Annotated in this window: 49 protein-coding genes, 1 other RNA gene and 2 pseudogenes; 28 read left to right on the top strand and 24 right to left on the bottom strand. The window is 63.1% G+C overall.

Features of this window, described 5'->3' with window-relative positions:
* From cysW to Q0S16_RS12670, 5 genes are all read left to right on the top strand, one after another.
* Positions 1-725 (top strand): sulfate ABC transporter permease subunit CysW (gene cysW, locus Q0S16_RS12690; protein WP_295848710.1); only part of this gene is annotated, 725 nt, incomplete at its 5' end.
* The gene (locus Q0S16_RS12685; RefSeq protein ID WP_295848707.1) at positions 715-1,758 is read left to right on the top strand and encodes a sulfate ABC transporter ATP-binding protein; all 1,044 of its coding nucleotides are present in this window, start codon (positions 715-717) and stop codon (positions 1,756-1,758) included. The genes cysW and Q0S16_RS12685, both read left to right, overlap by 11 nt.
* Before the next feature lie 262 nt (positions 1,759-2,020).
* The gene (locus Q0S16_RS12680; protein WP_295848705.1) at positions 2,021-2,530 is read left to right on the top strand and encodes a CAP domain-containing protein; all 510 of its coding nucleotides are present in this window, start codon (positions 2,021-2,023) and stop codon (positions 2,528-2,530) included.
* Between the two features lie 123 nt (positions 2,531-2,653).
* Positions 2,654-3,838 carry a DUF3734 domain-containing protein gene (locus tag Q0S16_RS12675; protein ID WP_295848723.1) on the top strand — a complete coding sequence of 395 codons (1,185 nt, stop codon included), beginning with the start codon at positions 2,654-2,656 and terminating at the stop codon, positions 3,836-3,838.
* A 22-nt stretch (positions 3,839-3,860) separates the two neighbouring features.
* Positions 3,861-4,649, top strand: coding sequence for a 3-hydroxybutyrate dehydrogenase (locus Q0S16_RS12670; RefSeq protein WP_295848704.1), 789 nt, complete (start codon positions 3,861-3,863; stop codon positions 4,647-4,649).
* Positions 4,650-4,983: 334 nt separating this feature from the next.
* On the opposite strand, the gene Q0S16_RS12665 is transcribed toward Q0S16_RS12670, so the two are convergent.
* The 3 genes from Q0S16_RS12665 to Q0S16_RS12655 all read right to left on the bottom strand — a co-directional run bounded on the left by Q0S16_RS12665 (position 4,984) and on the right by Q0S16_RS12655 (position 7,697).
* Complete coding sequence (locus Q0S16_RS12665; RefSeq protein ID WP_295848702.1) at positions 4,984-5,118, bottom strand: hypothetical protein; 135 nt, start codon at positions 5,116-5,118, stop codon at positions 4,984-4,986.
* A 142-nt stretch (positions 5,119-5,260) separates the two neighbouring features.
* Positions 5,261-6,637 carry a lipopolysaccharide biosynthesis protein gene (locus Q0S16_RS12660; protein ID WP_295848700.1) on the bottom strand — a complete coding sequence of 459 codons (1,377 nt, stop codon included), beginning with the start codon at positions 6,635-6,637 and terminating at the stop codon, positions 5,261-5,263.
* Positions 6,638-6,872: 235 nt separating this feature from the next.
* Positions 6,873-7,697, bottom strand: coding sequence for a protein-disulfide reductase DsbD domain-containing protein (locus tag Q0S16_RS12655; RefSeq protein WP_295848698.1), 825 nt, complete (start codon positions 7,695-7,697; stop codon positions 6,873-6,875).
* Positions 7,698-7,834: 137 nt separating this feature from the next.
* On the opposite strand from Q0S16_RS12655, the gene Q0S16_RS12650 reads away from it, so the two are divergent.
* On the top strand, positions 7,835-8,488 hold the full coding sequence (locus Q0S16_RS12650; RefSeq protein ID WP_295848696.1) for a YqgE/AlgH family protein: 654 nt from the start codon (positions 7,835-7,837) through the stop codon (positions 8,486-8,488).
* Positions 8,489-8,671: 183 nt separating this feature from the next.
* On the opposite strand, the gene Q0S16_RS12645 is transcribed toward Q0S16_RS12650, so the two are convergent.
* From Q0S16_RS12645 to Q0S16_RS12635, 3 genes are all read right to left on the bottom strand, one after another.
* Positions 8,672-10,252, bottom strand: a complete 1,581-nt coding sequence (locus Q0S16_RS12645; RefSeq protein ID WP_295848694.1) for a glycosyltransferase 87 family protein — start codon at positions 10,250-10,252, stop codon at positions 8,672-8,674.
* Between the two features lie 133 nt (positions 10,253-10,385).
* Positions 10,386-13,259: an EAL domain-containing protein gene (locus tag Q0S16_RS12640; protein ID WP_295848692.1), complete on the bottom strand. Its 2,874-nt coding sequence runs from the start codon at positions 13,257-13,259 to the stop codon at positions 10,386-10,388.
* A 125-nt stretch (positions 13,260-13,384) separates the two neighbouring features.
* The gene (locus Q0S16_RS12635; RefSeq protein ID WP_295848678.1) at positions 13,385-14,383 is read right to left on the bottom strand and encodes an NAD(P)H-quinone oxidoreductase; all 999 of its coding nucleotides are present in this window, start codon (positions 14,381-14,383) and stop codon (positions 13,385-13,387) included.
* 96 nt (positions 14,384-14,479) lie between these two features.
* Here Q0S16_RS12635 and Q0S16_RS12630 point away from each other — a divergent pair, with 96 nt between their 5' ends.
* From Q0S16_RS12630 to Q0S16_RS12620, 3 genes are all read left to right on the top strand, one after another.
* Complete coding sequence (locus Q0S16_RS12630) at positions 14,480-14,671, top strand: DUF1192 domain-containing protein (RefSeq protein WP_295848676.1); 192 nt, start codon at positions 14,480-14,482, stop codon at positions 14,669-14,671.
* A 604-nt stretch (positions 14,672-15,275) separates the two neighbouring features.
* Complete coding sequence (locus tag Q0S16_RS12625; RefSeq protein WP_295848674.1) at positions 15,276-15,788, top strand: DUF1465 family protein; 513 nt, start codon at positions 15,276-15,278, stop codon at positions 15,786-15,788.
* A 73-nt stretch (positions 15,789-15,861) separates the two neighbouring features.
* Entirely contained in the window at positions 15,862-16,950 is a 1,089-nt protein-coding gene (locus Q0S16_RS12620) for an acyltransferase (RefSeq protein WP_295848672.1), read from the top strand.
* Positions 16,951-17,044: 94 nt separating this feature from the next.
* On the opposite strand, the gene rpmE is transcribed toward Q0S16_RS12620, so the two are convergent.
* Positions 17,045-17,302 carry a 50S ribosomal protein L31 gene (gene rpmE / locus Q0S16_RS12615; RefSeq protein WP_295848670.1) on the bottom strand — a complete coding sequence of 86 codons (258 nt, stop codon included), beginning with the start codon at positions 17,300-17,302 and terminating at the stop codon, positions 17,045-17,047.
* 161 nt (positions 17,303-17,463) lie between these two features.
* Between rpmE and Q0S16_RS12610 the strand changes: the two genes are divergently transcribed.
* Entirely contained in the window at positions 17,464-19,323 is a 1,860-nt protein-coding gene (locus tag Q0S16_RS12610; protein ID WP_295848668.1) for an ABC transporter ATP-binding protein/permease, read from the top strand.
* 66 nt (positions 19,324-19,389) lie between these two features.
* Here the strand turns inward: Q0S16_RS12610 and Q0S16_RS12605 are convergent, their stop codons facing one another.
* On the bottom strand, positions 19,390-20,268 hold the full coding sequence (locus Q0S16_RS12605; protein WP_295848667.1) for a LysR family transcriptional regulator: 879 nt from the start codon (positions 20,266-20,268) through the stop codon (positions 19,390-19,392).
* A gap of 579 nt (positions 20,269-20,847) precedes the next feature.
* On the opposite strand from Q0S16_RS12605, the gene Q0S16_RS12600 reads away from it, so the two are divergent.
* The 5 genes from Q0S16_RS12600 (at position 20,848) to Q0S16_RS12580 (ending at position 28,473) form a co-directional block, all read left to right on the top strand.
* On the top strand, positions 20,848-21,879 hold the full coding sequence (locus Q0S16_RS12600; RefSeq protein WP_295848721.1) for a putative sulfate exporter family transporter: 1,032 nt from the start codon (positions 20,848-20,850) through the stop codon (positions 21,877-21,879).
* A gap of 731 nt (positions 21,880-22,610) precedes the next feature.
* Positions 22,611-23,996 carry a multicopper oxidase family protein gene (locus Q0S16_RS12595; RefSeq protein ID WP_295848665.1) on the top strand — a complete coding sequence of 462 codons (1,386 nt, stop codon included), beginning with the start codon at positions 22,611-22,613 and terminating at the stop codon, positions 23,994-23,996.
* The gene (locus Q0S16_RS12590; RefSeq protein WP_366517826.1) at positions 23,997-24,824 is read left to right on the top strand and encodes an FAD binding domain-containing protein; all 828 of its coding nucleotides are present in this window, start codon (positions 23,997-23,999) and stop codon (positions 24,822-24,824) included.
* Positions 24,821-27,526 carry a molybdopterin cofactor-binding domain-containing protein gene (locus Q0S16_RS12585; RefSeq protein ID WP_295848664.1) on the top strand — a complete coding sequence of 902 codons (2,706 nt, stop codon included), beginning with the start codon at positions 24,821-24,823 and terminating at the stop codon, positions 27,524-27,526. Before Q0S16_RS12590 ends, Q0S16_RS12585 begins: the two co-directional genes overlap by 4 nt.
* Positions 27,523-28,473, top strand: a complete 951-nt coding sequence (locus tag Q0S16_RS12580) for an antibiotic biosynthesis monooxygenase (RefSeq protein WP_295848663.1) — start codon at positions 27,523-27,525, stop codon at positions 28,471-28,473. Before Q0S16_RS12585 ends, Q0S16_RS12580 begins: the two co-directional genes overlap by 4 nt.
* Before the next feature lie 186 nt (positions 28,474-28,659).
* Here the strand turns inward: Q0S16_RS12580 and Q0S16_RS12575 are convergent, their stop codons facing one another.
* The 5 genes and pseudogenes from Q0S16_RS12575 to Q0S16_RS12555 all read right to left on the bottom strand — a co-directional run bounded on the left by Q0S16_RS12575 (position 28,660) and on the right by Q0S16_RS12555 (position 32,115).
* Positions 28,660-28,962, bottom strand: a complete 303-nt coding sequence (locus Q0S16_RS12575) for a cytochrome c (RefSeq protein WP_295848662.1) — start codon at positions 28,960-28,962, stop codon at positions 28,660-28,662.
* Positions 28,963-28,996: 34 nt separating this feature from the next.
* Positions 28,997-29,266, bottom strand: a pseudogene (locus tag Q0S16_RS12570) (oxidase); the annotation flags it as partial.
* Between the two features lie 185 nt (positions 29,267-29,451).
* A complete protein-coding gene (locus Q0S16_RS12565; RefSeq protein ID WP_295848717.1) occupies positions 29,452-29,895 on the bottom strand; it encodes a GNAT family N-acetyltransferase in 444 nt (147 codons plus the stop codon).
* Entirely contained in the window at positions 29,892-30,923 is a 1,032-nt protein-coding gene (locus Q0S16_RS12560; RefSeq protein WP_295848661.1) for a peptidoglycan -binding protein, read from the bottom strand. Before Q0S16_RS12560 ends, Q0S16_RS12565 begins: the two co-directional genes overlap by 4 nt.
* 190 nt (positions 30,924-31,113) lie before the next feature.
* On the bottom strand, positions 31,114-32,115 hold the full coding sequence (locus Q0S16_RS12555) for a flagellar motor protein MotA (protein ID WP_295848659.1): 1,002 nt from the start codon (positions 32,113-32,115) through the stop codon (positions 31,114-31,116).
* A 182-nt stretch (positions 32,116-32,297) separates the two neighbouring features.
* On the opposite strand from Q0S16_RS12555, the gene Q0S16_RS12550 reads away from it, so the two are divergent.
* The 6 genes from Q0S16_RS12550 (at position 32,298) to Q0S16_RS12525 (ending at position 39,759) form a co-directional block, all read left to right on the top strand.
* Positions 32,298-33,149, top strand: a complete 852-nt coding sequence (locus Q0S16_RS12550; protein WP_295848656.1) for a DUF1295 domain-containing protein — start codon at positions 32,298-32,300, stop codon at positions 33,147-33,149.
* On the top strand, positions 33,146-34,174 hold the full coding sequence (locus Q0S16_RS12545; protein WP_295848654.1) for a cyclopropane-fatty-acyl-phospholipid synthase family protein: 1,029 nt from the start codon (positions 33,146-33,148) through the stop codon (positions 34,172-34,174). The genes Q0S16_RS12550 and Q0S16_RS12545 overlap by 4 nt, the downstream gene beginning before the upstream one ends.
* Positions 34,175-34,425: 251 nt before the next feature.
* A complete protein-coding gene (locus Q0S16_RS12540) occupies positions 34,426-35,628 on the top strand; it encodes an efflux RND transporter periplasmic adaptor subunit (RefSeq protein WP_295848651.1) in 1,203 nt (400 codons plus the stop codon).
* A gap of 10 nt (positions 35,629-35,638) precedes the next feature.
* On the top strand, positions 35,639-38,794 hold the full coding sequence (locus Q0S16_RS12535; RefSeq protein ID WP_295848649.1) for a multidrug efflux RND transporter permease subunit: 3,156 nt from the start codon (positions 35,639-35,641) through the stop codon (positions 38,792-38,794).
* 246 nt (positions 38,795-39,040) lie between these two features.
* Entirely contained in the window at positions 39,041-39,286 is a 246-nt protein-coding gene (locus Q0S16_RS12530) for a cold-shock protein (RefSeq protein WP_295848715.1), read from the top strand.
* A gap of 47 nt (positions 39,287-39,333) precedes the next feature.
* Entirely contained in the window at positions 39,334-39,759 is a 426-nt protein-coding gene (locus Q0S16_RS12525; protein ID WP_295848647.1) for a hypothetical protein, read from the top strand.
* Between the two features lie 53 nt (positions 39,760-39,812).
* Here Q0S16_RS12525 and Q0S16_RS12520 read toward each other — a convergent pair whose 3' ends face one another.
* The 11 genes and pseudogenes from Q0S16_RS12520 to tkt all read right to left on the bottom strand — a co-directional run bounded on the left by Q0S16_RS12520 (position 39,813) and on the right by tkt (position 50,115).
* Entirely contained in the window at positions 39,813-40,598 is a 786-nt protein-coding gene (locus tag Q0S16_RS12520; RefSeq protein ID WP_295848645.1) for an inositol monophosphatase family protein, read from the bottom strand.
* Positions 40,599-40,697: 99 nt separating this feature from the next.
* Positions 40,698-41,758, bottom strand: a pseudogene (locus tag Q0S16_RS12515) (tetratricopeptide repeat protein).
* Between the two features lie 7 nt (positions 41,759-41,765).
* On the bottom strand, positions 41,766-42,446 hold the full coding sequence (locus Q0S16_RS12510; RefSeq protein ID WP_295848642.1) for a thiamine phosphate synthase: 681 nt from the start codon (positions 42,444-42,446) through the stop codon (positions 41,766-41,768).
* A 2-nt stretch (positions 42,447-42,448) separates the two neighbouring features.
* Positions 42,449-43,477: a class I fructose-bisphosphate aldolase gene (locus tag Q0S16_RS12505; protein WP_295848713.1), complete on the bottom strand. Its 1,029-nt coding sequence runs from the start codon at positions 43,475-43,477 to the stop codon at positions 42,449-42,451.
* A 47-nt stretch (positions 43,478-43,524) separates the two neighbouring features.
* Entirely contained in the window at positions 43,525-43,854 is a 330-nt protein-coding gene (locus Q0S16_RS12500; protein ID WP_366517825.1) for a type II toxin-antitoxin system PemK/MazF family toxin, read from the bottom strand.
* Entirely contained in the window at positions 43,845-44,054 is a 210-nt protein-coding gene (locus Q0S16_RS12495; protein ID WP_295848640.1) for an antitoxin MazE family protein, read from the bottom strand. The genes Q0S16_RS12500 and Q0S16_RS12495 overlap by 10 nt, the downstream gene beginning before the upstream one ends.
* Before the next feature lie 68 nt (positions 44,055-44,122).
* Entirely contained in the window at positions 44,123-45,190 is a 1,068-nt protein-coding gene (gene fba, locus Q0S16_RS12490; RefSeq protein WP_295848638.1) for a class II fructose-bisphosphate aldolase, read from the bottom strand.
* A 133-nt stretch (positions 45,191-45,323) separates the two neighbouring features.
* On the bottom strand, positions 45,324-45,509 hold the full coding sequence (locus Q0S16_RS12485) for a hypothetical protein (protein WP_295848636.1): 186 nt from the start codon (positions 45,507-45,509) through the stop codon (positions 45,324-45,326).
* An 85-nt stretch (positions 45,510-45,594) separates the two neighbouring features.
* Entirely contained in the window at positions 45,595-46,794 is a 1,200-nt protein-coding gene (locus Q0S16_RS12480) for a phosphoglycerate kinase (protein WP_295848634.1), read from the bottom strand.
* Positions 46,795-46,994: 200 nt separating this feature from the next.
* Positions 46,995-48,005 carry a type I glyceraldehyde-3-phosphate dehydrogenase gene (gene gap / locus Q0S16_RS12475; RefSeq protein WP_295848632.1) on the bottom strand — a complete coding sequence of 337 codons (1,011 nt, stop codon included), beginning with the start codon at positions 48,003-48,005 and terminating at the stop codon, positions 46,995-46,997.
* Positions 48,006-48,129: 124 nt separating this feature from the next.
* Positions 48,130-50,115, bottom strand: a complete 1,986-nt coding sequence (gene tkt / locus Q0S16_RS12470) for a transketolase (protein WP_295848631.1) — start codon at positions 50,113-50,115, stop codon at positions 48,130-48,132.
* 326 nt (positions 50,116-50,441) lie between these two features.
* Here tkt and Q0S16_RS12465 point away from each other — a divergent pair, with 326 nt between their 5' ends.
* The 7 genes from Q0S16_RS12465 (at position 50,442) to Q0S16_RS12435 (ending at position 53,648) form a co-directional block, all read left to right on the top strand.
* On the top strand, positions 50,442-50,783 hold the full coding sequence (locus tag Q0S16_RS12465; RefSeq protein WP_295848629.1) for a DUF4164 domain-containing protein: 342 nt from the start codon (positions 50,442-50,444) through the stop codon (positions 50,781-50,783).
* The gene (locus Q0S16_RS12460) at positions 50,780-51,163 is read left to right on the top strand and encodes a cell division protein ZapA (RefSeq protein WP_295848627.1); all 384 of its coding nucleotides are present in this window, start codon (positions 50,780-50,782) and stop codon (positions 51,161-51,163) included. Before Q0S16_RS12465 ends, Q0S16_RS12460 begins: the two co-directional genes overlap by 4 nt.
* A gap of 339 nt (positions 51,164-51,502) precedes the next feature.
* Positions 51,503-51,663: non-coding RNA, 6S RNA (ssrS, locus tag Q0S16_RS12455), on the top strand.
* A gap of 20 nt (positions 51,664-51,683) precedes the next feature.
* Positions 51,684-51,944, top strand: a complete 261-nt coding sequence (locus Q0S16_RS12450) for a type II toxin-antitoxin system ParD family antitoxin (RefSeq protein WP_295848625.1) — start codon at positions 51,684-51,686, stop codon at positions 51,942-51,944.
* Between the two features lie 69 nt (positions 51,945-52,013).
* Positions 52,014-52,238 (top strand): type II toxin-antitoxin system RelE/ParE family toxin, encoded by a 225-nt coding sequence (locus Q0S16_RS12445; RefSeq protein ID WP_295848622.1) that lies wholly within the window; start codon positions 52,014-52,016, stop codon positions 52,236-52,238.
* Positions 52,235-52,822: a 5-formyltetrahydrofolate cyclo-ligase gene (locus Q0S16_RS12440; RefSeq protein ID WP_295848620.1), complete on the top strand. Its 588-nt coding sequence runs from the start codon at positions 52,235-52,237 to the stop codon at positions 52,820-52,822. The genes Q0S16_RS12445 and Q0S16_RS12440 overlap by 4 nt, the downstream gene beginning before the upstream one ends.
* 1 nt (position 52,823) lies before the next feature.
* Entirely contained in the window at positions 52,824-53,648 is an 825-nt protein-coding gene (locus Q0S16_RS12435) for a TIGR00282 family metallophosphoesterase (protein ID WP_295848618.1), read from the top strand.
* Positions 53,649-53,707: the final 59 nt, after the last annotated feature.

Genomic DNA, 53,707 nt, shown 5'->3' with positions numbered 1-53,707 from the left:
CCTTTTCCAAGGGCATCGGCTTTTATCTGAAGGCGCTGGCCGATCCGGAAGCGCTTTCCGCGATCTGGCTGACGCTGGTCACGGCGGCGATCTCGGTGAGCCTCAATCTGGTGTTCGGCGTCGCGGCGGCGTGGGCGATCGCCAAGTTCGAGTTCAGGGGCAAGACCTTGCTGATCACGCTGATCGACCTGCCCTTCTCGGTGAGCCCGGTGATTTCCGGTCTGGTGTTCGTGCTGCTGTTCGGCGCGCAGGGCTTTTTCGGCCGCTGGCTGATGGCGCACGGCATCCACATTTTGTTCGCGACCCCGGCGATCGTGCTGGCCACCACTTTCGTGACCTTCCCGTTCGTGGCGCGTGAATTGATCCCGCTGATGCAGGAACAGGGATCGCAGGAAGAAGAAGCGGCGATTTCGCTGGGCGCCTCGGGCTGGCGCACCTTCATGCTGGTCACGCTGCCGAACATCAAATGGGGATTGCTGTATGGCATCCTGCTTTGCAACGCGCGCGCGATGGGCGAATTCGGCGCGGTGTCGGTGGTTTCGGGCCATATCCGCGGCGAGACCAACACCATGCCGCTGCTGGTGGAAATTCTGTATAACGAATATCAGATGGTGGGGGCGTTCGCGATTGCTTCGCTGCTCGCTTTCCTGGCGCTGGTCACGCTGATCGTAAAGACCGTTCTCGAAGGCCATCTCGACGAAGGGCAGTCCGCACGTGACGATTGAAGTCCGCAATATCGTAAAGCAGTTCGGCGCGTTCAAGGCGCTGGACAATGTCGATCTCCGGGTCGCCAACGGCGAATTGCTGGCGCTGCTCGGGCCCTCCGGCTCCGGCAAGACCACGCTGCTGCGCATCATCGCCGGTCTCGACTGGCCGGATTCCGGCGAGGTATCGTTCGACGGCGAGAACGCGCTGGCGCGCGGCGCCGGCGAGCGCCATGTCGGCTTCGTGTTCCAGCATTACGCGCTGTTCCGCCACATGACGGTGTTCGAAAACGTCGCCTTCGGCTTGCGGGTGCAGCCGCGGGCGATCCGCAAGAACGAGGCGGCGATCCGCGCCCGGGTCAAGGAACTGCTCGACCTCGTGCAGCTCGACTGGCTGGCCGGCCGCTATCCGAGCCAGCTTTCCGGCGGCCAGCGCCAGCGCATCGCGCTGGCCCGCGCGCTGGCCATCGAGCCGCGCATCCTGCTGCTCGACGAACCGTTCGGCGCGCTGGATGCGAAAGTGCGAAAAGAGCTGCGGCAGTGGCTGCGCTCGCTGCATGAGGAGATCAACGTCACCTCGATCTTCGTCACCCATGACCAGGAAGAGGCGCTGGAAGTCGCCAACCGCGTGGTGGTGATGGACAAGGGCCGCATCGAGCAGATCGGCACCCCGGGCGACGTCTATGACAATCCGGCCACCGCCTTCGTGCATTCCTTCATCGGCGAATCCATCGTGCTGCCGGTCGATATCGCCGACGGCCATGTGAAACTCGGCAACAAGGTCCTGAACGTCGACGCCCATGGCGTCACCGGCCCGTCCAAACTGTTCGTGCGCCGCCACGACATGCAGGTCGGCCCGGTCGGCGAGGGCGCCTTCGAGGGCACCGTGCGCCGGGTCCGCACCTTCGGCCCGATCCAGCGCGCCGACATCGCTTTGAACGGCGAAGGCGACACCATGGTCGAGATCGACGCCCCCCGCGACCGCACCCTCGCCGCCGGCGACATCGTCAGCCTGCAGCCGCGCCGCTACCGGATTTTTGCCGGGAGGGAGTGACGGCGCGATGCTTCGTTCCCCCGGACGCGATGCAGCACGCAGGGCTGCTTCGCAGCCGGGGTCCCGGTTGCATCGCAGGAAGACCGGGATCCCGGCTCTGCGCGGCACCGTTTCAGACGATGCCGCGCATCGTCGCTCACGCTGCGGCGCGTCCGGGAAACATGGCGAGCCCCGGCGCCGATCGCTTGCCTCTATTCGTCGGCGCGTTCACCTTTCAGCCACGGTTGATGTGCAACAACCCGGCATGGACGGGGGATTGCCGATGTTGCGCGTGGCCACAGCCATTCTGGGACTTTTGCTGCTGGGCGGCTGCGCGGCGGATGTCGCCACGGTTCCCGACCAACCGACGATGTATCTCAGCATGGCCAATGGCGGCGCCAAGCTCGATCCGGTGGCCGCGGCCTCGATGATCTCGCTGTACCGCCAGAACAATGGCCTTGGCTCGGTCGTGGTCGATCCCGCATTGATGGCGCTGGCGGAAGAGCAGTCCACCGCGATGGCGAAGAAAAACAAGATGGACCATGACGTCAAGGCGCCGCTGGCCAAGCGCCTCAACGCCGGCGGCTATCCGGCGACGCTGGCCGTGGAGAACATCTCGGCCGGCTACCACACCATGGCCGAGGCCTTTTCCGGCTGGCGCGATTCGCCGCCGCACCGCGCCAACATGCTGAAATCCGGCGTGACCAAACTGGGCATCGCCGCGACCTATGCGCCGAATACCAAATACAAGGTGTTCTGGACCATGATCCTGGCCTCCACCGACGCCCGATAGGCGTACGGCGTGGATGCTGCCGCGCAGCATTCCCGTTGACGGAGCGGTAAAGCCGCGCCACGCTACCGGCTCCGTCCTCTCATTGATCGCAGGTGGACCATGGACTCTTCCGATCATGCCCCGATGAGCTCCGCCGAGGCGCACGCCACCGAGCCCGTCAAATCCCGTCGCGTGCTGGTGCTGCAGGGCGGCGGCGCGCTCGGTTCATACCAGGCCGGCGCCTATCAGGCCCTGTGCCACCATGATTTCGAACCCGATTGGGTGGCCGGCATCTCGATCGGCGCCATCAATGCCGCGATCATCGCCGGCAATCCCCGTGACAAGCGGATCGGCCGCCTCAAGGAATTCTGGGAAATGGCCTCGGCGCCGGTGCCGTGGAAGCCGATGCTGACCGGCGACCGCGCCCACACCGCCTTCGACAGCGCCTCCGCGGCGATGATCATGGCGTTCGGCGTGCCCGGCTTCTTCACGCCGCGGTTTCCGCCGGCGCAGATTTTCCCGTCCAGCCAGCTCGCCGCGATGAGCTATTACGACACCACGCCATTGCGCGCGACGCTGCTGCGGCTGGTGGATTTCGACCGCATCAATGCCGGGACGACGCGGTTCAGCGTCGGCGCCGTCAACATCGCGACCGGCAATCTGGATTATTTCGACAACACCAGTCGCAACGAGGACGGCTCGCGGAAGTGGACCATCGGCCCGGAACACATCATGGCCTCGGCCGCGCTGCCGCCGGGGTTTCCGGCGGTCCAGGTCGGTGAGGAGTTTTACTGGGATGGCGGCATTGCCTCCAACACCCCGCTGGATTACGTGCTGCAGGAAGAGACCAGACAGGACCTGCTGATCTTCCAGGTCGATCTGTTCAGCGCGCGCGGGCCGCTACCGGCGACGCTGCTCGATGCTGCCGAGCGCGAGAAGGACATCCGCTTCTCCAGCCGGACCCGCCTGAACACCGACAAGAACAAGAAGATCCACAACACCATCAAGGCGATTGGCGACCTGATTGCCAAACTGCCCGAGGAGCTGAAAAATGATCCCTCGGTCGCCTTTCTCAACGAGGTAACCAAGGAAAACACCGTCACCGTGGTGCATCTGATCTATCGCAGCAAGCTCTACGAATCCTCGTCGAAGGACTATAATTTCGCCCGCCTCAACATGATCGACCACTGGCAGTCCGGCGAGCGCGACGTGATGCTGTCGATGCGTCATACGGAATGGTTCGAACGGCCGCAGAATGGCGAGACCATGGTGACCCACGATCTGACCGAGGCCGACTACCAGAGCCTCGGCGCCGCCAATCCACTTTGAACGCATCAACAGGAGCACGTGAATGGCTAATCTCAAGGGCAAGACCGCGGTCGTCACCGGATCGACCAGCGGCATCGGTCTGGCCTATGCTCGCGCCTTTGCCGGCGCCGGCGCCAATATCGTGCTTAACGGCATGGGCACGCCGGAAGATATCGAGAAGGAGCGCGCCGCGATCGAGACCGATTTCGGCGTCAAGGCGATCCATTCGCCGGCCGACATGACCAAGCCGGCGGAGATCGCCGCGATGGTCGCGCTCGGCGAGACCAATTTCGGTTCGGTCGACATTCTCGTCAACAATGCCGGCATCCAGTTCGTGGCGCCGATCGAGGATTTCCCGGTCGAGAAGTGGGACGCCATCATCGCCATCAACCTGTCCTCGGCGTTCCACGGCATCCGCGCCGTGATCCCGGGCATGAAGAAGCGCGGCTGGGGCCGCATCATCAACACCGCCTCGGCGCATTCGCTGGTCGCCTCGCCATTCAAGTCGGCCTATGTCGCCGCCAAGCACGGCATCGCCGGTCTCACCAAGACCGCCGCGCTGGAACTTGCCACCCACAAGATCACCTGCAACTGCATCTCGCCGGGCTATGTCTGGACGCCGCTGGTGGAGAAGCAGATCCCCGATACCATGAAGGCGCGCGGCCTGACCAAGGAGCAGGTGATCCACGATGTGCTCCTGGAAGCGCAGCCGACCAAGGAATTCGTCACCTCCGAGCAGGTCGCCGCCCTGGCGCTGTTTTTGTGCGGCGACGATGCCTCGCAGATCACCGGCGCCAATCTGTCGATCGACGGCGGCTGGACCGCGGAGTAGGGCCTGGTCGTCGGTATCTTTTCGCTCTTGCTGTAATTGAAACATCACTCGTCGTGCGGTCATGCACGACGAGATGTGTGGCGGATGTGCAAGATTTCGACGGTCTCGCCTCGGGACTGATAAAAAATCCGAAACGGCTAGCGTACCACCGGCACGACACGAGTCCCGCGTCGTTGCGAAATCAGCTGGGCTGATTTGGGAGCGCGCGAGATCCGGTCGATGACCTCAAAAATCCGTTTTTCAACCATTCTGGAAACGCGCAAGCTGGCATGTTCAGTGTCGTGCGTCTCGATTTTTTCGAGATCGGCAAGAGCACGCCGCGAGATGACAACTTTCAGTCGCGCCGGAATTTTGCACGCACCGCGGCGATTTCGGCGTCGCTTGCAAATTCGCCGGCATCGAGTGAGGCTATTGCTTCATCGATCGCTTGCAATTCGTCTGCGCTGGCGATGTATTCGCCAGCCTTCAACTCAGTTTCGATCTCATTGGCACAGCGACCAACTCGTCCTGAGCCGATTCAGGCCAGGACTGGACGCGCTCCAGCAGACTCTTGAAATCGTGGTCGATCATCCAGCGAAATTAGCGTCAAACGCCACGTCGTTCCAGCCCGTTCAAGGGGACTTTTTCCCGAACGCCAGCACGTGCAGCCCGAGCCGGCGGCGCACGATCCAGAACAGCAGCACGGTCTCGAAGGCCAGCGCCAGCGAGGTCGCCGCCGCCGCGCCGTGGCCGCCATAACGCGGCACCATCTGCAGGCACAGCACGAGATTGATGGCGAAGGCGCTCGCATAGGCCATGGCGCAGATATTCTGGTGGCCGAGCATGTTGAGCAGCCGCTCCACCGGGCCGATCGCCGAGCGCACTACCAGGCCAATCGCGGCGATGAACATGATGTCGTAGCCGGCGACGAATGTCGGCCCGAACAGCGCAAGCAGCGGCTTCCCCACGGCCAGCAGAATGATGGTGGCGGCCAGCGACGGCCAGAACGTCCAGGCGATCGCATGCGTCACATAGGCGGCGAGCCGCGCCTTGTCGCCGCTGGCGTGATATTCCGTGAAGCGATGCGCCGTGGTCGCCGACATCGCGTAGTGAATGAAGGAGACCAGCGCCAGCGTCTTGACCACGGCGAAGTACACGCCGACTTCCTCGGACGGGCGAAACTGCCGCAGCACCAGCACGTCGGTGTAGGACAGCAGCATGTAGAAGCTCTCGACCAGCAGGATCGGCAGCGAGGTCTTCAGCCAGCCGCGATAGTCATAGGTCCGCGGGCCCGCGGGGAGATGCGCCTTGAGCCGGCGGTTCAGCACGATCATCTGCCCGAGCATCGCCAGCCAGACGGCGGCGACGCTGGCCATCATGGCGATGCTGGCGCCGAGCTGGAACCCGAGCGCGAAGGCGCCGGCGGTGAAGCCGACGATCAGCGATTGCCGGACGATGAATTGCGGCATCAGCCCGAGCCGCATCCAGTCATGCGAGCGCGCGATGCCGTCCTGGGTATTGGCGACGACGAAGGCCGGCAGCGTTAGGCAGCCCAGATAAAGCGGCACGATGCTGCCGGGGTCGATCGAGGGCGATATCAGCCTGACCAATCCGGCCAGTCCCAGCGCGATCAGCGTCGAGGCGGCGAAGGTCATCCATCGGCTGCCGCTGACAAAACCGCGCAGCCGGGCGTCGTCACCGCTGGCGCGGTATTCTGGAATGATTTTTTGCGCGGAGGCGGAGATGCCGAAATCCATCAGCGAGCCGAGCAGCAGCACCCAGGTCCAGACATAGACGTAGATGCCATAGTCGGAACCGCCCATCCAGCGCGCCAGCAGGATCTGCGACAGATAGGCCAGCCCGGCGCTGATGACGCGGATCAGGAAGATCGTGCCGGCGAGGCGGCGCGTCGTCGAGGCTTCGCCGCTGCCGGTAAATATCCGCCGCAGCCGCGCGATCGGACCGCCGGGCGGTACAGCAGATGCGGATTCCACGTCCATCACAGCCACTGCAAAGGTCCCTGGCCGCGCGCGGCGGCGATCCCCGGATGTAGCAATCAGACGTTAATTTCGGGTTGGGCGGAAAATATAGCGCTGTCGTTCCGGGATGCTCCCCGGCCGGCGAAGCTGGCGCGGCGCGGACCCGGAACCGCGACATGTTCCGCCACACCGGGCACCCCAGCCACTCCAATCGGAGTGGCTGGGGTTCGCTCGCGGCTGTGCCGCTCCCGCCCCGGAATGACGTTCAGTTCAGATTGACGTTGAACTCATAGGCCTTGTCGGCGCCGACCAGCGTCAGTTTCAGCGCGGCGCCGTCGGCGCTGGCGCCGGGCGGCAGGCCGTCGAGCTCGAAGCCGAAGCGCCGCACGCCAGCCGGGCTGTCGGGCCGCGGTTTGGGCACCGGCAGCGCCCATTCCGGCGTCGGGCCCTCGACAAACAGGCTCGGCGCGATGCCTTCCGGCGCCACCACATCGACGGTGACCTTGCGGCCGTCGCGCTTGACGTCGCGGATGCTCAGCGGATTGTTGTCGCCGATGGTGGCCGGCTTCGGCACGCTGTCCAGCGCCGCGGTCAGCGCGCTGTCCTCGGTGCTGGCGACGCTGGTGAAGGCCAGTTCGGCCTTGGCCTCGACCGGAATGCACAGCTTTTCGCACACCGCGTAGTCGATCTTGGCGCGCAGGGTCAGTGGCTTGCTGGCGTCCTTGGCGACCACGCGCAGGGGCAGGATCAACGCCTTCTTGTAACCCAGCGACTGACCGCCGGCGCCATCGTCGAACTGCTTCGGCGCCGGCCACAATACGGTGACCGAATCGACATTGTCGGATTTGGAAAAATCGAACCGCGGCGGCACGCCGGAATCGCCGGGGTTGCGCCAATAGGTATGCCAGCCCGGGGCGAGCTGGATGGCGATGCCGCCGAGCATCACCGGGCCGCTGCGCGAGCCAGCCATCAGCCGCAACTGGGAGTGGCTATCGATCTGCCACGGCGAGGCATCCTGCGCCTGCGCGGCCGAGCATAGGGCCGTTGCCAGCAGGCCAGCGACTAAACGTAGCGGAACGGAAGCGGTCATCGAACGTCCTTGAAGGTCGAAACAGTCTTAAACCCATTGAGCGGCTTGTGATCCGTTTTTTAGGCACGGCGCGGAAGCTTGATTGACACAACCGACACCCAATATCAGGATAGCAACAACATGAGAGCGCCTTGCTGATGGAACCCACTCGCAAGCGAACCCGAAAAATCCGGCCAAAATCGGCCACTGGCGCGACCAGTGCCGAGTCTTCCGGCAGCTATCTCGATGGCCAGTTATTGATCGCCATGCCGGTGATGGATGACGAGCGGTTTGCTCGCTCGGTGATTTACGTCTGCGCGCACTCCTCCGAAGGCGCGATGGGTATCATCGTCAATCGGCCTGCCGGTAGCATCGATTTCCCCGAATTGCTGGTGCAACTCGACATCATAGACAAGGTCGATGGCATCAAGCTCCCGGAAAGCGCCGAAACCATGAAAGTATTGAAGGGGGGCCCGGTCGAGACCGGCCGCGGCTTCGTGCTGCATTCCAGCGATTTCTTCATCGAGGATGCGACGCTGAACATCGACGATGGCATCTGCCTGACCGCGACGGTGGACATCCTGCGGGCGATCGCCAAGGGCGGCGGGCCAAAGCACGCCATTCTGGCGCTCGGCTATGCCGGCTGGGCGCCCGGGCAGTTGGAGAACGAGATCCAGGGCAATGGCTGGCTGCATTGCGCGGCCGATGACGACCTGATCTTCGGCGGCGATGTCGAGGCCAAATACCAGCGCGCGCTGCTCAAGATCGGCATCGAGCCCGGCATGCTGTCCACCGAAGCCGGCCACGCCTAGACCCTGATCGTACCGGATTGAAATCGGTCGCACCTGTCCCGGACGCGATGCGGCTCAACGTGCTGCTTCGCAGGGCCGGGACCGTATCAGGCAACGGCGTTTTTGGCGGTCCTGGCGCCGCGGCGCATGACGCCTCCCGCGGAGGCGCATCGCGCCGCGTCCGGGACGAGTGCCTGATCGCTATTACGGCGCGTGGGGGATTAGCGGGCAGGCGACCAGCACCGATCCCAGATTGGCACTCTCGATGTCGACGCAGGGCTGCGCCGGATCGACGCTCAGCCCGTAGGCCAGCAATAGATCGGGCTGAATGGTCCGCCCCTTGATGTGCAGTTCCCAATGGCCGCCCGGCAGCGGGTCAGCCAGTCCGGCGCGAATGCGGCGGTCGAACAACCCGCCCGGCAGGATCGGCAACGCCTGGTCGGCGAGCATATAGAAGCGAGAGCCGGCCGGCAGACGCGGCGCGATAAAGGATATCGGCTTGTCGAGCAGGAAGTAGGTCGCGGGCTGCGCCAGCCGGGCTGAAATCGCCGGCTGATATGGATCGGACCAGGGCCGGCGCCACCAGTCGGTGGGCTGTGTCCAGGCCGCCGCCACGGCGGCGATGGCGACGATCGCGATCTGGCTGTTCCGGCTCAAGCCGCTCGGTGATCGCGCCGCGGGGATGGCGCTGAGGATACGAACCAGCAGCAGCACGATGGCTGGCCCGGTCAGCAATTCCAGCGTGACGATATAGCGCTGGATCGCGAACAGCAGCAGCCACACCCCATAGGCAACCGCCATGAACAGCAGCAGCTGCAGGTCGCGGCGCGCCAGCCGCGCCGCCGCCGATTTGATCCGTGCCAGAATCGCGACGGGCACCAGGACGAAAAGCAGCGCGAAGCGCGCGTCGCGAAACGGCAGCTCCGAACTGCGGTTATCGCCGATCAGCCAGTAATAGGGATAGGCGAGGGCGTCGAGAATTCCACGCGCGATGAACTGGCGGTCGAGCAGGGTGATCGGCGGCATCTCCGGCGAGGGGAAGAAGCTGTTCAGCAGCGGAAACAGCGGATTGCCGAATTCGCGCCACAGCATCAGGCTCCAGCCGCCGCCGGTCAGCACGCCGCCGATCGCGCCGCCAAGGCCGAGCCAGAGCAATGCCCGCGGCGGCCGCGCTGCCGCCAGGGCCGCCGCGGCGAGGCCGAGTGCGAACACGATGTTGGTCAGCTTGAAACCGACCGCGAGGCCCACCAACAGCCCGGCCAGCAAATAGCGCCGCGGTTTCGGATCGTCAGCCGCCAGCATCAGCGCCAGTCCGGCGATAATGGGTATCGAGGTGATAATATCGGAAAAGCTGGTGCCGACTTCCGAGAGCGTCATCGGTCCCATCGCGGCGAGCAGCACCGCGGCGCCGATCGTCAGCGCGCCGGCCGCCGTGCCCAGCAGGAGCCGTGTCAGCCACCAGATCAGCGCCAGATTGAGCCCGTGTACCGCGCCGGCGATCATCCCGGCCATCACCGGCGGCAGTGCGTGGCGCAGCGCGTACCAGGGGAAATAGATCACGGGATTGAAATAGGTCTGGAAGCCCGGCGGCATGGCGTCGCGCGGGTAGCCGCCATGCAGCAGCGCCCAGACATTGTATTCGTGATAATTCTGCCAGTCCCAATTGGCGTCTTCGCCAAGCACCAGCGCATAGCCCGCGCCCAGCGCCATCGCGCCGACGACGATCGCGAGCGGCGCCTTGCCGCGCGGTGTGGCGGTGATAGCGGGTGAATTCTGGCCGGTCATCGGGATCCGTGGCTGCCTGTGAACGGATGCGACGGTCAAAGCTGCGCAGCGTCCGCGATGCTTACATAAGTAGTCAGGGAGTCTTGCATCTTCGCTAAGCAGCCAAGGTAGGTGGCGCCACGTCGCGTGCCGGTCAGCTCGCGGCCTCCAGCCGTTCCTCGGTCAGCAGCCGCATCGCGGCGTCGGCGTCCATCGGTTCGCCAAAGGCAAAGCCCTGGGCGTATTCGCAGCCGAGTTGATACAGCTCCACGGCATCCGAATCGGTCTCGACGCCTTCGGCGACGACATCCATGCCGAGATCGTGGGCCATCGCGATGATCGATTTCAGGATCACCGGGCGGGTGCCGCGGCTGGTGGTGCGGACGAAGGACTGGTCGATCTTCAGCGTGTCGAACGGGAAGCGCTGCAAATAGCTCAGCGAGGAGTGCCCGGTGCCGAAATCGTCGAGCGACAGGCCGGTGCCGAGCTCGCGGATCCGGTGCAGCATCTGGGCGGCATGTTCCGGATTTTCCATCACCAGCGATTCCGTCAGTTCAAGCTTCAGCGTGCCGCGCGCCACCGAGGAGCGCGACAGCACGGTGCGGATGTCGTGCAGCAGGTCGTGGCGCAGCAACTGCCGCGACGACACGTTGACGCTGGCGAAGATCGGCTCCGGCGAGCGCATCGCACGCTGCCAGATCGCCAGCTGCCGCGCGGTCTGGTCCATCACGAACATGCCGAGGTCGATGATCAGGCCAATCTCCTCGGCGATGGCGATGAACTCCACTGGCGACATTCGGCCGAGTTTGGGATGATCCCAGCGCGCCAGCGCCTCGAAGCCGGCGATCGAGCGATCTTCCAGCCGCACGATCGGCTGGTACAGGATGGTGATCTCCTGGCGCTCGATGGCGCGGCGCAATTCGGATTCCAGCGTCAACCGGTCGGTTTTTCGCGCGCGCATCGCCGGCTTGTAGACGTCGATGCGGTCGCCGCCGATCCGCTTCGAGTGGTACATCGCCAGCTCGGCGTCCTTGATGATCTCGTCGGTGATCTGCACGGCGGGATCGGACAGCGCCAGGCCGATCGAGGCGGTCAGGAAGATTTCGCGGTCGTTGAAGGCGATCGGGGCGCGGATGGTCTTGCGGATGGTCTCGGCGAAGGCGGTGATCCTGGCGGGGTCCTGCTCCGACATCAGGATCAGGCCGAACTGGTCGCCGGCGAGGCGAGCCAGCGTGTCCTGCGGTTTCAGGATCCGGGTCAGGCGGCGCGCCAGCGTCAGCAGGATGGAATCGCCGACCGCGATGCCGACGGAATCATTGACCTGCTTGAAGCGGTCGAGGTCGATCACCATCAAGGTCGGCCGCAGGTTTGGCATGGTGCGGGCAAAATTGGCGACGGCGCCAAGCCGGTCGATGAACAGTTTTCGGTTCGGCAGGCCGGTGAGGTTGTCATGCACGCTGTCGTGCAGCATGCGCTCTTCGGCGTTCTTGGCTTCGGTGACGTCGGTCAGGGTGCCGACCACGCGCGACACTTCGCCGTCGGAGCCGACCACCGGGCGCGCCTTCAACGCGAACCACATGAAATGGCCATCCGGGGTGCGCAGCCGGAAATCCTGCACCAGTCGGCCGCGGCGCTGGTCGAGCACGCTGTCGAGCGCGGCGCGGAAACGGTCCTGATCGAGCGGGTGCAGCACCTCGAGCCATTTGGCCGCCGGGCCTTCCAGCGTGCCGCGTTTCAGCCCGAGCAGGGCCTCGGTTTCCGGGCTGGTAAACACCTTGTCGGCGGAAACGTCCCAGTCCCAGATCAGGTCGCCGGAGCCGGTCAGCGCCAGCGCGCGGCGCTCGACGTCGGAGACGATGCCGGTGCTGGTGCCGCCGGCGAAGGCGTGCTGCATCACGGTGAAGCCGATCAGCATCACGATCAGCACCAGGCCGCCGAGCAGCGCCGGGCCGACAATGTCATTGGTGACGGAGCCGCCAACCGTCATGCCGGCGGCGATCACCCACACCACCAGCAGGAACCAGGTCGGGATCAGCAGCACCGCGCGGTCGAAGCCGTGGGTGGACAGGTAGACGATCAGGCCGAAGCCGGCGAAGGCGATCAGTACCAGCGACATCCGCGCGATACCGGAGGCGACCGCGGGATCGAACAGCGCCAGCGCCACCAGCGATCCCAGGAACAGCAGCCAGGCCAGCGTGATGTGCGAGTAGCGCACGTGCCAGCGGCTGAGATTGAGATAGGCGAACAGGAACACCAGCAGCGTCGCCGCCAGGATCGCTTCGCCGGAGGCGCGCCAGACCCGCTCGGCGCCGGACGACATGTCCAGCACCTTGCCCCAGAAGCCGAAATCGACGCCGATATAGACCAGTACCGCCCAGGCCAGGGCGGCGGCGGCGGGGAACATGATGCTGCCCTTGACCACGAACAGGATCGTCAGCACCAGCGCCAGCAGGCCGGAAATGCCGATCACGATGCCCTGGTAGAGCGTGAAGGAGTTGACCTTGTCCTTGTAGGCTTCCGGCTCCCACAGATAGAGCTGCGGCAGCTTGTTGGTCCGCAGCTCGGCGACAAAGGTGATCACCGCGCCGGGATCCAGCGTGACGCGGAAAATGTCGGCGGTGGCCGAGTCCTGCCGCTCCGGGCGGTCGCCGGTCGATGGCGTGATGGTGGCGATGCGCGACAGGCCGAGGTCGGGCCACAAGAGGCCGCTTGAGACGATGCGGTAATGCGGTGCCACGATCAGGCGGTCGAGCTGGTCATCGGTATTGTTGGCGAGCGCGAACACCACCCAGTTCTGGCCGGCTTCGCGGGCGCGCACCTCGATGCGGCGGACAATGCCGTCGGTGCCAGGCGCGGTGGACACCTGGATCCGGTCGGTTTCGCTGTGCTGATAGTCGAGGATCGCGGTGAGGTCGATGGCGGGCGCGTCACCGCGAACGCTGACGGCATCAACGGCACGGGCCTCGGAACCGGCAACGACAATCATGAGGCCGAGCGCGAGGGGCGCAAGCCACCTGATCAAACGCAATGTCATTACTCCGCTTTCAAGGAAAGGTCGGGCCCGGCCCCAAGCGGGCCGGGGCCCGCGCCCCGACGCGAGATAAATGACATGAAAGTGAGATGTTTCAAAGGCTTTACAGCCTCGATACAGCCCTAAACGACCAACACAATTTTGCCAATATGTTCGCTGGTCTCCATCCGCCGATGGGCATCCGCCGCTTTCTCGAGCGGAAAGCTCGAATCCATCACCGGTTTGACCTGGCCGGAGCGCAGCAGCGGCAGCACATTGGCCTCGATCGCCTTGACCATCGCCGCCTTGGCGGCCGGCGTCCGCGGCCGCAGCGTCGAGCCGGTGTGATGCAGCCGCTTGACCATCAGCTTGGCGAAATTCACCGTGGCCTTGGGGCCGCTGAGGAAGGCGATCTGGACGATGCGGCCGTCAAACGCCGCGGCCTCGTAGTTCTTGTCGATATAGTCGCCGCCGACCATGTCGACGATCAGCTCGACGCCGGCGCCCGACGTGATCTCCTTGACGCGGGCGACGAAGTCCTCGGTCTTGTAGTTGATGGCGTAATCGGCGCCGAGCTTGAGGCAGGCCTCCGCCTTGGCCTGCGAGCCGACGGTGACGATCACCTTGGAGCCGAACGCCTTGGCGAGTTGGGTCGCCATCGTGCCGATGCCGGACGAGCCGCCATGAATCAGCAGAGTCTCGCCGGGCTGCAGCCCGCCGCGCTCGAAGACGTTGTGCCAGACGGTCATCAGGGTCTCGGCGGTGGCGCCAGCCTCGGTCATCGAGAAACTGTCGGGCACCGTCATCGCCTGCGCGTCCGCCGCGATGCAATATTGCGCATAGCCGCCACCAGCCACCAGCGACATCACCTTGTCGCCGATCTTGTGCCGGGTCGCGCCTTCACCGAGCGCCACCACCTCGCCGGAGATTTCCAGGCCGGGCAGGTCGCTTGCTCCGGGCGGCGGCGGATAGGCGCCGGAGCGCTGCGCGATGTCCGGACGGTTGACGCCGGCGGCGGCGACCTTGACCAGGATGTCGCCCGGGCCTGGCTGCGGCACCGGCCGCGTTTCGGGGATCAGTACTTCGGGTCCACCGAAGGTGCTGATGCCGATGACGGTCATTTGCGCGGGCAGCTTTTCCATGATTTGTCCTTGCGACAGCGAGAGTGGCATTGCCAACTGATTAGACAGCCCGGTGAAGACTGGCAACCGCGCCCCGTTGAGCGACAAGGCAAAATCATGGCGACCGATGACGACGACAAGCCGAAGAAAAAGATCAGCCACGAGATCGGCCAGGATCTGACGCTATTGTCGGTCGAAGAACTGGCCGAGCGGATTGCCTTGCTCAACGGCGAGATCCAGCGTCTGCAATCCAGCATGCAATTGAAGCGTGCGACAAGGGATGCCGCCGACCGGTTTTTCAAGAGTTGAGGATGATCGGGTAGGGCCCGTTCCCCGGATGCGATGCAATACGAAGTATTGCTTCGCAGAGCCGGGGTCTCGGTTGTCGCCGCGCGTCCGGGACACGAAGCTCTCTCCGCCGTCATTGCGAGGAGCGGAGCGACGCGGCAATCTAGAAAGCCATAAGCGAAGACTGGATTGCTTCGTCGCAAGGGCTCAGGGGAGAGCCAATTGGCTTTGCCTGACCTCGCAATGACGGGGCGGGATTTGCGAGTGGTTTCCATTCGCAGGGCGAGCTCTGGCAGAGTCCCGTTTTGATACACTTCGACCATCGCTGGATGGCCAACAAAATCTTACAAAAACCGCTCATTTACCCGCAATTAAGCTTTCTCGCATATTACTTAAATCGTCCTTGTTTGGACACCGAGTGGCTCCTGTCCACTCTGTTTGACGCCTCCCTGTTATCAACTTCAAAGCCGCCGGAAACGGCGGCTCTTTTTTTTTGGTTACCATAAACACTTCTTTAATTTTCCACCGCTGGACTCTCCGCCCCGCACGCGCAATGATTTGTTCATCATAAAGCCGGCCGCGACTTCAGAGCGGGCTGCGAAACAAGTGGCGTGAGGCGTTAACTATGTCGGACCTTTTGCACAGCGAACCCGCGCTCGTCCAGTTCAGCGAGCGGCTGACCAATTCCGCGGCGTTCGCGACGCTGTTCCGCGAGGGCATGGACCTGGTCGAGGAGACCGCGGCCTATCTCGATGGCGCCGGGCGCTCCGAGGCCAAGGCGCTGGACCGCTCCGTCAGCCTGACCTACGCCACCGAAAGTATGCGGCTGACCACCCGGCTGATGCAGCTGGCGTCCTGGCTGCTGCTGCACCGCGCGGTCAAAGAGGGCGAAATGACGCTCAACCAGGCCAACCGCGAAAAGACCAAGGTCAAGCTCAGCGCCGCCGATCCGAGCCCGAACGACATGGTCGGCAAATTACCGGAGCAGTTGCAGGTGCTGATCACGCGCTCGATGACGTTGCAGAGCAAGGTGCGCCGCCTCGACGTCTCGATCCATGCCTCGACGGCCGAGCGCGCCGCGATCGGCAATCCGCTGGTGCCGCAGATGAACCGGCTGAAGGCCGCGTTCGAGCGCTAGGCGCCCCCAACTAAGTCGGTTCTCCGACAGTCCCGCATGCGCTAGGCTGCGCGTTCGGAACGGGGACATCGACATGGCGGCGGATATCAGGGCGTTGACGGGCGTGCGCGGCGTCGCCGCGGCGATCATCGTGGTCTATCATTTCGGCGATGTTCAGCTCTCGACCGGCGGTACCGCGTCGTATTTCCGGATCCCGTTCGGCTACCTGATCGTCGACCTGTTCTTCATGCTGTCCGGCTATGTGATGGCGCTGACCTATCGCGACGCCTTCGCGCATCTTACCCGGGCAAAATTCGCCACCTTCATGCTGAAGCGCGTGGCGCGGCTGTATCCGGCGTATTTCATCATCGGCCTGTTCTATCTGGCCAAGATCGCCGCCGGCCTGTCCGGGGAAACGCTGGACATGTATTCGGCGTGGGACTGGATCGGCAACCTGCTGATGATGTCGGGCTGGGGTCTGTACATCTATCCGGTGATCGGCGTCGCCTGGGCCGCGAGCGCCGAGATGGGCTCCTATCTGCTGCTGCCGATCCTGATGGCCTTTACCTTGCGCAAGAGCGCGTTCACGGCCGTGCTGGCGGTCGTTGTGGCCCTGGTCGCGATCTATGCCGTCAGTGTCAGCGGTCGCGGCTCCGGCGGCCCGCTCGACGTCGTCAATGGCAATTCGTTCTACCCGCTGCTGCGCGCGGTGGCCGGCTTCACGCTGGGGCTGGCGATCTTCCGCTTTGCCGGGATCATCGACCGGTTGTCGATGGCGATGCAGGACGCGCTGGTGATCGGTATCCTGGTCGCGATGGCGATGGTTGGGCTGGCGAGCCGCGGCGACCTGCCGCTGTATCTGCTGTTCATTCCGTTGGTCGCGGTGCTGTCGCGTGACGGCCGCGCCGCGCAGGCGCTGTTCGGCAACGCACTGGTCTACCGGCTCGGCATCATCTCCTACTCGATCTATCTGATCCATCCGCTGTTCATCAGCTTCGCGGTGCGGACCTGGCGGTATTTCGGCGAGACCGAAGCGGTCTATATCGGCGCCGCCGGCGTCTGCGTTGCCGCGATCTGGGGTCTGTCGGAACTGAGCTACCGATTCGTTGAAATGCCCGGCCGCAAGGCGATCGTCGACGGGTTTGGTCCGAACAAGGATCATCCGCGCGTGGTCGGCGCCTGACATCGGTCCCCGGCTTCATTGCGGCGAGGAGCTTGAGCCCTTCACAACGAAAAACGCCCCGCGAAGCGGGGCGTTTTCGCAGAAATCCCGACGATCAGGCCGAAGCCGCCTCGTCCTTGGCCGGCTCGTCCTTCTTGAGGAAGCCGGAAAACTTCTTCTGGAAGCGCGACACGCGGCCGCCGCGATCGAGCATCTGGGCGGAACCGCCGGTCCACGCCGGATGGGTCTTGGCATCGATGTCGAGGTTCAGCTTGTCGCCCGCCTTGCCCCAAGTCGAGCGGGTGTGGAACTCGGTGCCATCGGTCATGACAACGGTGATGGCGTGATAATCGGGGTGAACATCGGCTTTCATGGCAATTCCTTCGGCGCGCTAGCGCCTGCATATCGGCGTAAGAGGGACAGATTTAATCGCTCTATATCGCAGGAATGCCGTCAAGACAAGGATGGTTAGATCAATTGCCAGCCGGGGTCCGGGGGCCTATCTGAGGCAGGCATCCGAGGTTGATGGAAATCATGAGCGCAGTCGAACGGCTAGACGTCCCCCGCGGCCCAAATCCCCTGGCTCCGCAGCCAGAACCGGTACTTCCCGAACCCTCTCTGGTCGATGCAGTGGTCGATGTTCCGGCGCCCAGCCGGGCCAAATTGAAGCCGCTGCTGGCGCTGGCGCCCTATGTCGGCCGCTATCGCGGCCGCGCGGTGCTAGCGCTGATCTCGCTGACGGTCGCGGCGCTGACCACGCTGGTGGTGCCGATCGCGGCGCGCCGCATGATCGATTTCGGCTTCAGCCCCGAAGGTATCGCGCTCATCAACAGCTATTTCAGCGTGATGATCGCGGTGGTCGCGGTGCTGGCCGGCGCCAGCGCCTCGCGTTATTACCTGGTCATGACCATCGGCGAGCGCATTGTCGCCGATCTGCGCCGCGATGTGTTCGCCCATCTCACCGCGCTGTCGCCGGCGTTTTTCGATTCGTCGCGTTCCGGCGAGCTGGTGTCGCGGCTCACCGCCGACACTACCCAGATCAAATCCGCCGTCGGCGCCTCGGTGTCGATCGCGCTGCGCAACATCGTGCTGTTTCTCGGCGCCGCCTCCATGATGGTGATCACCAGTCCGAAACTGTCCGGCTTCGTGCTGGCGGCGATTCCGCTGATCGTGATTCCGTTGGTCGCGTTCGGGCGCTGGGTGCGCCGGCTGTCGCGCGAGGCGCAGGACACGCTGGCGGAGGCCTCCGCCTATGCCGGCGAACTGGTCGGCTCGATCCGCACCGTGCAGGCCTACACCAATGAAGGCCTCGCCAATGCCCGTTTCGGCGGCGGCGTGGAGCGGTCCTATGCCGCCGCGGTCAGCACCACGCGCGCCCGCGCCGTGTTGACCGCGATCATCATCTTCATCGTGTTCTCCAGCGTGGTCGGTATTCTCTGGGTCGGCTCGCATGACGTGCTGATCGGCTCGCTGACGCCGGGCCGGCTCGGCCAGTTCGTGCTCTACGCGGCGTTCGCCGCTTCCAGCCTCGGCCAGCTCAGCGAAGTCTGGGGCGAGGTCTCGGCCGCGTCCGGCGCCGCCGAGCGACTGTTCGAAATCCTCAACGTCAAATCCGACGTCGAGGCTCCCGCCAAGCCGCTTGCGATGCCGCGGCCGGCGCGCGGCGACGTGGTGTTCGACCATGTCAGCTTCGCCTATCCGACGCGGCCCGACATCCTGTCGGCCGACGACGTCTCGCTTTCGGTGAAATCCGGCGAGAAGGTCGCCATTGTCGGGCCCAGCGGCGCCGGCAAGAGCACGCTGTTTCATCTGCTGCTGCGGTTCTACGATCCCAAGGGCGGCGTGATTTCGTTCGACGGCGTGCCGGTCCGCGACGCCGATCCGCGGGAGCTTCGCCAGCGCATCGCGCTGGTGGCGCAGGATTCCGTGGTGTTCGCCGCCACCGCGCGTGAAAACATCCGCTTCGGCCGGCCCGGTGCCAGCGATGCCGAGGTCGAGCACGCCGCCAGTCTCGCCCATGCCACCGAATTCATCGGTCGCCTGCCGGGCGGGTTCGACGCCGAGCTCGGCGAGCGCGGCGTGACGTTGTCCGGCGGCCAGCGCCAGCGCATCGCGATCGCCCGCGCCATCCTGCGCGACGCGCCGCTGCTGCTGCTCGATGAAGCCACCTCGGCGCTCGACGCGGAATCCGAGACGCTGGTGCAGACCGCGCTGGAAGAGCTGATGAAGCATCGAACCACGCTGGTAATCGCGCATCGCCTCGCCACCGTGCTGTCCTGCGACCGCATCCTGGTGATGGAGCAAGGCCGCATCGTCGAGCAGGGTACCCATGCCTCGCTGGTCGCCGCGGGCGGGTTGTATGCGCGGCTGGCGCGACTGCAGTTCGGGGTGTGAAGGTTTTTCTCGCCCGACCAGCCGCGACGGGATCCACGGTCGCCGGTATTGGCCTGGCGGACTGGTTTAAATACCAAGTGAATCGATGAAGGCCTTCTCGGCGAGCGAGGCATATCGCTCCTTGTGGCGAAGCAATGTGAAGGACCGCTTCGGAAGATCGATCTTGAGGCGATAAAGCGTCTTGGCATCGAGCGAAGGCTTAGCAACCAGATCCGAGATGGCGGTCGCGCATTCACCGGCCTCGATCGCGGTCCTGATTGCCTCATTCGACGGAAGCTCAAGGGAGACTTTCAGATCAGCGATCTTGAGGCCGTGTTTGCGAAGGCCTTGTTCAAACATGGCTCGCGTGCCCGAGCCGGGTTCTCGCAAGATCCAGCATGTACTGGTCAGATTTCTGGTCGTCACGCGGTTGGACCGGGCCAGCGGATGAGTCTTGCCGACAACGACGACCAGCGCATCACCCTCGAATTTCCGGACCTGAAGAGTCTGATCCTTCACGTCGCCTTCGACGAAGCCGAAATCCATGTTGCCGTGATGCACAAGTTGGGCGACCTGCTCGGTATTGGCAATCGCCATTCTGATATCAATTCCCGGATACGCGATCTTGAACCTCTGGATACGTGCCGGTAGCCAATAATTTGCCACCGTGTGGCTGGCGGCGATGGACAGCGACCCACGCTTTAATCCCGCGAGATCGTCGAGTACCCGAGATGCGGCTTTGGCTCGTGTGACCACCGCGCGGGCTTCGACCAGAAACTGTCGGCCGATCTGCGTGAGCACGATACCTCGCCCGACGCGATCGAAGAGCTTGATACCATAGCGGGATTCGAGAGCGGCGATCGCCGCGCTCGTCGCGGATTGCGTGAGATTAAGCTCGATCGCGGCTCGCGTGACGTGCTGTCTCTCCGCGACCGCGATGAATATACGCAATTGCTCAAGCGTCATGCGAAGCCGCTCGCAGATACAAGGTCGTCGATGTCGTCATGCATCCGCGATCATTCGGTTCAGAAGTGGTGGAATCATTGGCGCCACGGGACGTCTTGTCGTGACACGCGGGGACCACGGTAAAAAGTATCGTATCCCGATGGCAATTGGAACCGGCTTTGCCCCTGCTCAGCGGTGTACGCTCCTAACGGTCACATGCAGCCCAAGCGTTCAGATCACACCGCCGACCAGCGCCGGACGCCGCGCGAAGTCGTGTCACGTTGAGCGCCGTCATAGGACGCGATTTGAGAAGTGCGGTCGGCTCGGCAAGCCGCGTCCGGATCGTCAAGACCACGCCCCCTTCGACTTCGCGGTGTGACCTCGGTCCTGCGAGTTTGCTCATCGCAATGCGCGAATGATCATTCCAGAACGACGGAGCGTATCGTGACACATCGAAAAAATCGATCAATCCAAGTCGTACAATCAATTGGATAACTCAATTCATCGAAGCTAGGTTTCACCCATCGGAACCAACGCATGCCTATGACATGGTTCGAAAGGGCGAACCTTTCCGCCCACACCCTCATTGAGGCTGATCCCATGCCCACGCGATTATTGAGCTTTCTGCCCGGGATTTTGCTTTGCGTCGCGTTGACAATCGTCGCAACTGTGATGGAAGCGATCGAGGTTCGGCTTTTCCATGAGCCCTACCTGGAAGCGCTGGTGCTGGCGATCATTCTCGGCGTCGTTGTTCGCAGCTTCTGGACCCCGGGCGCGTCATGGGACGATGGTGTCCGGTTCAGTAGCAAGATCCTCCTCGAAGTGGCGGTCGTGCTGCTTGGTGCCTCCATCAGCGTCGCCACCGTCGTCGCACTGGGTCCACTTCTGTTGGTGGGCATTGCTCTGATTGTCGCGGTCGCGATCGCAACCAGCTACGGCATCTGCCGCGGTTTGGGGCTGCCGCGGAAAATGTCCATTCTTATTGCCTGCGGCAATTCGATCTGCGGCAACTCCGCCATCGCGGCCGTCGCACCCGTCATCGATGCGGAGAGCGACGATGTCGCTTCTTCCATCGCCTTTACGGCCGTTCTGGGTGTCGTGGTCGTGCTCGCGCTTCCGCTCCTCGTCCCGGTTTTGACGATGTCATTGACGCAATACGGCATCCTTGCCGGACTGACCGTTTATGCCGTGCCGCAAGTGCTCGCTGCGACGCTTCCCATCGGGGCCCTCAGCAACCAGATAGGTACCGTGGTCAAACTGGTTCGCGTGTTGATGCTCGGGCCTGTCGTCCTGGGGCTGTCCCTCATCGCGGGCCGTTTGCGCACCGACAACGCCGACACGCAACAAGGGCGCCCGCGCCTCGGGCTGTTCCAACTGGTGCCATGGTTCATTCTCGGCTTTCTGCTGGTCGCCGCGCTGCGTTCGCTCGGATTGATCCCGGCTGGCTTGCTCAAGCCCGTGGCAACCACAGCGACCATTCTGACGACCATCTCAATGGCGGCATTAGGTCTCGGTGTGGATGTGAAGACAGTTGCGCAGGCCGGGCTGCGTGTCGTGCTCGCCGTTACGACCTCACTGATCGTGCTGGCCACCATGAGTCTCGGCTTGATCTACGCCATCGGAGCGCCATAGGCGCTCTGTCCCGACACTGGCGCGGCGCGGCTGCTCAGGCTTGGGCCGGAAGCCACTCAGGATAAAAAGTGCAATACCGGCCGCATCACCAACTACATCGGCGGTTTCAAGAATAAATGTAGTGGTATTTATGTAGCACGAAAGAGGACGAGCCAGCGTAGATTTGGTTGATGCCAACCCGCCGATCGGATGCGCCACCGAAAGCGCAGAGACAATGCGATTGCAGTGCAGCAGATCATGCTCGGCAAACGTCGATAGTTGCGGCGTATCGAAGCATAATAAACATGACTACGCGAAAGCGGTGCCCCGGACGACTGCAAGATTGGCGAAGATATCGAACGGCTTAAGGAAGCAATGCGTGCTCGTTGCCAGTAGTGAGCATGTAGCCTGGCCGGATCAACTAATCCGTCGATTATTGCAATCAGAAATTCCATGGAACTTTTTCTTGTCGATCTTAATAAAGACATATACTAAAAAAGAATAACTTACGGGCAACGTGAGACTCAGATGCAGCAGGGTAAGAACAGAAGAATTGCGCCTTCCTCATCGCAAAGATCATGAAAAAGCTGACACGGCGCCAACTGCTAGACGCTAGCGTCGGGATCGGCGCGGTCCTACTAACTTCGGGGGTCGTCCAGGCCCAAGGTCACAAGCACGGTGCGAAGGGGATATCCTCCCCGATGGACATGTCTCCCTCTCTCGGCATGGTGCCAGACAGGCCGGCGCCAGCCATGGATCAGCCGCTTGTCGAGCCCGAGGTGCGGCGATCTGTTGATGGCGTCTTGAGCACCTCTCTGAGAGCAGCCTATGCTTACCGGCATATCGGTGGCGTCAAGCTCTATGTCCGGTCTTATGAAGGCGGTAGTCCTGGGCCGACCTTGCGCATGAAGCCCGGTGAAACCCTGCGTATCAAGCTGATCAACGATCTGCCGCCAAACCGCGATTGGCTACCCGCCGATATTAGTCGGCCGCATCAGTTCAATAACACCAATTTTCACTTCCAGGGATCGCATGTAAGCCCAAGCGGTATCGCCGACAACGTGATGCGGTCGATGGCCCCCGGCCATACCTACGACATTGAGATCAAGCTGCCGGAGGACCACACCAAAGGGACTTACTGGTATCACCCCCACCACCACGGCAGCGCCGATATACAGTTGTCGAGCGGCATGGTAGGCGCCGTCATCATCGAAGGCGATTTCGCCGACGTGCCACAGATCGCATCTGCCCGCGAGCGAATGCTGGTGCTGACCCAGGTGGTCCACGACGCCAACGGCATGATCGAGGATTTCGAGACCGTTTTTCCCGAAACGGCCACACGCTTCCTGGCCATCAACGGTCAGCGCCGGCCCAAGATCGAGATGCGTCCAGGCGAAGTGCAGCGATGGCGCGTCCTCAATGCCGCCTATCAGGACGACATGCTGCTGGATCTACAGAAGCATGACCTGCATGCCATCGCCTATGATGGTATTCAACTCGGGGCCATGCAGTCTCTCAAGCAACTTCTGATCGCTCCTGGCCAGCGCGCTGATCTGCTGGTGCAAGCGGGATCCGCCGGCAGCTACGCGCTGACGGCTGCGCCGTACGATCAGGGGCACCCTTCGCCGGTTGGCCCACTGGCGACATTAGTCGTGTCAGGCACGCCGATGGACATGAAGCTGCCGAGCCAGTTGCCGCCCGCGCCGCTCAAATCCATCAAGGCGTCCGAAGTCACCAACCGCCGTACGGTGACGTTTTCAGCAACCGCGCCAGAGGCCGATGCTGCCGGCCATTGGCGAGAGTTCAGCTTCTTTGTTGATGGAAAGACGTTTGATCCGAACCGCGTGGATCACCGGGTCAAGCTCGGTGCGGTGGAAGAATGGACGATCATTAATACGCATGTGCATGACGACCATGTCTTTCATATTCATACCAATCCGTTTCAGGTCGTGTCGGTCAACGGCAAGGTGCTGGACGTGCCGGAATGGCGCGATTCCGTGATCGTCGAGCGCAAGGGTGGCCAGGTCGTCTTCCGCTCACGCTTTCTCGATTATACCGGCGTCTACATGCTCCATTGCCACATGATGAATCATGAAGAAATGGGGATGATGCAGACCGTTGAAGTCTTCAAGCCTTGAGTGGAAACCAGCATGAATCTGAACACGATTACTGAAGTCATGCGTCCGGTATCCGTCGCGGACGTCGATGGCTGGCGCGATGGCTATTCGTGGCTGGCCGGCGGCACCTGGTTGTTCTCCGAGCCACAGTTGGCCGTCGATACGCTGATCGATCTTGACGGGCTGGGCTGGGCACCGTTGACGGCGACGGAAGCGGGTCTCGATATCGCAGCGACTTGCCGGATCGTCGAACTGCATGACTTCGAAGGTCCGCCAGGATGGCGCGCGGTGCCTCTGTTCCGGGAATGCATCGACTCTTTCCTGATGTCGTTCAAGATATGGAATGCCGCGACCATTGGCGGCAATGTCTGCATGTCGCTTCCCGCTGGCGCCATGATCTCATTGACGGCAGCCCTTGAAGGCGTCTGCACGCTGTGGCCACGCAACGGCAACCCGCGCGAGGTGTCCGTCATTGATTTCATCACCGGCGATCACCAGAACGTGCTGCAAAAGGGCGAACTGCTGCGGAAGATACACCTGCCTGTATCGGCCTTGTCAAAACGCACCGCCATGCGGCAGGTGTCGCTTACCAAGCTCGGCCGCTCGGCCGCCCTGATCATCGCCACGGTGGGAGATGATAACGCCAATTTCCTGCTCACTGTTTCGGCGGCCACGCCGCGGCCGGTGCAACTGCGCTTCGCTACCTTTCCATCGGCGGAAGCGTTGCGTCATGCCCTCGACGCCCGGTTGCCGCTGGAAGACTATTTCGACGACGTGCATGGATCGGCTCCGTACAAACGTCATGTCACGCAATATCTTGCCGAACAGATACGTATGGAGCTCGCTTGACCCATTTCCAAATAAATGGTCGTCGCTACGCGAATAAGCCGGCTGCCGGCCAGTGCTTGCGCACTTTCTTGCGCGACCTCGAGGTGTTCGGTGTCAAGAAAGGTTGCGACGCGGGTGATTGCGGCGCTTGCACGGTGCATATAGACGGCAAGCCATTCCACTCTTGTCTGGTACCCGCGTTCCGGGGCGAGGGGCGCGAGATCACGACGATCGAGGGGCTGGCCCGAAATGGCGAACTGCATCCCATGCAACAAGCTTTTCACGAGGCGCAAGCCTTCCAATGCGGGTATTGCACCGCCGGCATGATCATGACAGCGGTGACGCTGAATGACGCGCAGAAGGCCGATCTGCCGCATGCGCTGAAAGGAAATCTCTGCCGCTGCACCGGCTATCGGTCCATCAATGACGCGCTGCTTGGCATATGCAACATCGAACCGGACGAGGCCGGACGGGCACTCGGCGCCAACCTGCCCAATCCCTTCACGGCTGCCATCTTGACCGGCGAAGCGCGCTATACGATGGATCTGGCGATCGAGGGGCTACTGCACCTCAAGGTTCTGCGCTCCCCGCATGCGCATGCGCGAATTGTCTCCATCGACCGAACAGCCGCGCTCGCCATACCCGGAGTCGTTGCGGTCTATACCTGGCAAGATGTGCCGAAGCGTCGGTTCAGTTCGGCCTTGCACGAGGACCATCTGGTCGACCCCGATGACATCCTGCTGCTCGACAATGTCGCTCGCTTCGCGGGCCAGCGGATAGCCGCCGTAGTGGCTGAGACGGAAGCCGCGGCCGAGGCCGGCTGCCGAGCGCTGTACCTGGAATATGAGATATTGCCGACCGTATTCGATCCGGTATTGGCGATGCAACCCGACGCCCCGCTGTTGCATGACAAGGACCTCGTCACCGCCAGCAACAATATCTTCTGCACGCTGCAAGGTGAGATCGGTGATGTCGCCCAGGGCTTCAAGGAGGCCGATGCGGTTCACGAGAAGACCTACTCGACCACTCGCGTGCAGCATGTTCATCTGGAAACGCATGGATCAATCGCCTGGAAGGGTGAAGACGAGCGTTGGCATGTCCGCACGAGTTCGCAGGGGCCTTTCGCCGTTCAGAAAAAGCTGGCCTACATCATGGGAATTCCCGCCCGCGACCTGCACGTCTTTACAGAGCGCGTCGGAGGTGGGTTCGGCGGTAAACAGGAAATGGTATCGGAAGATCTCGCGCTCTTTGCCACGATGAAACTGGGACGCCCGGTCAAGTGGGAGTGGAACCGCGAGGAAGAATTTATCGGCGCGACGACCCGGCATCAGATGACCACCAAGGTGAAGATCGGTGCGCGCAGGGACGGCACGCTGACGGCGCTCGACGTGGAGGTGTACTCCAACACCGGCGCTTATGGCGGCCATGGCGGCGAGACGCTCGCCGCCGCGATGGCAAGCCCGATCGCGGCCTATCGCTGTGCGAACAAGAAGGGCATCGGCCACGCCGTCTATACCAACATGACGCCCGGCGGCGGGTTTCGCGGCTATGGCGCCTCGCAGACCACCTTTGCCATCGAATGCGCGATCGATGAGTTGGCAAAGCTGCTGAACATCGACCCGTTCGAGATGCGGCGGAAGAATGTGGTGCGGCCTGGCGACAACGTCGAGTCGATCTGGAAAGAGCCAAATGACGCGAGCTTCGGCAGTCATGGCATCGACGAATGCCTTGATATCGTCGAGCGGGAGTTGCGGAAGGGCAATGGCGTCTCGAAGCCCGACGGGGCGGAATGGGCCGAGGGCCAAGGCGTTGCACTGGCCATGCTGGAGTGCGGTCCGCCGACCGAGCATCGGTCCGGCGCCGAGATGCGACTACTGCCAGACGGCACCTACCATCTCGCCTGCGGATCGACTGAAATGGGCAACGGAATCGTCACCGCGCACAAGCAGATCGCGGCGGCGATCCTGGGCACGCGGATACTTGATATCGACATCATCAATGCCGATACCGATCGCACCCCATATGACACCGGTACATTTGCGAGCACGGGCACGGTGGTAGGAGGCAAGGCGGTTCACCTGGCTGCTCAGGCCATGTCAGACGACATCGTCAGCTTTGCCAGTCGCCACACCGGTGTGGCAATCGATCAATGCCGCCTCGACAACGACGGTGTGCTCTGCGGCAATCAGCGGATCCTGCTGCGTGACCTGCATGCTGAAGGAGCGAAGGTCGATCATCGCTTCTCCGTGAGCCGTCGGGCCTACCTCTCGCCCCGCACCATTGCATTCAACGTCCAAGGGGTGCGACTTGCTGTACATCGCGTTACCGGCGAGATCCGTGTGCTGCACAGCGTGCATGCGGCCGATATCGGCAGGCCCATCAATCCGATGCAGTGCCGCGGCCAGCTCGACGGCGCCGTTGCGATGGGCTTTGGCTGGGCGTTGCTCGAGAACATGGTTCATAACGATGACGGGCAGATGGTGAATCCGCAGCTTCGCAATTGTCGGATTGCCACCTTCGCTGACACGCCGCCGACGGATATCTTTTTTGCAGACACGATCGACCTGATTGGGCCTCTTGGTGCCAAGTCGCAGGGAGAATGCGCCATCAATCCGGTTGCGCCGGCTGTATCGAATGCGTTGGCCCACGCCACGGGTGTGCGGTTTGCTCATCTTCCGTACACGCCCGATCGTATTTACGCCAAACTTGCCAGCTCCGCATGAGTGATCCTGCGACCAGCGTCAGCATCGTCACGCAAACATGCGTTCGGCCGGAAAGCGCTGACGCCTTTGCGCGATGGCAGGGCGAGACGAGCGCGATGATTGCCAATTTTCCAGGCTTTATCGCGCAGCGATTGATGCCACCCAACCCGCCGCTGCAGGTCGATTGGGTGATCCTGCAGCGCTTCGCCAGTCTGGGAGATGCCAAGCGATGGCTTGCGTCGTCCGAACGGGAGTCCCGAATCGAAGGCGCGACCCCCATGCTTGTGGGGCGCGACGACGTTCACATCGTGCGCGACGACGCCAGCGCCGCGCGCACAGCGCCGGTTTCCGCAGTGATGAGCACGCGGGTAAAGCCCGGGATGGAAGCTGAATACCTGAAATGGGAGCAGAAGGTCGCTGCGGCGCAGTCGAAGGCAACGGGGTTGCAGGGCTATCGCTTCGAACCGTCGGTGCCCGGCGTGCAGGAGGATTTTATCGCGATCTTGCGTTTTGACAGCGAGACCAATTTGCGGACCTGGCTTGAGTCACCGGAACGACGTCAGCTGCTGAAGGAAGTCGCACCGCTGACCGCGGAATTCCACACCCGGATGGCGCAAAGCGGTTTCGAACAATGGTTTCGCGACGCGACGCCCGAGGGAGCTCCGGCGGCATGGAAGATGAATATGATTGTGCTTCTGACGCTCTATCCGGTGGTCTTCCTTTGGGGTCTGTTGGTCGGCACTCCCATTCTCGCTAGGGCGCTAGGCCTGGATTTCCCGGTCGCATTGTTCATTGGCAATGCATTCAGCGTCCTGCTTACATCGTATTTGGTGCCGTGGACGGCTACCCGGCTGCGATGGTGGCTTTCACCAGCGAAGCCCGGCCGGACTCTGGTGGATCTACAGGGCGCCAGTTTGCTGGTCGCGGCCTATTCAATCATGATCCTGCTGTTCTGGAGAGTTTTGTAGGCAGTCGTACGGGCGCTGTGCGCGACAGATCTCGGATCGGCTGACCCGCGCGCGAAAAAGCTCAGCCTTAAGTCAAAAGCCGCTAGAATTCGCGGCTCCTGACTTCTCTGGCCGCTCTCGCTTCGGCGTGGCATGCGCGATCTTCATGGATCGGGAGCCGCCTTCCAGGCGAGCCCTGTTTGGCGATCAATAGTTTTCTGACAGATATTGAATGATCTTTTCGACGTCGGCGTCGTCGATCGGCGCGCCTTGGACCTTGATCATCTTCGTCACTTCCGCTTGCCAGAAGCCGGTTTTGCAGGCGGGACCCCGCGGCCGGGTTTTGAAATAGTCCGGCGAGTGGCAAGCGGTGCAATTGTTCTGGACCGCTTCGAGGTTCTTGCCTGGCTTCAGTTCCGCGGCTTCGTCAGGAACTTGGTAATTGAACGGCCTGGCACCGACGGTCCCGATGCCTGACAGGGCAATGGTTACCGCGGCCAGAACAGCCAAAACACAGCGTTTTCGATATGTCGTGACTGTTTCCTTACGCCGCCGTTACGCGCGTGGTCTCGACCACGTTGCGCAGATCGCCCGCCGGATTCCACAACGTCTCCATCGGCTGGGCCTTGCCGTCATGACCGGTCGCGCGGACTTTCAGTTCATGCCCGCCAGAGGCCAGTTTCACCGGCATCTGCCATTTCCGGAAGGAGAACTTGCCAAGATCCTTTCCGAGCGATGCGGCCGTCCAGCTCGTTGCGCCGTCGCTGGAAACGACAACTTCCCTGATTCCGCTTCCGCTCTCGAAGGCATGCCCTTCAGCGCAATGGCACTGGGCCCCCGGCTGGTCCATCGCCATCGCGGCCGCCGCGGCGCGCGGCCAATTCCGGATCGGGGCAGGGCACCGTTTCCCGAGGCGGTGAGGCTCGATTGCGAGTCGCAGGGACCGGCCGCGCCGGCCTCATGACAGGCTTCGTCGCGACGGCTCCGCGCAATGACGGCTCAGGCCCTCTTCCACGCCATCAGCAGCACCGCGCGCGCCGACGAATTCACTTCCTCGCCGGTCTTCGTAAAGCCGTTGCGCTCGTAAAACCGGATCGCGCGAACATTGTCGGCGTTGACCTTCAGCGTCACGCCCCCGGGCGCCAGCCGCTTGGCCTCGTCGACGAGCCGGCGGCTGATATCGGTGCCCCATTGCGCCGGGCTGACGACGAGCTGGTCGAGATACCCGGTCGCGTCGATGGTCACAAAACCCACCATTGCGCCATCCTGCTCGGCGACCACAATCTCAGCCAGCGGCACCAGCTCGTCGCGCCAGCGCGCGCGCCACCAGTCGACGCGGGCGTCGAAATCGATCGACGGATAGGCCTTGCGCCACGTCTCCAGCCATAGCGCGATGGCGGCGTCCTCATCGCTGGTACGGTAGCGCCGCAGCTCCACGGCTATCGCTCCGTCAGCTTCAGTTCGATGCGGCGGTTGCGCTTGTAGGCATCCTCGGTGGTGGCTGTGTCGAGCGGCTGGAATTCGGCGAAGCCGGCGGCGACGAGGCGCTGCGCGGGAACGCCGAGCGAAATCAGGTACTGCACCACCGAGATCGCGCGCGCGCTCGACAATTCCCAGTTCGACTTGAACAGCGGGCTGTTGAGGATCGGCCGTGAATCGGTGTGGCCATCGACCCGCATCACCCATGCGATCTCGGGCGGGATTTGCTTGTCCAGTTCGGTTAGCGCGCTGGCAACCTTGTCGAGCTCGGCCTTGCCCTCCGGCAGCAGCAGCGCCTGGGCGGTGTCGAAGAACACTTCCGACTGGAACACGAAACGGTCGCCGACGATGCGGATATCCGGCCGGTTGCCGAGAATGGCGCGCAGCCGGCCGAAGAATTCCGAACGGTAGCGCGACAGTTCCTGCACCCGCTGCGCCAGCGCGACATTGAGGCGCTGGCCGAGATCGACGATGCGGCCCTGGGACTCCTTGTCGCGCTTCTCGGAGGCGTCGAGCGCGTCCTCCAGCGCGGCGAGCTGGCGGCGCAGCGCCGAGATCTGCTGGTTCAGCACCTCGACCTGGGCCAGGGCGCGCGACGACAATTGCTTCTCGGAATCCAGCGCCCTGTTGAGTTCGCCGGCGCGGCCGGCGGCGTCGGAGCCGGCGCTGGCGAGGCCGTCATACAGGCCCTTGACGCGGTCACGTTCGGACTCGGCGGCCGACAGGCCGGCGCGCATCTGCGACAGCTGGTCGTCGAGATTGAGCTTGCCGAGCTTCTCCAGCGACAGCAAATCGGCGAGCTGCGCCAGTTTGGCATTGAGCTGCTCCAGCGCCTTGTCCTTGCCGGTGACCTCCTGCGACAGATAAAACTGCACCACGAGGAAGATCGACAGCATGAACACCACGGCCAGCACCAGCGTCGACAGCGCGTCGACGAAGCCGGGCCAGTAGTTGAATTCCGAAGAACCGCGGCGTCCGCGTGCGAGGGCCATCAGATGTTCTCCAGGATGCGGCAGTGTTTCCCGGACGCGGTGCGGCATTCTTCATGCCGCTCCGCGGATCCGGGATCCCGGTTTGTTTTGGACGCACCGGGACCCCGGCTTGGCAGCGCACCGCGTCGCAAGGGCGACGCGTTGCGCAGCATCCGGGGAACGTGAACATCAATTCCGTGCACGCCGCCGCTCATAGATTCTTCTCGGGCTGGCGAGCGATGCGTTCCAGCAGGACCTTGATCTCGCGGCTCTGTTCGCCCTGGCCGTCGGCCCATTCGCGGATCATCTCCTGCTCCGAGCGCATATGCGCCACCAGGCTCTGGATCGCATCCGCCAGATTGGCCATCGCGGTGGTGGTGCCGCGATTGTTGCCGCCTTCTTCCATGGTGATGCGCAGCCGTTCGATGGCGTGCTGCAGGTCGCCCGACGCGCCGGCGGCGCTTTCACCGGAATATTCCCGCACGGTGGAGGCGAGCCAGTCCTCGAGGTCGGTGTAGAAGCGGTTCTGTGCCCCCGAGGATTGCAGATCGAGGAAGCCGAGGATCAGCGAGCCGGCGAGGCCGAACAGCGACGACGAAAACGAGATTCCCATGCCGGCCAGAGGCGCGGCGAGGCCTTCCTTCAGCGTGTCGAACAGCGCGCCGGCGTCGCCGCCGACCTTCAGCCCGTCGATCACCTTGCCGACCGAACCGACGGTCTCGATCAGGCCCCAGAAGGTGCCGAGCAGGCCGAGAAACACCAGCAGGCCGGTCATGTAGCGGGAGATGTCGCGGGCCTCGTCGAGCCGCGTCGCGATCGAATCCAGCAGATGCCGCATCGTCTGCTGCGAGATCGACATCCGCCCGGAGCGCTCGCCGCCGAGGATGGCGGCCATCGGCGCCAGCAAAGTCGGGCGCCGGTCCAGCGCCAGGCCGGGGTCGGAAATACGGAAATTATTGACCCAGGAGACTTCGGGATACAGCCGGATCACCTGCCGGAACGCCAGGATGATGCCGATGAACAGCACCGCCCCGATCAGCGCGTTGAGACCGGGATTGGCGAAGAACGCCATCATGATCTGCTTGTAGAGCACCGTCATCACCAGCGCGCACAGCACCAGGAATACAACCATTCGCACCAGGAAGATCCGCGGCGAGGACAGCTTGGTCAGTTCGATCTCCATCGCGGAGCGGGAAGAGGAGCCTGGCGCCATGAGGGATTCATCTGCGTGGGAGGGAAGGACAGGTGCGCAATATGGCACAGCCCTGCAACAAGAAAAGATCGAAGTCAGCCGCTGTCCCATGCGGGTTCCATGGAACTTTGGACTGAAACCGCGCTTGAATTACAGCGTATTTGTGAAATCACCGCTGATTTAGCCGCTATATGGGACCTCACATGACACTGACCTATTATCTGGGAGCGATCGCCGCCATCGCGGTTTCGCTGTCGATCCTGATGACCGGCGCCTGGCTGGTGCAGCAGCGCACGGGAAATTCGGGCTGGGTCGACACCATCTGGACGTTCTCGCTCGGCCTGGTCGGCGCTGGCAGCGCGCTATGGCCGCTGGCGGGGGCCGCGCCGAATGCCAGGCAATGGCTGGTCGCCGCGCTGGTGGCGGTGTGGTCGGTGCGGCTCGGGTCGCACATCGCCATCCGTACCCGCGGAATCACCGATGATCCGCGTTATGCCGCCTTTGCCAAGAACTGGGGCGCCGACTCGCCGAAGAAGATGTTCCTGTTTCTGCAGAATCAGGGTTTTGCTTCGATCCCGCTGGTGTTCGCGATTTTCGTGGCCTCGCGCTTCCCTTCCGAGGCGTTGCGGCCGCAGGATTATCTCGGCGTGCTGATCCTGTTCGCCGGCATCGTCGGTGAAACCGTTTCCGATGCCCAGCTCAAGACGTTTCGCACCGATCCGGCCAACAAGGGCAAGGTCTGCGACATCGGGCTGTGGCGTTGGTCGCGGCACCCGAACTACTTCTTCGAATGGTTGTGCTGGCTGGCCTATCCGGTGATCGCCCTGTCGCTCGACTATCCGTGGGGCGTGGCGACGCTGCTGGCGCCGTTGTTCATGTTCTGGATCCTGCGCTACGTCACCGGCGTTCCGCCGCTCGAGGAGCAGATGCTGCTGTCGCGCGGCGACAGCTACCGCGCCTATCAGGCGCGGACCAGCGCGTTCTTTCCGATGCCGCCCAAGCCCTTGTCCGATAAGTCGTTGCCGAAGGAATCGATGAAGGAAGCCACGGAATGAGCTTTATCTCGAGGATCATAGGCACTGCCGAACGCGTGCCGCTGCCGGACATGGTGATCCGCACCGGCATCCAGCAATTGTGTTCGCGCACCGCGACCCGGCTGGCCGCGGGCGATGTCAGCACTGATGCCGCCTTTGCCACCGAGATGGCGGCGCGCGCGGTGGCCGAGCATACCGATGCCGCCAATGCCCAGCATTACGAAGTGCCGGCGGCGTTCTTCGCGCTGGTGCTGGGACAGAACCGGAAATATTCGTCGTGCTTCTACAAGGAGCCCGAATCGACCCTGCGGGAGGCCGAGGAAGAGGCGCTGCGCCAGACCATCGAACACGCCGACCTCGCGGACGGCCAGTCGATTCTCGAGCTCGGTTGTGGCTGGGGTTCGTTGTCGCTGTTCATGGCGCGGCAGTTTCCCAATTCCCGCGTCACCGCGGTGTCCAATTCCAGATCGCAGCGCGAATATATCGAGGCTGAAGCCGCCAGCCGTGGCCTGATCAATCTTCACGTCATCACCCGGGACATGAATGTGTTCGACCCGGGCCAGCAATTCGACCGCATCGTCTCGGTGGAGATGTTCGAGCACATGATGAACTGGCGTGAACTGATGAATCGGGTGCGCGGCTGGTTGAAGCCTGATGGCCGCTTCTTCCTGCACATTTTCACCCATCGCTCCGGTACTTATCTCTTCGATCGCGCCGACGATGAAGACTGGATCGCGCGGCATTTCTTCACCGGCGGGGTGATGCCGAGCCATCAGTTGATCCGGCAATATGCCGATTTGTTCGAGGTCGAGAAGGAGTGGCGCTGGAGCGGCTTGCATTACCACCGCACCGCATTGGACTGGCTGGAGAACTTCGATCGCCACCGCGACGCGATCGAGCGCGTGCTGCGTCCGGTCTATGGCAGCAGCACTTCGCTATGGATGCGGCGCTGGCGCTGGTTCTTTCTGGCGACCGCCGGACTGTTCGGTTACGCCGATGGCAGCGAGTGGGGTGTCAGCCACTACCGGATGACCGCCGTTAACTAGTTCAAGGCGCTCACACGATCGCGTGAGAGCAAAGAATTCACTGCGATTACAAAGTGGTATCGCCATGTGGCATTGCGCCGCCCTGAATTCTATTGCGTTGCAGCGCAACTGACCTATCGTCAACTATCAAACGTGGTTCGTCAAATCCGGAAAAGTCGCGATGGGCAATTGTCCGGCGGCTCCTTGATGCGTGTGCGAGCCCGCAGCACTGTTCAAGACGTCGAGTTCAACACTCAGGGACGATAGGTACAATGACGATATTCAATGCTCGCTCCGCTGTTCTCGCGATGGCGCTGGCCGGGCTTGCGCCATGGCTGGCCGGTTGCAGCGAGCCGAAGCAGGCGGTGGCGTCGATTGCCGCGGAAGAGCCGGAAGTCAGCGTCGTCTCCGTGAAGCCGCATGCGCGTTCCCTGATCCGCGAACTGCCCGGCCGTATCGCCCCGACCCGCGTCGCCGATGTGCGTCCGCGCGTGTCCGGCATCGTGGTCGAGCGCCTGTTCAGTCAAGGCAGCGAAGTGAAGGCCGGCACCCCTCTCTACCGCATCGACCCGAAGCCGTTCGAAGTTGAATTGCAAGCCAGCGACGCGGCGCTGGCCAAGGCGACCGCGGCCTACGACGTGACCTTCCAGCAGGCGCGACGAATTTCGACGCTGGCTGGCCAGAAGGCGGTGTCCGAAGCCGAGAACGAAAAGGCGATCGGTGCGATGCGCCAGGCCGAGGCGGAAATCGCCGGCCGCAAGGCGGACGTCGCGCGCGCCAGGCTCAATCTTGACTATGCCACCATCCGCGCGCCGATCAGCGGTATCGTCGGTGCCGCGCTGGTCAGCGAAGGCGCGCTGGTGGTGCAGAATGACAGCACCAATCTCGCCACCATTCAGCAACTCGATCCGGTCTATGCCGACTTCACGCAGTCGGTGAGCGAAATGAACTCGCTGCGTCGCGCCTTCGACAAGGGCGATCTCGACCGCATCGCCGGCGCCGCCAAGGTGCGACTGGTGCTCGATGACGGCACGCTGTATCCGATCGCCGGCAAGCTGCTGTTCTCCGAATCCAAGGTCGATACGTTCACCGGCCATGTCACGTTGCGCGGTGAGTTCTCCAATCCGAAGAATGAATTGCTTCCGGGCATGTATGTCCGGGTGCAGATCGAACAGGGCATCGATACCGATGCCATCGCGGTGCCGCAGCAGGCGGTGCAGCGCAATGGCGGCGGCGGCGCGGAAGTGTTCGTCGTCAAGGCCGATGGTCATGTCGCCACCCAGGTGGTGCGCATGGGCGCGGTGCAGGACGGCCAATGGTTCGTGACCGAGGGTCTGAAGGGTGGCGAGCGCGTCGTCGTCGAAGGGTTCCAGAAATTTGCGCCGGGCGACAAGGTCAAGCCGTTGCCCTGGAGCGAGGCGGAAACCGCCATTAACACCGCGGCGGGCGATCAGCCCACGATAGCGAAACCCTGAGACCTGATTAATGGCCAATTTTTTCATCGACAGGCCGATTTTTGCCTGGGTCGTCGCGCTGTTCATCTGTCTGTTCGGTGCCATCGCGCTTCCGCAGTTGCCGATCGCGCAGTATCCGATCATCGCGCCGCCATCGATCTCGATCTCGACCAGCTACCCCGGCGCTTCGCCGGAAAATCTCTACAACAGCGTCACGCGTCTGATCGAGGAAGAGCTGAACGGCGCCGCCGGCATTCTGAACTTTGAATCCACCTCCGACTCGCTCGGCGCGGTCGAGATCATCGCCAACTTCGTACCCGGCACGGACACCAGTCAGGCGTCGGTCGAAGTCCAGAACCGCCTCAAGCGCGTCGAGGCGCGGTTGCCGCGCGCGGTCATCCAGCAGGGCATCCTGGTGGAGGAGGCCTCCGCGGCGGTGCTGAACATCATCACGCTGCGCTCCACCGACGGCAGCCTCGATGAAGTCGGCCTCGGCGACTTCATGATCCGCAACGTGCTCGGCGAAGTCCGCCGCATTCCCGGCGTCGGCCGCGCCTCGCTGTATTCCACCGAGCGCTCGCTGCGGGTCTGGGTCGATCCGGCCAAGCTGGTCGGCTACAAGCTGACCTCCGATGAGGTCAACAAGGCGATCACCGCGCAGAACGCCCAGGTCGCGTCCGGCAGCGTCGGTGCCGAGCCGAGCACCGCCACGACCAAGACGTCGTCGCTGGTTCTCGTGAAGGGCCAGCTCACCACGCCGGAGGAATTCGGTGCCATCGTGCTGCGAGCCAATCCCGACGGCTCCACCGTCCGGCTGCGCGACGTCGCCCGCGTCGAGATCGGCGGGCTGAGCTACCAGTTCACTACCCGCCTCGACGGCAAGCCGACCGCCGGTCTTTCGGTGCTGATGTCTCCGAAGGGCAATGCGCTGGCGACCGCCTCCGCGATCGAAGCCAAGATGAAGGAGCTGTCGAACTTCTTCCCGGCCAATATCGCCTATGACATTCCCTACAACGTCACGCCGGTGGTCAAGGCTTCGATCCAGAAGGTGGTGATGACGCTGCTCGAAGCGATCGTCCTCGTCTTCATCGTGATGTTCATCTTCCTGCAGAACTTCCGCTACACGCTGATTCCGACCATCGTGCTGCCGATCGCGCTGCTCGGCACCTGTACGATGTTGCTGCTGGCCGGCTACTCGATCAACATGCTGACCATGTTCGGCATGGTGCTGGCGGTCGGCATTCTGGTCGATGACGCCATCGTGGTGGTCGAGAACGTCGAACGCATCATGACGGAGGAGGGGCTTCCGCCGAAGGAAGCCACCAAGAAGGCGATGGGCCAGATTTCCGGCGCCATCATCGGCGTCACGCTGGTGATGATCGGTGTTTTCGTGCCGATGGCGTTCTTCCCGGGCTCGGTCGGCATCATCTACCGCCAGTTTTCCGTCACCATGGTCGCCTCGATCGCGTTCTCGGCGCTGCTGGCGCTGTCGCTGACGCCGGCGTTGTGCGCGACCTTCCTGAAGCCGGTGAAAGAGGGCCATGGCCACGCCAAGAAGGGCGTGTTCGGCTGGTTCAACCGCAAGCTCGACGCGACCCGTGACGGCTATTCGAAAACCGTCGGCTGGTCGCTGAAGCGGACCGGCCGCCTGCTGATCGTCTATGTCGCGCTGCTGGTGGGCCTGACCTGGGGCTTCATGCGGATGCCCGGCGGCTTCCTGCCGATCGACGACCAGGGCTTCATCACCACCGACGTGCAGACGCCGTCGGACTCCTCCTTCGCGCGCACCGAGAGCGCCATCGAGAAGGTCGAGGCCTATCTGGCCAAGCGTTCCGGCATCGAGAGCGTCGTGTTCCTGACCGGTTTCAGCTTTCTCGGCCAGGGCATGAACACCGCGCAGGCCTTCATCACCCTGAAGGACTGGTCTGACCGTCCGCCCGGCGATTCCGCCGAAGCGCTGGTGGCTGACATCAATAAGGAATTGTCTTCGATCCGCGATGCCAAGATTTCGGCGCTGCAGCCGCCGCCGATCGACAATCTCGGTAACTCCTCGGGCTTCAGTTTCCGTCTGCAGGACCGTGGCCAGAAGGGTTTCATCGCCCTCAACGCCGCCTCCGACAAGCTGATCACCGACGCCAATGCCAGTCCCGTGCTGCAGAAGGTGTTCGTCGAAGGCCTGCCGCCGGCGCCGCTGGTCAATCTGATGATCGACCGCGAAAAGGCCGGCGCCTTCGGCGTCACCTTCGAGGACATCAACGCGACGATCTCCACCAATCTCGGCTCCAACTACATCAACGACTTTCCGAACCGCGGCCGCATGCAGCGCGTCGTGGTGCAGTCGGAAGCCGCCAACCGGATGAATGCGACCGACATCCTGAACTACAACGTCAAGAACAGCCGCGGGCAGCTGGTGCCGTTCTCGTCCTTTGCCACCGTGGAATGGGCGAAGGGGCCAACCCAGATCGCCGGCTTCAACTTCTATCCGGCGGTGCGCATCTCCGGCGAGGCGCGGCCCGGCTTCACCTCGGGCGACGCCATCGCCGAGATGGAGCGGCTGGCCGGCCTGCTGCCGCGCGGCTTCGGCTTCGAGTGGACCGGGCAATCGCTGCAGGAGAAGTTGTCAGGGTCGCAGGCGCCGTTCCTGCTCGGGCTGTCGGCGCTGGTGGTGTTCCTGGTGCTGGCCGCGCTCTATGAGAGCTGGACCATCCCGATGGCGGTGCTGATGACGGTGCCGCTGGGCATCTGCGGCGCCGTGCTGGCGGCAACGTTGCGTGGCCTGCCGAATGATGTGTACTTCACGGTCGGGCTGATCACGATCATCGGGCTCGCGGCCAAGAACGCGATCCTGATCATCGAATTCGCCAAGGACCTTCGCGCCGGCGGCAAGTCGCTGCTCGATGCCACCATGGAAGCCTGCTTCCTGCGCTTCCGCCCGATCGTGATGACCGGTCTTGCCTTCATCTGCGGCGTGATCCCGATGGTGTTCGCCAAAGGCGCAGGCGGCCAGAGCCAGAACGCGTTGGGCACCTCTGTCACCGGCGGCATGATCGCGGTGGTGATCCTCGCGCTGCTGATGGTGCCGGTGTTCTTCGTCGCCATCCAGCGGCTGTTCTCGCCGGACAAGGTGAAGACCGAGGAAGTGAAGCAGGACGAGCCGACCGGACAGGCGACGACGGCGCATTCGTAAGGGACGTGCCCCGGACGCGATGCAACACGCCGTGTTGCTTCGCAGAGCCGGGGCCGTCCTAGGCTACCGCGTCTGTGACCCGTAGACGGCCAGGACCGGCAAGGTCAAAACATGTCTCTGGAAACTCACGGTTGATCAGCATATTTCTATCTTCGGCAATAGCCCGAGAGATTGAAGTGGCCGTTTGCATGATGTTAATGGTTGTTAAAGCGTAATCTTCTACTCATGATTGAAGATGGCTTCGCGATGTCTGTGGGAACCGTCAAATGGTTTAAAGCTTCCAAAGGATTTGGTTTCATCCAACCGGATGATGGCGGCCATGACGTTTTTGTTCATATCAGCGCCGTCGAGCGAGCCGGTCTTGGTACACTTCGGAAAGGCCAAAAGATCAGCTATGAGATAGTTTCTGATCGTCGGTTGGGGCTAGCAAATGCGGTTAATGACGCAGCTAGAGCTGCAAGCAAAGAAATGAAAATTCTTCCTGCGAAATGATGTCGATCTAGTTATTCAAGTCGATCTAGTTATTCAAGAAGACAGTCATGGTCACGGTGAAAAGTTCAGAAGATGCATTTCTGCACTTTAAACAGAAATACGGTCTTGATGCGGACGGCGACATCAACGCAGTCGCCTTGTTTGCTTTCAGTATGGTCGAGAACGATAAGTTTAATTGGTTGGCACATTTGAGAGAAAGCCAAGGAGCCGCACCGCCACCGCGAATGGTCGTAGATTGGTACGCGAACAAGCCGCCGGTTTATTTTGAAGAAAAAGGCGAAGAGGCTAATTTATGGCTTCTCGGTTTTTCGAAAATACTGTTGGCAGACGAAATAAAGGCGAGAGAAAAACAAGCCGTGAAAGAACAATTGGGCAAAATTGGAAGACCTTGGCCAGCGTTTTGGATTGGTAACTTAGCGGGTCTGACCAGCAACATCATTTTCGCCGGTATTGTCGTTCTCTTTGCGATCTAGTTTGGTTTTGACTTTTCGTTTGTCGCATGGACCAAAAAGATTATGGGACCAAACTAAAGCGGCTTCAGGATCCGGGTTAGCTCGCCGTTCACGAATTCATTGCCGCAGACCACGTTGCAGGTCTTCAGCACGTCGCCGCCATGGATGTCGCCGACGGTGCCGCCGGCTTCCTTGATCAGCACGATGCCCGCCGCGATATCCCAGGGCTGCAGATTGCGCTCCCAGTAGCCGTCGAGCCGGCCGGCGGCGACATAGGCCATATCCAGCGACGCGGCGCCGAAACGACGCAGGCCGGCGACTTTCGGCTGCAGCGCCGTCATTTCCTTGCGTGACAATTCGTGGTTGCCGCGGCCGAGATGCGGCAGGCCGCAGGCGATCACGCATTCATTGAGCTGCTTGCGGCCGGCGACGCGCAAACGGGTGTCGTTGAGAAACGCGCCAGAGCCTTTCTCAGCCATGTAGAGTTCGTCATTGGCGGGGTTGTAGATCAGCCCGGCGATGGCGACGCCCTCGCGCAGCAGGCCGATCGAGACCGCGAAATGCGGGATGCCATGCAGGAAGTTGGTGGTGCCGTCCAAGGGATCGACGACCCAGCTATGGCTCTTGTCGGTGCCCTCGCGGTTACCGCCTTCCTCGCCGAGGAAGCCGTAGCCGGGACGCGCCTTGTTGAGGTCGGTGTAGAGCATCTCCTCGGCGCGCTTGTCGGCCAGGCTGACGAAATTCGCCGGGCCCTTCATCGAGACCTGCAGATTCTCGATCTCGCCAAGGTCGCGCTTGAGGCTGCGGCCGGCGCGGCGCGCCGCCTTCACCATGACGTTCATCAGGGCTGAATTGATCATGATTGCGCTCAAGACGACCTGGGCGTCAGGTCTCAATTAAGTGTTGCGGGATTTGCTGGGCGATGGGTGCCCTGCGAGAGGCTGAACGTCAAGGCCCGATCATTTCGGGGTGCCGAGCCATTTTCGCGCGGCGTCCTGGGCGCTGCTGCGCTCTTCCGGGGTGGCCTTGGCGAGAATCTCGTCGAGCATCAGATCGCCCTTGCCGGACGTTTTTGCGACAATGTGCCATTTCAGGCCTTCCAGCCGCTCCGCCGTGTCCGTGCGCAACGCCAGCACCCGCGCCAGCCGGTTCTGCGCGGGTGCTGGCGCGGGCTGTTCTGCTTCGAGGCCTTGCGCAGCAGCGCCAGGGCGGCGGCTTCATTCTTCGGGGTTCCGGTGCCATTGTACAGCGCGATGGCATATTCGACCTCGGCATCGACATTCTCGGCCAGCGCCGCCGCCTGCAGCAGCCGGACCGCCTTGTCGAGGTTCTTCTCGACGCCGGTACCTTCCTTGTAGAACGTCGCCAGCGCGTATTGCGCCTCCGGATTGCCGGCGTCGGCGGCGACGCGCAGCAATTCGGCGGCGCGTCTTATATCCTGCGGGAAGGTCTGGCCGTCGAGATAGAGCAGCGCCAGATTATAGGCGGCCTTGGGATTGCCGAGCTTGGCGGACGACGCCAGCCATCTGGCGGCTTCGTCGCGATTGCCGGTCTTGCCGCGATCCGACAGCCGCAGCATCGCCAGCGCGAACATCGCCTCGCGGTCGCCGCGTTCGGCGGCGCGCTGATACCACTCCGCCGCCTTGGCATAGTCGCGCTTGACCCCCATGGCGTTGGCGTAGAGCTCGCCCAGCATGGTCATGGCTTTGGGATCGTTGTTTTCCTGCGCGCGCTTCATGGCGAGGTCGAACGCGGTCTTGTACTGGCCGCGCTGATAGGCGCCGTAAACCAGATCGGCATTGGGATCGACGGGACCGTCCGCTGCTTCCGCGGGTTTGACCGCGGGGGCCTTCTTAGCGGCAACGGGCGCCGGTGGCTTCGCAAGCGCTTTTGGCGGCGTGGCGGGGCTGGCCTTCGGCGGCGCGGTGGGCGCAGGCGGCGTCAGCTGGATCTGTGCGACCGCGCATCCGGCCCAGGTCGCACAACCCGCCACAATCGTGAGGCAACGCAGGATTTTCATTCCGGCGTCATTCCTGTTCGGCTTTGGCTTTGTTCAGCATGGCGACGTAACCCTGCCTGATCGCCAGCTCCGCGTCCATCAATGCCGCCGTCGCTCCCCGCGGATCGGCCCAGATGAAGTCGCCGACCAGCACGAAATCGGCCCCGGATGCGGCAAATTCCCGCGCTTCCTCGAGTGAGGCGGCGTAGCCGACACAGGGTGGCTCGAACAATTCGGCCCACCAGTGCAGCCGCTCGGCGATGGCCTCCATCGACGGCCGCTCACCCTGCGCGTCCGGCTCGCCGAACAACACGTAATCGACGCCGGCTTCGCCCGCCGCCATGGAATCGTGCCGCGTCGGCAGCTGGCCGACGCCGGAGATCCAGTCCGGTTTCAGGCTGTCCATCGCGTCCGGCAGCGCCTCGATGCCCGCGATATGCGCGCCGTCAGCGCCGCTGCGCGCCACCAGTTCGGCGTGTCCCTCGATCAGCAGCGCCGCGCCGCTCGGCTGCACCACCGGCACCAGCGCCTTGATGCGCGAGATCAGGGTGCGCTGGTCGGTCATTTTCAGCCGCAGCAGCACGGCCGCGATATCCGCCTTCGCGAGCAGCTCCGGCAGGCTGGCGACCAGCATGGCGGGGTCCTCGGTCACCGGCGTGGCGAGATAGAGCCGCGGCCGCGGCGGCGGTGGAACGGGTTTTGAAGCCAAGATTATGCCGCCTTCTGGTTTTCTTGATTGGTCGTCCATTCGCCATTGCTGGCGAGTGAATTCATCCGGGCGCGGTGGGTGAAGGCCTGCTGGCCGGCGCCGACGTTATCTGCCTTGCCGGCCCACGCCTGTTGCGGCGCAGCCTGCAGCGCCCGGCCGTAGGAAAAGGTCAGCGGCCAGGGCAGGCCGCCGATCCGGTTCATGGCGTCGAGATGCGCGGTGGCGTCTAGGTCGGACTGGCCGCCGGACAGAAAGGCGATGCCGGGCACCGCCGCCGGAACGCATTGCTTCAACATCCGCACGGTCTTCTCGGCGACTTCCCGCACGCTCGCCTGCGTCTTCGATTTCTTGCCGGAGATCGCCATGTTCGGCTTCAGGATCATGCCCTCCAGCGCGACGCGCTGGATCCGTAATTGCTGGAACGTCTCGTGTAGTACCTGCGTGGTCACCTCGACGCAGCGGTCGATATCGTGATCGCCGTCCATCAGCACTTCCGGCTCGACGATCGGCACGATCTGCGCCTGCTGGCACAGCGCCGCATAGCGCGCCAGCGCATGCGCATTGACGTGGATCGCCGTCATGCTCGGAATTCCCTGGCCGATATCGATCACCGCGCGCCATTTCGCGAAGCGCGCACCGCGCGCGTGGTATTTTGCGAGCCGCTCGGCGAGCTTATCGAGGCCCACTGTAACCAGTTCGCCCGGGCAGCCAGGCAATGCCTGCGTGCCCTCATCTACCTTGATGCCGGGAATAGCGCCGGCCTGCTCGATCAGCTTCACCAATGGCGTGCCGTCGGCGGCGTTCTGCCAGATGGTCTCGTCGTACAGGATGACGCCGGAAATCGCGTTGCTCATGGCGTCAGCGGAGCGGAACAGCATCTCGCGATAGTCGCGGCGGGAATTTTCCGTAGACTCGACGCCGATCGCATCGAAGCGCTTCTTGATGGTGCCGCCGGACTCGTCCGCCGCCAGCAGCCCCTTGCCGGAAGCCACCATGGCGAGAGCGACCTTGTTGAGTTCGGCGAGATTCATCGAAATGTCCTGCATGGCGGCGTCTTGACGGCAAAAGGTGACGGATGTCAGGCAAAGCCAAGGAAGACGGCCAAGGCGCGATCGACCAACGCCATATCTTCATTGGAAACACGGCCGATAAAAGTCCCGGTCTTAGCGCGCGGCAGGGTGGCAATTTTATCGATCATGACGTGCGATCTCTGTCGAAGACCATTCTCCTCGGACGGCTCCAACCGAACGCGAAAGACTTCCTGCCGCGGCCGATCGCTGGTCAGAGGGACGACCGTAACCGAAGCGAGATGCTCGAATTCATCAGCTTGCACAATGATGGCCGGACGTGGTTTTCCATAGTCACGAACCAGCGCGACCGAAATGAGGTCGCCCCGTCTCACTTCCATTCACTGAAGTCTGCGAGCTCCAGCATGTCTTCCATGACACGGGTGCTTTCTTCGTCGGCATTGATCCTGGCAATATCCCTTGCCAGCGCTTCCCGGTAGCCGGGTGCATTGACGTCAGGTACCCAGATGGTCACCGGCTTGAGGCCGGCGGCCTTCATTTTTTCGCGGTGCCTGCGGACTCGCTCGGCTCCATCGGACATGGCGGCCTCCATTTGTTACATGTAACATAGGGCAGGCCGCCATCGCCTTCAAGAACCAAGGCGCCCTATCAGGCGATCTTGGCGGCCAGTTCGCCGGAGGCGTAGCGCTTGGCCATGTCGGCGGGGGTCAGGATCTTCTTGAACTTGCTGGCCTGGCCGGCGGTATTGAATTCCTGCAGGCGCTGCTTGCACAGCTTGACCATCGCTTCCATCGCCGGCTTGAGATATTTGCGCGGGTCGAATTCGCTGGGATTCTCGCTGAGAATCTTGCGGATCTGGCCGGTCATGGCCATCCGGTTGTCGGTGTCGATGTTGATCTTGCGCACGCCATGCTTGATGCCGCGCTGGATCTCCGACACCGGCACGCCCCAGGTCGGCTTCATCTCGCCGCCATAGGCGTTGATGATATCCTGCAGGTCCTGCGGTACCGCGGAGGAGCCGTGCATCACCAGATGGGTGTTGGGCAGCTTGCGGTGGATCTCCTCGATCACGCCCATGGCCAGAATGTCGCCATCCGGCTTGCGGGTGAATTTGTAGGCGCCGTGCGAGGTGCCCATGGCGATCGCCAGCGCGTCGACCTGGGTCTGCTGGACGAATTTCACGGCCTCGTCGGGATTGGTCAGCAACTGGTCATGCGACAACTGGCCCTCGGCGCCATGGCCGTCCTCGGCCTCCCCCATGCCGCTCTCCAGCGAGCCGAGCACGCCGAGTTCGCCTTCCACCGAAATGCCGCCGAGATGCGCCATGTCGGTGACGGTCTTGGTCACGTTGACATTGAAATCCCAGTCCGCCGGGGTCTTGCCGTCTTCCTTCAGCGAGCCGTCCATCATCACCGAGGTGAAGCCGGCCTGGATCGCGGTCATGCAGGTCGCCGGCCCATTGCCGTGGTCGAGATGCACGCAGACCGGGATTTGCGGATAGATCTCGGTGACCGCGTCCATCATGTGCTTGAGCATGATGTCGTTGGCGTAGGAGCGGGCGCCGCGCGACGCCTGGATGATCACCGGCGCATCGACGCTCGATGCCGCCTCCATGATCGCCAGCGCTTGTTCCATGTTGTTGATGTTGAAGGCCGGCACGCCGTAATCGTGCTCGGCGGCATGATCGAGCAATTGACGCAAGGTGATGCGGGCCATGGGGAACTCCTTGGATGGGGGCGGCGGCTTGACCGGCGGGAAGAATGCAGCCCCGCTCTTAACGCGGCGGACGCCGGAATCCAAGCCGCTGAAAGTCGCGGATGGGGCAGATGTCATGGCGGCGGAAGTTGGCTTAGCTTTTCTTGGTTTCAAGCGCTGTGACGCGCGCTTCGATATCGCCCACTCGCTCATCGAAGAAGCCGGAGGTCGCGCGCATCATCACCATCATGCCCGCACTGTCGTGTCGATTTTTGCGGACGACATCTTCGACCCGTTCAAGCCGCTCGCGCAGATCGACGATGCCGTCCTGAATCTTCATCAGGATGTCCAGCGTGATATCTGTGGGGCGGTCCGCCATAAATGGAACATACCATAAACATCGGTAGGGGGAAAGTGTAGTTGTATCAGCCTTTCGCGACCTTCAGCACATCCACGCCGGGCAACGGCTTGCCTTCCATCCACTCCAGGAAGGCGCCGCCGGCCGTCGAAATATAGGAGAAGTCACCGGCCACGCCGGCATGGTTGAGCGCGGCCACGGTATCGCCGCCGCCGGCCACCGAGATCAACTTCTTCGCCTTGGTACGCTCCGCCGCATGCTTCGCCGCCGCCACGGTGCCGTGATCGAACGGCGTCATCTCGAAGGCACCGACAGGGCCGTTCCAGACCAGCGTCGCGGCGTCATCGATCGCGGCGTTGATACGCTCGACCGATTGCGGGCCGACGTCGAGGATCATGCCGTCCGCCGGAATGGCGTCGAGGCCACAGACCTGCGAGGGCGAATGGGCGGCGAAGTGGAACGCCACCACCGCGTCGACCGGCAGTATGATGGCGCAACCGGCGGTCTCGGCCTTGGCGATGATGCGCAAAGCGGTGGCGGCAAGATCTTTCTCGCATAGCGACTTGCCGACGCCGATGCCCTGCGCGTGCAAGAAGGTGTTGGCCATGCCGCCGCCGATCACCAGCGCATCGACCTTGGTGACTAGATTTTCCAGGAGGTCGATCTTCGACGACACCTTGGCGCCGCCGACGATCGCGATCACCGGACGGGTCGGGGCGTCGAGCGCCTTGCCGAGCGCGTCGAGTTCAGCCTGCATGGTGCGGCCGGCAAAAGCGGGCAACACGTGGCCGAGGCCTTCGGTGGAAGCATGCGCGCGGTGCGCCGCGGAGAAGGCGTCATTGACCCAAATGTCGCCAAGCCTGGCCAGTTCGGCGACAAAGGCCGGATCGTTGTTCTCTTCGCCGGCATGGAAGCGGGTGTTCTCGAGACAGAGGATGTCGCCATCCTGCATCGCCGCCACGGCCTTGGCCGCGACCTCGCCGACGCAGTCTTCCGCGAACGCGACCGGCTTGCCGATGACCTCGGCCAGTGCCGCCGCCACCGGCTTCAGCGACTGCTTGGGGTCGACGCCCTTCGGCCGGCCGAAATGCGCCAGCAGGATCACGCGCCCGCCCTTGCCGGCGATTTCGGTGATACCAGCCGCGATGCGCTCAAGCCGGGTGGCGTCGGTGATCTTGCCGCCGTCCATCGGGACATTGAGATCGACGCGCACGAGCACGCGCTTGCCGGAAACATTGACGTCATCGAGGGTGCGGAAGGAGCTCATCTATGACCAATCTTCTGGGCTAAACTTGTCGCTAGATATAGGGGCCACCAGTTTCTTCTGGCGGAGTGCCTTCCGGCCGGCGTGCGACCTGCATGCCTTGCCGGAATGCGAATACGATAAATGCGAACAGGAGAATTCCGGCCGGAACGCCAATCCATGGAGGAAGTGTCATTCCGGCCTCCTGTTGCTGGAATTGATAGTTAGATCAGCTTGCCCATCGCCACGGCCGTGTCGGCCATGCGGTTGGAGAAGCCCCATTCATTGTCGTACCAGGACAGCACGCGCACCAGCGTGCCGTTCTGCACCTTGGTCTGGTCGAAGGCGAAGGTCGAGGAATGAGGGTCGTGGTTGAAGTCGATCGACACGTTCGGATGCGCGGTGGTGCCGAGGATGCCCTTGAGGTCGCCGCTCTCGGCGGCGGCCTTGAAGGCGGCATTGATCTCGGCGACGGTCACCGACTTCTTGGCAATGATCTTCAGATCGATCACCGAGACGTTCGGGGTCGGCACGCGGATCGAGACGCCGTCGAGCTTGCCGGCCAGTTCCGGCATCACCAGGCCGATCGCCTTGGCCGCCCCCGTCGAGGTCGGGATCATCGACATCGCCGCGGCGCGGCCGCGGTAGAGATCGCTGTGCAGGGTGTCGAGCGTCGGCTGGTCACCGGTATAGGCGTGGATGGTGGTCATGAAGCCGGTCTCGATGCCGACCAGCTCGTTCAGCACCTTGGCGACGGGCGCCAGCGCATTCGTCGTGCAGGACCCGTTGGAGACGACCAAATGATCCTTGGTCAGCGTCCGGTGGTTGACGCCATAGACGATCGTCGCGTCGGCGCCGTCGGACGGCGCGGAGACCAGCACGCGCTTGGCGCCGGCGGTGAGGTGCATCGAGGCCTTCGCCTTGGCGCTGAAGATGCCGGTGCATTCCAGCGCGATGTCGATGCCGAGGTCCTTCCAGGGAAGGGTGTTGGGATCGCGCACCGCGGTGACCTTGATCTTGCCCATGCCGATATCGATGCTGTCGCCATCGACCTTCACCTCGCCGGGGAAGCGGCCATGCACGCTGTCGAAGCGCAGCAGATGCGCGTTGCTTTCGACCGAACCGAGATCGTTGATGGCGACGACTTCGATGTCGGTGCGCTTGGACTCATAGATCGCCCGCAGGACGTTGCGGCCAATGCGGCCAAACCCGTTGATCGAAACCCGGACTGCCATTCAACTTCTCCCTGTAGTGCTCAAGACCTTGGTGTTGCTTGCATATAGTGATGTCTGGTCGGCATTTCATGCCCTGAATGGAACGCTGTTGCAATCGCACGGATCGAGCAGCGTTCCGACAGGGTTAAACGGCGTTGTGACGCCGTGTCGCGGCTTCCACCGCCGCCTCGGCGGTGATGCCGAAATATTTGTACAGCTCCTTGGCCGGCGCGCTGGCGCCGAACGTGCTCATGCCGATGAAGATACCGTCATGGCCGATCACGGCGTCCCAGCCGAATCGCACCGCGGCCTCGATCGCGATCTTGACCGGCGCGTCGCCAATAATGCCGCGGCGGCTCTCGTCCGGCTGCTGCAGCAGCAGTTCGAGCGAGGGCACGGAGACCACCCGCGTCGCGATGCCCTTGTCGGCGAGAAGCTTCTGCGCGACGACCGCGATCTCGACTTCGGAGCCGGAGGCGAAGATCGACACCTGCGCCTTACCCTCCGTCGGAATCAGCTCGTAGCCCCCCGTTGCGCAGAGATTGTCATCGTGATGCACGGTCCGCGCCGGCGTCAGGTTCTGGCGCGACAGCGCCAGCACCGTCGGGCCCTTGGTGTTTTCCAGCGCCAGCTGCCAGCATTCGGCGGTCTCGACCGGATCGGCCGGCCGGAAGGTGCGCATGTTCGGCATCGCGCGCAGCGACGCCAGGTGCTCGACCGGCTGATGCGTCGGGCCGTCTTCGCCGAGCCCGATTGAATCATGGGTCATGATGTAGACCACCGGGACGTGCGACAGCGCGGCGATGCGCATCGCAGGCCGGGCATAATCGGTGAAGCACATGAAGGTGCCGCCGGCCGGCGCGAAGCCGCCATGGGTCGAGATGCCGTTCATCGCCGCGGCCATGCCCATTTCGCGAATGCCGTAATGGATGTAGCGGCCGCTGAAATCGCCGGGCTTCACATCCTTGGCGTTCTTGGTGCGGGTGTTGTTGGACGGCGTCAGATCGGCGGAGCCGAGCAGCAGTTCCGGCATCATCGGCACCAGCGCTTCCAGCACCAGCTCGCTCGACTTGCGGGTGGCGATGGTCTGCGGTTCGTCGACCAGCTTCTGCTTCAGCTTGCGGATAGTATCGCCGAGCGCCGCCGGACGCTTGTGGTCGATGCGGCGGGTGAATTCGCCGCGCTCGGCCTCGGAGCGGGCGTCGAAGCGCTTCTTCCAGTCGGCGTGGGCCGGGGCGCCACGGGTGCCGGCGCTGCGCCAGGCCCGCAGCACGTCATCGGGAATTTCGAACGGGCCAAAGTCCCAGCCGAGCGCCTTCTTGGCGCCGGCCAGTTCCTCGGCGCCGAGTGGCTCGCCATGCGCCTTCGAGGTGCCGGCGCGGGTCGGGGCGCCGAAGCCGATCGTGGTCTTGCAGGCGATGAAGGAGGGGCGGTCGGATTGGTGCGCGTCGCGGATCGCGGCGGCGATCGCTTCCGGGTCGTGGCCGTCGATCCGCACCGAATTCCAGCCATGCGCCTTGAAGCGCTCGACCTGGTCGACGCTGTCCGACAGCGACAGCGGGCCGTCGATCGAGATGCCATTGTCGTCATGAAAGAAGATCAGCTTCGACAGCTTGAGGTGGCCAGCCATCGCGGCAGCCTCATGGCTGACGCCTTCCATCAGGTCGCCATCGGAGCACAGCACGTAAGTGTGGTGATCGACGATGTCGCCATATTCCGCGGCCAGCAGCCGTTCGGCCAGCGCCATGCCGACCGAGGAGGCGACGCCCTGGCCGAGCGGCCCGGTGGTGGTCTCGACACCGGCGGTGATGAAATTCTCGGGATGGCCGGGGGTCTTGGAGTGCAATTGGCGGAAATTCTTCAACTGGTCGAGCGTGACGTCCTCATTGCCGGTCAGATACAGCACGGCATAGAGCAACATCGAGCCGTGTCCGGCCGACAGGATGAAGCGGTCGCGGTCGGGCCAGCGCGGATCGGTCGAATCGAATTTCAGGAACTGGGTGAACAGCACGGTGGCGATGTCGGCGGCGCCCATCGGCAGGCCGGGATGGCCGGATTTGGCCTTTTCGACGCCATCCATGGCGAGCGCGCGAATCGCATTGGCCATCTTCGAGTGATCAACCTGCGCCATGTCAGTTTTCCGCCTGAATTGAAGGGATTGGGACGTTCCGCGTCCGCGAGAGATGCGGCTTTGCAGCAAAGTCGGGGCATAACGATGGAGAGACCGCTGGATAGCACCGGACTTCACCAGAGTCCAAGCAACTCCCAGGCGCGGGCTTGGTTGCTCTGCCCCGCTTGGCCCTCTTGCTGCAACCGTTTTCCAGCCTTTGCGGTGCATAGCTGTTCAGCGTCGTTGCGTCGGGCTCGCTTGCCACGTAAATTTCGGCCGCTAAAGGCTTGCCGAGGCGCCATTTTTGCTGCTGGCGTTGATGTCGCACCCAAGGTTCGCGTAGCCGTATGAACGATCGACCCGTCTATGGTCCTGCCAGCCCGGAGCCCGCCCATGGCGCGGTGGCCGAGATCGACGCGGCGACGCGGCGGTTGATGGCGGCGCTGGACGCGCTGGAGAGCGCGGTCGAACGCCGTCGCGAGGCCGATCGCGACGAGGACGAACTGGCGACGCGGATTCAAGCGCTCGGCGTCGACCGTTCACGGCTGGCCGACAAGCTCGACAGCACGCTGGTGAAATCCCGCCGGCTGGAACGCGCCAATCGCGAGATTGCCGGGCGGCTCGATGTCGCGATCGGCACGCTGCGCGACGTTCTCGACGCGGAAAATGCAGCGGACGATCCGTCATGAGCCACATCAATGTCACCATCAATGGCCGGCAATACCGGATGGCCTGCGAGGAGGGCCAGGAGGCCCGCCTGCTGCAGCTTGCCGGCAGCCTGGAATCCCGCATCGAGAACCTGCGCGGCAAGTTCGGCGAGATCGGCGACGCCCGCCTCACGGTGATGGCCTCGCTGACGCTGGCCGATGAGCTGGTCGACGCCAATGAGCAGATCCGCTCGCTGCGCGAGGAGCTGACCGCGTTGCGCGACGTCCGTGTGGCGGCCACCGACCGCGCCCGCGCCACCCAGACCGCGGTGGCCGCGGCGCTGAATGCCGCGGCCGAACGCATCGAGAAGACCACCCAGGTGCTCAACCGCACCATCGGCGGCGGCGTCGCGATCGGGTAGGGGCTGGTGACCTCTGGCCCATCTCCGCCATTGCGAGGTCAGGAAAGCCAATTGGATTTCCCTGACCTAGGAAGAAAGGGCACTTGTCCCGGACGCAGCGCAATGCGCCTCCGCAGGAGGCGTCATGAGCCGCGGAGCCGGGACCGCCAAAAACGTCGTTGCCTGATAAGGTCCCGGCTCTGCGGAGCGGCATAAGAATGCCGCACCGCGTCCGTGACACGAGTCCGATCTTTCATATCTCAGGATCAGCCAAAAGACCGGTCCCAAACTCGGAATGACGGCTGTGAGATCCCTACTTCCCTACTGGCGTAACCATCCCATCGCGCCTACATTGGGATCGCGAAGCTGTGTCGCGCGTCAGAAGCCATAATATCCCCGGGGCCTTATCGATCCTCACGGGAACTGTCCCTGGCCGGGTCCGTGGATCCGGTCATATGGTGCCCACCTACTCTCGTAGGTGCTCCGGGATCGAGTGCTTCAACGGCCATCGCGGCTTCGCACTTTTTGATCAGAGGTCTCGATGAGACATGTTCAGATATTGCTGCCCGAGGCGTTGAGCGACTTTGTCGAGACCAACGTTGCGAGCGGCCAATATGCCTCCGCCAGCGATGTCATAGGCGATGCTCTGCGCCTGCTCGAAGCACAGCAGTCCGATGCCGCCAAGCTAGAATGGCTTCAGGAAGCTGTGCGTGTCGGCCTCGAAAGCGGCGATGCGGGCGAGGTTGATATTGAAGACGTCATCGCCGAGGCGAAAGCCCGACGTGCCGCTCCAGGACGGTAATGCGGGTCCGGCTGACGCGACTGGCGCGCAGCGACCTTCTCGCTATTTCGGATTACCTTACGCAACAGAGTGAAGCAGGTGCTTCGCCGGATCGCACAACGCTATCAACAGCTTTCGCTGTTTCCAAATCGCGGCACTCCCCGATCCGATATGCTCGCCGGCGTGCGGATGCTGGTCGTCGAGCGATGGCTTGTACTTTATATGGTGGGACCTGATGTCGTGGTTATTCTCCGTATCGTTGATGGTTCGCGCGACCTGTCACGGCTTTCCGTGCCCAATGACGATCTACTATGAGCGATAACGGGGCCGGTTCCCTAAAAGCCGAACTCCGTATCGCCGCCTTGTCACGTCGCGGTGCGCTGTCCGGCGACGAGCGCCGCGCCGCCGCGCGGGCCATCGCCGCGCGGGCCTTCCCGCTTGCCGTCACGCCGGGAATCATCGTCGCCGGCTATTCGCCGATCCGCGGCGAGATCGATCCGGTGCCGCTGATGCAGGCACTGGCGGCGCAAGGCGCGCGGCTGGCGCTACCGGGGATCGTGGCGCGGGATGCGCCGCTGCTGTTTCGCGCCTGGGAGCACGGCAGCACGCTGCTCGCGGGAGCGATGGGCATCCTGGAGCCGCCGCCGGACGCGCCGCGACTGATCCCGGATATCGTGCTGGTGCCGCTGGCCGCTTTCGACCACGCCGGCCACCGCATCGGCTACGGTGCTGGCCATTACGACCGCACCTTCGAGCAATTGCGGGCCATCCAGCCCTTTACCGCCGTCGGCATCGCCTTCGACGTGCAGGAAATCGCGAGGATTCCGGCGCGGCCGCACGACGTGGCGCTGGATTATGTGCTAACGGACACCCGGATGATTGATTTCCGGAGCATTTGATTTGCGCATTCTGTTTATCGGCGACGTGGTCGGCAAGACCGGCCGCAACGCCATCGCCGACCATTTGCCCGGCTGCGTGCGCGACTGGAAGCTCGATCTGGTGATCGTCAACGGCGAGAACGCCGCCGGCGGCTTCGGCATCACCGAGACGATCTACAATGATTTCATCGATGCCGGCGCCGACGCGGTGACGCTCGGCAACCACGCCTGGAATCAGAAGGAGGCGCTGGTATTCATCGAACGCGCGCCGCGGCTGATCCGGCCGCTGAATTTTCCGCGCCACACGCCCGGCCGCGGCGCCGCCATGATCGATACCAAGAACGGCGCCCGCGCTTTGGTCATCAACGCCATGGGCCGCGTCTTCATGGAGCCGCTCAACGACCCGTTCAGCGCCATCGGCAAGGAGATCGATGCCTGTCCGCTGGTCGAGGCGGTCGATGCCATCGTGATCGATTTTCACGGCGAGGCGACCAGCGAGAAGCAGGGCATGGGCTATTTCTGCGACGGCCGCGTCAGCCTCGTGGTCGGCACCCACACCCATGTCCCGACCGCCGATCATCAGGTGCTGCCCGGCGGCACCGCCTATATGAGCGACGCCGGCATGACCGGCGATTATGACTCGATCATCGGCATGCAGAAGGAAGAGCCGTTGCATCGCTTCACGACCGGCATTCCCTCGGGCCGGTTCGAGCCGGCGTTCGGCATCGCCACCCTGTCCGGCGTCGCGGTCGAGACCGACGATGCGACCGGGCTGGCGCTGCGGATCGCGCCGGTGCGGGCCGGTGGCCGGCTGGAGCCGGCGGTGCCGGGGTTTTGGGCGAGCTAGAGCATTTTCCGATCTTGCGGAATCGGGAGGGATTCCCTTTCGCGACAAATCGTGATTCA

It is taken from the genome of Tardiphaga sp. (genome assembly GCF_025356345.1).
Taxonomy (GTDB): Bacteria; Pseudomonadota; Alphaproteobacteria; order Rhizobiales; family Xanthobacteraceae; genus Tardiphaga.
This window is presented reverse-complemented; position numbering and strand designations above follow the sequence as displayed.

What these genes read in the sequence shown, in the direction of transcription:
- Q0S16_RS12680 (WP_295848705.1), top strand. Translation starts at nt 2,021, where the DNA reads ATGTTGCGCGTGGCCACAGCCATTCTGGGACTTTTGCTGCTGGGCGGC.
- Q0S16_RS12675 (WP_295848723.1), top strand. Translation starts at nt 2,654, where the DNA reads ATGAGCTCCGCCGAGGCGCACGCCACCGAGCCCGTCAAATCCCGTCGC.
- Q0S16_RS12670 (WP_295848704.1), top strand. Translation starts at nt 3,861, where the DNA reads ATGGCTAATCTCAAGGGCAAGACCGCGGTCGTCACCGGATCGACCAGC.
- Q0S16_RS12655 (WP_295848698.1), bottom strand. Translation starts at nt 7,697, where the DNA reads ATGACCGCTTCCGTTCCGCTACGTTTAGTCGCTGGCCTGCTGGCAACG.
- Q0S16_RS12650 (WP_295848696.1), top strand. Translation starts at nt 7,835, where the DNA reads ATGGAACCCACTCGCAAGCGAACCCGAAAAATCCGGCCAAAATCGGCC.
- Q0S16_RS12645 (WP_295848694.1), bottom strand. Translation starts at nt 10,252, where the DNA reads ATGACCGGCCAGAATTCACCCGCTATCACCGCCACACCGCGCGGCAAG.
- Q0S16_RS12635 (WP_295848678.1), bottom strand. Translation starts at nt 14,383, where the DNA reads ATGGAAAAGCTGCCCGCGCAAATGACCGTCATCGGCATCAGCACCTTC.
- Q0S16_RS12630 (WP_295848676.1), top strand. Translation starts at nt 14,480, where the DNA reads ATGGCGACCGATGACGACGACAAGCCGAAGAAAAAGATCAGCCACGAG.
- Q0S16_RS12625 (WP_295848674.1), top strand. Translation starts at nt 15,276, where the DNA reads ATGTCGGACCTTTTGCACAGCGAACCCGCGCTCGTCCAGTTCAGCGAG.
- Q0S16_RS12620 (WP_295848672.1), top strand. Translation starts at nt 15,862, where the DNA reads ATGGCGGCGGATATCAGGGCGTTGACGGGCGTGCGCGGCGTCGCCGCG.
- rpmE (WP_295848670.1), bottom strand. Translation starts at nt 17,302, where the DNA reads ATGAAAGCCGATGTTCACCCCGATTATCACGCCATCACCGTTGTCATG.
- Q0S16_RS12610 (WP_295848668.1), top strand. Translation starts at nt 17,464, where the DNA reads ATGAGCGCAGTCGAACGGCTAGACGTCCCCCGCGGCCCAAATCCCCTG.
- Q0S16_RS12605 (WP_295848667.1), bottom strand. Translation starts at nt 20,268, where the DNA reads ATGACGCTTGAGCAATTGCGTATATTCATCGCGGTCGCGGAGAGACAG.
- Q0S16_RS12600 (WP_295848721.1), top strand. Translation starts at nt 20,848, where the DNA reads ATGCCCACGCGATTATTGAGCTTTCTGCCCGGGATTTTGCTTTGCGTC.
- Q0S16_RS12595 (WP_295848665.1), top strand. Translation starts at nt 22,611, where the DNA reads ATGGATCAGCCGCTTGTCGAGCCCGAGGTGCGGCGATCTGTTGATGGC.
- Q0S16_RS12580 (WP_295848663.1), top strand. Translation starts at nt 27,523, where the DNA reads ATGAGTGATCCTGCGACCAGCGTCAGCATCGTCACGCAAACATGCGTT.
- Q0S16_RS12560 (WP_295848661.1), bottom strand. Translation starts at nt 30,923, where the DNA reads ATGGCCCTCGCACGCGGACGCCGCGGTTCTTCGGAATTCAACTACTGG.
- Q0S16_RS12555 (WP_295848659.1), bottom strand. Translation starts at nt 32,115, where the DNA reads ATGGCGCCAGGCTCCTCTTCCCGCTCCGCGATGGAGATCGAACTGACC.
- Q0S16_RS12550 (WP_295848656.1), top strand. Translation starts at nt 32,298, where the DNA reads ATGACACTGACCTATTATCTGGGAGCGATCGCCGCCATCGCGGTTTCG.
- Q0S16_RS12545 (WP_295848654.1), top strand. Translation starts at nt 33,146, where the DNA reads ATGAGCTTTATCTCGAGGATCATAGGCACTGCCGAACGCGTGCCGCTG.
- Q0S16_RS12540 (WP_295848651.1), top strand. Translation starts at nt 34,426, where the DNA reads ATGACGATATTCAATGCTCGCTCCGCTGTTCTCGCGATGGCGCTGGCC.
- Q0S16_RS12535 (WP_295848649.1), top strand. Translation starts at nt 35,639, where the DNA reads ATGGCCAATTTTTTCATCGACAGGCCGATTTTTGCCTGGGTCGTCGCG.
- Q0S16_RS12530 (WP_295848715.1), top strand. Translation starts at nt 39,041, where the DNA reads ATGTCTGTGGGAACCGTCAAATGGTTTAAAGCTTCCAAAGGATTTGGT.
- Q0S16_RS12525 (WP_295848647.1), top strand. Translation starts at nt 39,334, where the DNA reads ATGGTCACGGTGAAAAGTTCAGAAGATGCATTTCTGCACTTTAAACAG.
- Q0S16_RS12520 (WP_295848645.1), bottom strand. Translation starts at nt 40,598, where the DNA reads ATGATCAATTCAGCCCTGATGAACGTCATGGTGAAGGCGGCGCGCCGC.
- Q0S16_RS12505 (WP_295848713.1), bottom strand. Translation starts at nt 43,477, where the DNA reads ATGAATCTCGCCGAACTCAACAAGGTCGCTCTCGCCATGGTGGCTTCC.
- Q0S16_RS12500 (WP_366517825.1), bottom strand. Translation starts at nt 43,854, where the DNA reads ATGGAAGTGAGACGGGGCGACCTCATTTCGGTCGCGCTGGTTCGTGAC.
- Q0S16_RS12495 (WP_295848640.1), bottom strand. Translation starts at nt 44,054, where the DNA reads ATGTCCGATGGAGCCGAGCGAGTCCGCAGGCACCGCGAAAAAATGAAG.
- fba (WP_295848638.1), bottom strand. Translation starts at nt 45,190, where the DNA reads ATGGCCCGCATCACCTTGCGTCAATTGCTCGATCATGCCGCCGAGCAC.
- Q0S16_RS12485 (WP_295848636.1), bottom strand. Translation starts at nt 45,509, where the DNA reads ATGAAGATTCAGGACGGCATCGTCGATCTGCGCGAGCGGCTTGAACGG.
- Q0S16_RS12480 (WP_295848634.1), bottom strand. Translation starts at nt 46,794, where the DNA reads ATGAGCTCCTTCCGCACCCTCGATGACGTCAATGTTTCCGGCAAGCGC.
- gap (WP_295848632.1), bottom strand. Translation starts at nt 48,005, where the DNA reads ATGGCAGTCCGGGTTTCGATCAACGGGTTTGGCCGCATTGGCCGCAAC.
- tkt (WP_295848631.1), bottom strand. Translation starts at nt 50,115, where the DNA reads ATGGCGCAGGTTGATCACTCGAAGATGGCCAATGCGATTCGCGCGCTC.
- Q0S16_RS12465 (WP_295848629.1), top strand. Translation starts at nt 50,442, where the DNA reads ATGAACGATCGACCCGTCTATGGTCCTGCCAGCCCGGAGCCCGCCCAT.
- Q0S16_RS12460 (WP_295848627.1), top strand. Translation starts at nt 50,780, where the DNA reads ATGAGCCACATCAATGTCACCATCAATGGCCGGCAATACCGGATGGCC.
- Q0S16_RS12450 (WP_295848625.1), top strand. Translation starts at nt 51,684, where the DNA reads ATGAGACATGTTCAGATATTGCTGCCCGAGGCGTTGAGCGACTTTGTC.
- Q0S16_RS12440 (WP_295848620.1), top strand. Translation starts at nt 52,235, where the DNA reads ATGAGCGATAACGGGGCCGGTTCCCTAAAAGCCGAACTCCGTATCGCC.